Source organism: Nocardioides sp. NPDC051685 (assembly GCF_044453405.1).
Lineage (GTDB): Bacteria > Actinomycetota > Actinomycetes > Propionibacteriales > Nocardioidaceae > Nocardioides.
Map to the genome: position 1 here is coordinate 68076 of NZ_JBITCR010000001.1, position 57671 is coordinate 125746.

Here is a 57671-nt window from a genome sequence, read left to right on the forward strand (position 1 = left end):
CAGGGACACGTGGACGTCCGTGCCACCTCCACCACGCATCCGTCCGAGAAGCGCCGTGATAGCGGCATTCGCTGCCATCGTGGCAGTGAGATGATCGACAGTCAGGCTGGGCAGCGGGACCGGACTATCGTCCGCCATCACCCACATGATTCCTGAAGCTGCCTGACCCAGCGTGTCGAACGCCCCGTCGTCGGCCTTTTCGCCCATTGAGCCGAATCCCGTGACATTGATGTGGATCAGGTCCGGGTTCACGACGGCGAGAGTCTCGAAGTCGACGCCGAGCTTGCGCTTGGTCGGTGGTCGCAGATTTGTGATGAAGATGTCCGACACGGCAACCAGTCGCCGGACGACATCTCGGCCGACTTTGGAAGCAACGTCGATGCTTAGGCTCTTCTTGCTGTGGTTGGACAGGTCGAACAAGACGTTCCAGTCGTCGTCGTCGACGTCCTGCGTCCGCAACACCGTCGATCCAAGCCCGGTGCGTTCCGGATCGCGACTGGGCGACTCGATCTTGATGACATCCGCACCAAGGTCACCAAGGATCGCGCCCGCGCCGGGACCAGCATGCCAGACACCGACCTCGACGACCCGAACTCCATCTAACGGCCCGTTCACCCTGTCAACACCACCTGTTTCATAGGTACGCCATTCGCGACGGCCCTCGAGCCCCGGATGTGCGATTCAACCCGGCCGCACGTCACGCGGCGCTACCTCTGCACCCCACTAGGCCGACGCCTACCAAGTTCGACGACGCGAGCCCGGGGTATGGCCGCTCGGGAACGCATCGCTCACGAAGCTACTTGAGCCCGTCGCAGGCCCCTATTGGGCCACAAACATTACCAGTCCTATCATATAGTGAGCACCAGTGTCTATACTATCGAGACGACGCGGGTTTGACGCGACCGGCCCACAGACGGCGGCCCCACCCGGTAGCAGTTCAAGCAGTCGACACTCGACCCGCCCCGATCAGCCCCCGCGCCGCAGGTAAGCCTTGCCGGCTCGAACAAGCGGTCCGCCATCACACAGAGCCATCCACTAGCGAAGCTGCTGCAGGTATTGCACACCTAAGATTCCGCTTCTGAACTCGCACCCTGTGCAAGGACTCATTATTTGAGTAGCATCTGTGCATATGCTGACGCCTGGCGCCTGAACTGGCGCCGTGAAGCTCGCCGCGCAGGCCGAGCAACGCGGCCCGCGAATGGATGGCCGGTCAACCCGGAGGGAGTGATCCATGACTACGACCGCCCCAGGGGGTCCCGCGGCGGACTCGAGCGGCAATCGAAGTAACAAGGCGAGTCCTTGACCGCACCACGGGCACCCGACGTGACCTCGTCCTCGAGATTGCACAGCGGTGGGAAGGCCCACGGGCGCGGGGAACAACAGATCAGAACAACATCCAACACGAGTGAGACGACCAAGATGAGTGAGGCGAAAGTGCAAAGTCAGCCCAGCGGTTCCGGCAGTATGACCGAAGACGAACACGTCTTGAGGCCATACACGAGTGTTTGGTCGGACTTGACTCAGGTGGAGTTCAGCCAGGGATTCATCGACGCGGGGCCGTACCGGACGCGGTACATGCACGCTGGGAGCACACCCGGCGACACCAGCAAGCCGCTGCTGTTGCTGCTCCACGGGACGACCGGCCACGCTGAGGCCTATGTACGCAACCTCGCTGCACACGCTGAGCACTTCAACGTCTACGCCGTCGACTTCATCGGCCACGGGTACTCCACCAAGCCCGAGCACCCGCTGGAAATCGCTCACTACGTAGATCAGGTCCTTGAGCTCATCGCCGCCCTTGGCTACGACTCTGCCTCGTTGAGCGGGGAGTCCCTGGGCGGCTGGGTCGCGGCCCGGCTGGCTCAGCTACGTCCAGACAAGGTCGACAGGCTGGTGCTCAACACCATGGGGGGCACTATGGCCAACCCGGTCGTGATGGAGCAGGTCTACACCCTATCGATGGAGGCAGCTAAAGACCCTAGTTGGGAGCGGGTCAAAGCACGACTGGAATGGCTGATGGCGGACCCCACCATGGTCACCCACGACCTGATCCGCACCCGCCAGATGATCTTCGAGCAGCCCGACTGGCAGATGGCATGCGAGATGAACATGGCCTTGCAGAACCTCGAGATCCGCAAGCGTAACATGCTCTCCGATGACGACCTGCGTGCGATCGACGCTCCGGCCCTGATCATCTGGACGACCAAGGACCCCTCCGGTCCCGTCGAAGAGGGCCGCCGGATCGCCGAGATGATGCCGCACGGCACGCTCGCGGTCATCGCCGATGCCGGGCACTGGCCCCAGTACGAGCAACCCGAGATCTTCAACAAACTCAGCCTCGACTTCCTCCTGGAGAACCGATGAGAACCCCACCTTCGCGGGAACACGCGGTGGATACCGCAAACAAAGGTCCTGACGCGACGGATGGTCGGACGGACGCCGACGTCATCATCGTCGGTGCCGGACCCGCTGGGCTAACGCTGGCAAATCTGTTGGGATTGCGCGGACAGCGGGTGATCGTGCTGGAGGCGCGTAGCGAGTTGATCGACTATCCGCGCGGGGTCGGCCTGGATGATGAGTCGGCGCGCACGATGCAGACCGCCGGGCTGTGGGAGGCGATCAAGCCGCACACCGTTCCTCATCACGTGCTTCGGTTGGTCAACGGACGCGGACAGGTGCTCGCGGTCAACGACCCCAAGACCGAAGAGTTCGGATTCCCCCGCAAACACGGCTTCATCCAACCTCTAGTCGATCGCGAACTCGCAGCTGGGCTGAAAAGGTTTGAAGGCGTCGAGATCCGCTTCGGCCACCGAGCCTCATTGACGCCGGTCGAGCACAGCGACCGCATCGAGGTCACCGTCGACAAGCTCGACTACGGCGACGCAAACGACGACGGCGCAGCCGCGACCCCTCAAGTGATCGAGACGATCGCGCTGCAGGCGAAGTATCTAGTCGCCTGCACGGGCGGCCGCACCGACGAACTGCGGACGTGGATGGGTGCGGAGTTCGTGGGCAAATCCCCTTCCACCCGCTGGCTGGTCATCGACGTCGACAACGACCCACTCGGCACCCCCTCGGTCTATGTTGGGGCCGACCCTCGCCGGCCCTATGTCTCGATCGGCCTACCGCACGGGATTCGACGCTGGGAGTTCATGCTGTTCGAGGACGAGCCCACCGAGCTGGTCGACACCGAAGCATTCATGCATCGGCTGCTCGAGCGCCATGTCCCCGACCCGCGCGCGATCTCGGTAATCGGAAAGCGGGTCTTCACCCACCACGGCCGAATCTCAAGCAAGTTCCGCCACGGCCGCGTCTTCCTCGCCGGGGATGCGGCTCACCTGATGCCTGTCTGGCTTGGCCAGGGCTGGAACTCTGGGATCCGCGACGCCACGAACCTGTCCTGGAAGCTGAGCGCAGTCCTACGCGGTCAGGCCGACCAATCTCTGCTTGACAGCTATCACACCGAGCGATATCAACACGCGTCGGACATGATCGAGGTCAACATGACCGCCGGATCGGTGATCAAACTGGGGCCGGCCGGCGCCAGGATCCGCGACCTGCTGGCTTCAGGGCTGAATCTGCTCCCCTCGGTCAAGAGCTACTTCACAGAACTGCGGTTCAAGCCGATCCCCCGGTTCGGAACCGGAGTCGTTGTCGACCAGGCCACACTGGAGCCCGGACATGCCGACGCGTCCCCGAACGGGTCTTCGGGTGATCACCAGAGTCCGAAAAGGTCGATGCTGGCACCTTTCGTGGACAACCCCGGCAAGCTGTCGCCGGTGGGTCTGCAGTTCATCCAACCCCGGGTGAACACGGCCGTCGACCAAGGCGTCTTGCTCGATGATGTCCTTGGCGATTGGTGGGCCGTGGCAGCTTTCGGCAACAGTCCCGCGCGGCTCCTCGGCGCCGAGGAGCTGGCGTTGGCCGAGCGGCTCGGGTTTCGATTCGTCGCCATCATGCCCGATCCCCAACGCGAGTGGGCCGAGAAGGCTTACGCCGACGACGGTGTGGACGTAACTGTCGTCGGCGACGCTCACGGCAAGCTCAAGGACTGGTTCGACCAACGCGCTTGCGGGGTCGTGTTCTTGCGCCCTGACCGGTTCGTGGCCGCAGCCTGCCTGGCCCAGCAGACACCGCACGCACTGCGTGCCGTGCTCGCTGCCGCTTCCTACAAGAAGCCTCAGACGATTCCGGCGACCGACCCAGAAGGAGCCTTCCGATGAGTCTCGCGTTGGTCACGACCTCGCACAGCCCGCTCCTGGAGTACGCCAAACCCCCAATCGAGGTCGCGGCCGCGGTCACTGAGGCTATCGCCCAGGCGCGTAGCTTTGTGGAGAACTACCAGCCGACCTTGGTCGTCTCCTTCGGACCTGACCACTACAACGGGTTCTTCTATGACCTAATGCCCCCCTTCTGCATTGGCTATGAGGCGATCGGGGTGGGTGACTACGGAACGCCCGCCGGGCAGCTGACTGTAGCCACGGATGTCGCCGAACAGCTCGCACGCTGGGTCGCCACCCATGACCTCGACGTGGCGATCTCACGGCGCATGGAGCTCGACCACGGCGGCATCCAGGCACTCGATCTCCTTCTGGGAGGGATCGACAAGGTTCCCACCATCCCGATCTTCGTCAACAGCGTCGCCGAGCCGTTCGTTCCGATGCGTCGGGTACGCCGCCTGGGAGAAGTGATCGGCGAATTCCTCACTACCGAGCCCTCGCTCGCAAAGGAACGAGTGCTGCTCGTCGGGTCTGGAGGCCTCTCCCATGATCCGCCGGTGCCTCGGTGGGCCACTGCAACCGAGCAGCAACGTGCTCTGCTGCTCGACGGACGCCACCCCACGCCCGAAGCACGACAACGGCGCGAGCAGGGCACCATGGCCGTTGCCCGCGAATTCGCCGCTGGCACCGCAACCATCAAGGACCTCAACCCCACCTGGGACCGGGCCGTGATGGAAATCTTCACATCAGGCGACCTGGCGCTCGCCGACGCCATGACACCTGACCAGATGGCGGCAGACGCCGGCAACTCCTCCCACGAGATCCGCACCTGGCTCGCCGCCTTCAGCGCCCTATCTGCGGCCGGCCCTTACGCCGTCAACTCCACCTTCTACCGTCCCATCAAGGAATACATCGCTGGCTTCGGAATCATCACCGCGCGCCAAGCCTAGGGCTTCTCTTAGACAGTGATGATCCCGTTGATCCAAACCAGGACCTCAGCACCAAAGTTGCACAGTCGCTCCCCCAGCCGAGGCCGAGGTCGGGCGGGCCGTTCGCGCCCCTGTCGCTAAGCGGATCCCTGCGGCAGTCCCATGGTGCCTCTGATCAGGTAGGACGCCGATCAGAGGCACCATCGGCGCGCACAGAGTTCGCAACCTGGCCAGGTCCAGCCAACGCAGATCCCCCGCCGAGGACCAAGTTCCACGCCATCCCGAGTGCGGTCGTCCGAGTTGGGCCAGAGGTGCGAGTCGGTATCCAAAGTCTCCTCGGTAAAGGCGGTTCAGGATCGGCTCGGTCAATCCACGGCGGGACTCACCGTGGTGGATCTGCAGCGAGGCGTAGCAGTGCCGGAGAGAGTGCATCCCGGTACCCACCAAGGGTCCCGCAGCTCGGGCAGCAGGTACCTAGACGGTCCTGAAAGTGGACCTCGAGATCGGAGCGCCGTCCGCGAGGCTGAACACCAGGTCTGATTCGCCCTGAGTTTCGTTCCTATCGGTTTCCCCGTCCGGCGGTCGCCGGGTGGGCTGAATCGTGGTCAGCGTAATAGGCCTGCTCGACCTCGGACGGCGCACGGTTACGCAACGACTCGGTCTTGTACAAGCCGTTGACCGTCTCGGGAGGAGTACCTCTTGATCAAGGGCGTGTTTGTGAGGGCCGTCGTCGATGTTCGTTGTCAGTCATCAGAAGGTAAGTGCCCCGGGTCCTGTCCTCCCCAGTTCGAACCCCGAGGATCGGTCCGATCAGCGGCACCCCGGAATCTCCACGTTCTCCATGACCCAGGCGATGTGCTCGATGTGCTCATCGACAGTGGCGAACCCGTTAGCCAAGATGGACACGGTGACATGGGTGGCGCCGACGTCCATGAGCTGACCGATGCGGTTCACGGTGCGCTCTTTGCTCGCGCCGCCCTCGTCTGGATGTAGGTTGAACAGGGCGTCGAATCCGTCGGCGGTTCGGTTGTTCTGCTCGAGCAGTTCCTGCACACGTTCCCACGCCTGGACAGCTGCGTCGCCGAACGCGTAGCTGAAGATGAACCCGTCTGCCAGATCGGCTGCACGCTTGAAGGCGCGCTCGGACCAGCCGCCGAAATAGATCGGAATCCGGCGCCGGGGGCGCGGAACCAGGCTTGCGCGGTCGATGCGATCGAAGTCGCCCTCGAACGTCACTAGGTCCTCGGTCCACAAGCGCCGCAAGTATGGGATCTGCTCGCTCATGCGGGCTCCGCGCTTCGAGAAGTCCTGTCCGAGTGCCTCGTACTCGACGTGGTTGTAGCCGACGCCAACACCGAGATTGAGCCGTCCCCCCGAGAGCAAGTCGATGTCGGCGGCTTGGCGCGCCACGAGGGCCGTTTGTCGCTGCGGGAGGATGAGCACACCAGTGACGAAGTTGATCCGACTGGTGACGCCGGCGAGGTACCCGAAGGAGACCAATGGGTCATGGAAAGGGTCGTTCTCGTCGTACGCCATTGGCGGGAGCGGCGGTTCACGGTCGACGTGGCTTGCACCCAGCACATGGTCATAGAGCAGAACATGGTCGTAGCCGAGTTCGTCGGCGGCGACGGCAAAGTCGCGCAATGCCAGGTGATCCCCGGCCAGTTCAACCTGAGGGAAGGAAACTCCGAGCCGCACGGCTTTACACCTCGGATCCGTCGTTGAGGGCGATCTCCCGATCGCCGTCGTCCAGCCACGAGGAGATCAGCTCGTACCCCGCGGCGAGGAGTTCGGATCCCATCGACTCGGATATGTGCATTCCTGCATCGATGGCATCCGTCATCGCATCGAGCGGCTCCTGGGGCACGCCCTGGATCTCATAGATCGCCAGATACCGGTACTGTCCGAAAGACGGATAGCCGAGCTGGGCGTCTGAGATCTCGCAGCGTGGCGCTCGGGCGTGGCCCGGAATCGCCACGCTGTCGGCGCGATGCTGATTGGTGTACCAGTCGTTGGACTCGTCCACAAGTCCTTCGGCGTGGTTGGCGTGGACGATGAACACGGAGGTAGCCATCACGACTCCTTTGGTCGGCGATTGCTGTTGGAGGATGTCTGCTGTGCTCAGCGATGCGTCGGTTCTGAAGCTCCGCAGCCCTCAAGGGGTTCGGGCAGCCATGACACCGAAGCCTCCGATGTAGTCCCGGATGGGGCGGTAGAAGGAATAGTCGACGGCGGACGGCCCGGCCTGCCCGAGTGCGCTGAATGCGGCTACCCAGGTCCGCACCTCGTGGGCGGAGTTGCCGGTCTCCGCCGCCATCTGGTCGGCTGACATGGCATCGACCGGCGACAGGTCGCCGGAGGCGACGATCTCCATCAGTGCCTTGCCCCACGTGGGGTTGAGGTCTTGGGTGGAGGCGGTGCCGGTAGCAAATTCTCGGGCGACTGCCATCGTGACCTGTTCGCGTCGCCGCCTGGCCTCAGCGGTGGGGTGGCGGTCAGGGCTGGATCGCACGACCGCGATCGGAACCCCATGCTCGGGCAGGAACCTGATCGCGTCCGGGCCTCGGTCGATGAACACGTCTCTAAGGCGTAGGTCGGCGGTGCCCTCGGAAAGCCAGTCCAGGTAAGCCTCCACCTCTTGACGCGAGTCAGCGATTCCAGCCGCCCGAGCCGCGTCGGTGAGTCCGGCCCAGATCTGGCCGCCCGAGTACGCTGCGGCACCACCGAGCTTGTCGGCCGCCTCGATCACGAGGACGTTGCCGCCTGCGGCGGCGGTGATGGCTGCCGAGAGACCTCCGGCACCGGAACCGATGATCAACACGTCGCACGTGCTCGGGATCGACATGACCTTCCGTTCCTGTCAGCGTGCGGTTAGGCCGCCGTCGGCGACGATGGCCTGACCGGTGATGAATGAGGCGTCGTCGGAGGCCAGGAAGGCGATCACTGCGCCGATCTCCTCGGGTCGTCCCCACCTGGCCATGGGCACCCTCAGGGTCTCCTCGATCAGGACCCGGCTCTCCTCTTCGCTCGGCGCGAAGGAGGCTGTCATCGGGGTCTCGATATAGCCCGGGCACACCACGTTGACCCGGATACCGTCCGTGGCGTATCGCAGGGCGGCGTCCTTCGTCGCGCCGACCACACCGTGCTTGGCGGGACCGTAGCCGCTGGGTCCGATCGACCCTGTGACCCCGGCGATGGATGCGACATTGACCACCGCCCCGCCGCCGAACTGCTGCAGCAGCGGGATGCCCGCCTTCATGCCACGCCAGGTGCCGAGGAGGAACATGTCGAGGTTGCGTTCGAAGTCGTCCTCGCGGTCCGTGCTGGTCTTTCCTGCGGAGTTGACCACGATGTCAAGCCGTCCGAAGCGGCCGACCACGGCGGCGAGGCTCTCGCGCACGGAATCGTCGTCGAGCACGTCCGTTTGGCAGAAGTGCGCCGTGCCGCCGCCGTGGGCGATCTCGTCGACGAGCTCCTTGCCGGCCGCCTCGGACAGGTCGGCCACGGCGACCCTGGCGCCGCTGGCCGCTAGGGCAAGTGCGCTGGCGCGCCCGATGCCGCTCGCTCCGCCAGCGACCCAGCAGACCTTGTCGTTCAGTCCGGAGAAGACCGTCTTCCCAGTTCCCATACCTGGCCCCTCAGATCGTCTCGTAGGCGAGCCGGCCGGCATCACCCTTGACCAGCTGGCCCCACTTCATGCCGGGGAAATGGGCGGCGGCGAACGGCAGCTTGGTGTCGTAGAGGAGCTTGCGGAACCGCTCGATCGCCTCGATCGCCTTCGGAAGATCCCGGTTGAAGAAGAACTCCCAGCCGTCGAGCAGCTCTCCGTGCGAATGCACGAGATCGCCGATCAACAGGCCCTGATCGCCCCGAGAACTGAGCGCCAGAACCGTGTGGCCCGGGGTGTGACCACTGGCCTCCATCGCGTTGATGCCGGGCAGGATCTCCTGGTCGCCCTCGAAGAGCTCGATCCGGTCGAGGACGGGCTTGAACCGGTTCTCGACCTTGTCCTCCTCTGACCGCATGAGGCTGGGCTCCCAACCCTCAAGGACCGAATCGGGGCTGGTGTAGTGGTCCCACTCGCGGCGGTCGATGTGGATCGTGGCGTTCGGGAAGTAAGGCTTCCCGTCGATCGTCGTCCAGCCGATGTGGTCGGTGTGCAGGTGGGAGAAGATGATGTCGGTGACGTCCAGCGGGCTGACGCCGGCTGCCCACATCGACGAGCGGAGAGCTCCACAGGCGAAGGCCTCCTGTCCGCCGATCTGGGGCCCCATCCCGGTGTCCTGGAGCACGACGCGGTCGCCATAGCGGATGAGGTAGCTGCCGACGGTGTTGATCATCTGTCCGGTGCACGGGTCCAAGAACCTGTTGAACGGCTCCCAGTCCGACTCGGTCGGCGGGTTGTCACCCACGAAGATCCCTCCGTGCGGGTCGAGCGCCGCCTCCCCGTCGATCAGGCTGTCGATTCGCATGTCACCGATCTGCATGACTGTCTCCTTGTCCTGGGATGATCAAGCGCCGACGGCGGCCGGCTGGGCGTTCGCGGCCGGGTGACGGAACGCGTCGGTGATCAGGCCTTCGAGGTCTGCTTTGACCAGCAGAGCAAGGCGCTCGGAGCCGGGGCGGATCTGGTTGATCCCACCACCGTTGAGCCACAGGCCACGCTGGCCGGTCTGGCCCCACAGGTTTGCCCACTCGCCCTGATCGTCGAGGCAGGCGATGTCGCCGACGCGCTCGGCGACGTCCTCGCCGAACCACTCCGCGACCTCGACCTTGCGGTTCTGGTAGCCGGTGGCCAGAACGACGATGTCGGCCTCGAGCACGGTGCCGTCATCGAGCTTGGCGCCGTTCTCGACGAACTCGACGACGCCGTCGAACTGCATCACCTTGATGCCGCCCTCGACGATGACCTCGGAGGCACCCTTGTTGAGGTAGTAGCCACCGCCGGTGCGCAGGAAGAGGTCGAGCCAGCCCATCCCGTTGACGCCGTCACCCAGGCGCATGCCAGCAGCTTCGAGGCCCTTGAGGAGGTCGGCGTCGAGCTCCTTGGCGTAGGCGTGGTACTGCCGGGAAGCGGCCGCACGCAGTGGGTCGATCAGGCCGATGCCGTAGCGGATGTCGACCAGCTCGGTGGGGATCTCGGGGTCGATGTAGCCGGCGTAGGCGAGGTTGGCGGTGTCGACATGGTTCACCACGACCGCGCTGCGCTGCACCATAGTCACCTCGACTCCGTTCTCGTACATGTCGAGGGCGATGTCGTGGGCGCTGGTGGCGGCGCCGATGATGATGGCCTTCTTGATGTCGTAGTCGGTAGCACTGGTGAACTTCGAGGAGTGCATAACCGGGCCGTCGAAGGTGCTCAGGCCCGGCAGGTCGGGGATGGACGGCTTTCCGCCGATGCCTCCCGTAGCCAGGATGACGTGCTTGGGTCGCAGGACCCGCTCGGTGCTGTCCGCGCGGACCATCGTGGCGGTCCACTGACCGGTTGCCTCGTCGTATTCGGCACCCCGGAACTCGGTTGAGGTCCAGATGTCGAGGTCGAGATAGCGCGCGTAGACGTCGAGCCAGTCGCCCATCACGTCCTTGGGCAGGTACTCCGGGTAGTGGCTCGGGAACTCCAGGAACGGGAACCCGTTCATCTCGACGGGGTTGTGCAGGGTCAGGGAGTCGTAGCGGTTACGCCAGTTGTCACCGACCGACTCGTTGCGGTCGACGATCAGCGTCCGCACGCCAAGCTTGCCCAGGTGGGCGGCCGCGACGAGGCCGGCCTGGCCAGCGCCCACGACGATGACCTCGGGGTCGCTGTCGACGAACTCGCACCGCTCTGCCCGAAACTCGCCGTACGTCTGGCCCAGGCGAGTCGGGGTGAAGCCGCTGCCGCGCGGGTGAACCTCCGGCCGGGGTGCGTCCTTGAGCGACTCCAGACGGGTGTAGAGGGCACGGACCCGGAACCCGTGCGGAGCCGAGTCGTCAAGTGCACCGTTGAGCAGCGCGACGCCGGTGCCGTCAGCCGTCTCGAAGTCGTAGAAGGCTTCGACGACCGCCGCGTCCCCCTCGCCCAAGATGCTGGGGGCGGGCCAGTTGGCGGAGAGTGCAAAGTTGGAGGGCTTGATCTCGTCGACGACGGACAGCAGCGCGGCGATCACGGACTCGCGGCCGTGGAACTGCCGGAAGTCCCAGGTGAGCGCGCCGTTGTCGCGGAGGTACGAGGGGTCGGCGAAGAGCTCGCGAAGCGCGCTCTCGTCCCGAGCATCCAGGGCACGCCCGAAGTCCTGGAACCAGAGATCTACGTTCGCTCCAAGTGACGTGGAAGTCATCGACAGGAGGTCCTTTCGTGAGCGGGATGGCACCACGGCTGGCGGCCATCGCCACACAGATGATGTGGCGCTCATCACGCTAACCATCGCAACTAGCCCAGTCAATCAACATTTGCACATATGGAGTGCCTATAGTGAGAAATTCTCTTCGCCGATCCGGTCCCCGCTTGACCCCGACCCAGAGCGGGCGGACAGAGCAGCCCGCCAGCCAAACGAACCGAGACGGCATGCCACCTTGACCCGCGGACGCGAGAACTTGGCCAGAGGTGTTGCCCTATATGCGACATGTGTGCGCACAATACGAAAAGGCCCAATCTGTGACGGCACTCACATGCTGAACCTGAGGAGACCCGACCGTGGCTCGATCCACTTGGACCGCGCACACCATAACTGTGCACGGGCTTGAAACTCATTACCTGGAGGCCGGAGAGGCCCGCCGCTCGTCCTGCTGCATGGCGGCGAGTTCGGGGGCAGCGCAGAGTTGGCTTGGGAACATTGATCGACAAGTACGCCCGTTCCCGACGCGTGATCGCACCCGACATCCTCGGATTCGGCTACTCCGCGAAAGTGGTCGACTTCCTCGATGGCCGCACATGGCGCTTGAAACATCTCGCCGCCCTCTGCGCGTAGTTGAGCGTCGAGCGCGCCCCGAGGAACTAGCCCGCCTGGCGTTGAACTTCATCGATGAGAAAGAGGACGACAAGTGAGCCAGACCTCGACCGAGCACACCACTGGTACCACCTTCGACCACGGAGTAGACGTACTAGTCGTCGGCGCGGGTTCCGGTGGCTTCACTGCCGCACTCGCCGCGTCCGAACGCGGACTGCGCACACTCGTCATCGAAAAGGCGTCGTGGTACGGGGGGTCGAGCTCACTCTCCGGCGGAGGAGTCTGGGTCCCCGGTGCGCCCGCCCAGACCCGCCTCGGCCACCACCTGAAACCTGATGACACCTTCCGCTACCTCAAGGCCATCACCGAGGGCCTCGTCTCCGACGCCCGGCTGCACGCCTATGTCGACGGCGCGCCCCAGATGCTGGAGTTTCTTGAGAACCTCGACCCGGACCTCCAGTTCGTCTGGAAGCCGGGCTACCCCGACTACTATCCCAACCTTTACGGCGGATCCGAGCAGGGCAGTACTATCAACGTCCCTCCGGTCGACCTGCGGACCCTCGGAGAAGACGCCGACCGACTTCACCCTCCTCTGAGCGTGATGCCCCGCGGCATGTGGATCGGCCCCACCGAGCTCCCCGACTTCTACCGTCTTCGGCAGACCTGGGCCGGCAAGCGACTCTTCATCAAGCTGATCTGGCGGATGCTTCGGGCTCGCCTCACCAACGAACGCATCACCACCATCGGACAAGCTCTGATGGCCCGACTCATGCTCGCTGTACGCAAGCGGGACATCGAGCTGTGGCTCTCTTCCCCGCTCAAGTCTCTGATCGCCGAGAACGGCCGCATCGTCGGAGCCCTCGTCGAACGTGAAGGAAACCTTCTCCGCGTCCGCGCCACAGGCGGCGTGATCATCGCGGCCGGCGGCTTCGACCACAACAAGGCGATGCGATCGACTCATCAGCCCACCGCACGCGCTGACGTCAGTCTGGGCGCCAAGACCAACACCGGGGACGGTGTCAACGCTGCTGTCGAAGCCGGTGCGGCAGTCGACCTCATGGACAGCGCCTGGTGGTTCCCCGCCGTCGAATGGGGCCCGGGAAGGATCCAGTTCAGCCTCAACGAGCGCATGCTCCCCTCCCAGATCATCGTCAACGGAGCCGGCGAACGCTGGATCAACGAGGCCGCGCCTTACGAGGACTTCGGCTTCGAGATGATCGCCAAGCACGAAACCGGCGTCCAGCACATCCCGTCCTGGTACATCACTGACGACTGGTCCTGGCGCCGCTACGTGATCTTCGGCCACCTGCCGCTGCCCAAGATCCCCTTCGCGCCTGCTCCGACCGGACACGCACTCCCCAAGGCGTGGGTCGGTTCGGGCTCCGTGCAGACGGCGTCGACGCTTACCGAGCTCGCCGAGAAGATCGGCGTGCCTGCTGGTGCGCTCGAGAAGACCGTCGAGCGGTACAACACCGATGCCGAGGCCGGAACCGACACCCAGTTCCATCGCAGCGAGAGCGCCTACGACCGCTACTACGGCGACATCACCCTGGCCAACCCGAGCCTCGCACCCCTGCATGGCGGCCCGTACTACGCGTTCAGGATCATTCTCTCCGACCTTGGCACCAACGGCGGAGTCGTCACCGATGAGCACGGTCGTGCACTCCGTCCCGACGGATCGCCTCTGCCTGGCCTGTACGTCACGGGCAACGCGAGCGCCTCCGTCATGGGACGCAGCTACGCCGGCGCCGGTTCCACCATCGGCCCCTCGATGACCTTCGGCTTCCTTGCCGCACGACACATCGCCGCACATGTTCGCGAAGGAGAGTGAGATGCGCAGGGACTACTCTCGGGGCGCGGACTCATTGCCCCAAGAACCTGCCATCGCCCGCCCGGCAGGAACGCAGACGTTTGCTCGGGGCCTCACCGCCCTGATGGCAATTGCGGACTCCCCCACCGGGCTGAGCGTTCAAGAGCTCGCGAACCGGCTGGACGTACACCGATCGATGGCCTATCGCCTCATCCAGACCCTCGTCGACTTCGGTCTCGTTGCACAGGCAAGCGACAAGACGTACCGACCAGGGCCACGAATGGCGGCCTTCTCCGACCTGTACCTCCCCACCTTGCGGCACATCGCGCAGCCCTTCATCAGCGCGCTGGCCGACGAGGTCGGCTGCGCCGTGTCCCTCTTCGTCGCCGAAGGAAGCAACGCGTTCGCCATCGCCTCAGCCGAGCCGACCACCGTGGGACACCACCTGAGATTCCGACCCGGCATGCGAACGCCGGGCAATCGCGGCGCCGCCGCCTACGCCATCCTGGCAACCCGACCCCCTAGCGACAACGATCTAGAGCCGGCGAAACGTGCCCGTTCGGAAGGCATCGCGTCCAGCCACGACGAAGTCCTGAAGGGAGCACACGCGGTCGCTGCCGGCTTCTCGACATCAGACGTCCGTGCGTGCGTGAACGTGATGACCTACGTCGAAGAACAGGCTGTCGCAGCACGTGAACCCGCCAAGAGGTGCGCCGCTGCCATCGCTCAAGCCCTGGCGGAAGAAGAGGTGCACTGATGAGGGCGGGAAACCGTCAAGAAGCAGGGACCTACACAGCGTAGGTTGCCCCCTTAGTTTGGCACCATTGGAGTCGTCACCATGAAGGTCAACACTGTTGTCGGCCGGCTGCCCAGTGAACTGACCAGCTTTGTCGGACGGCGTCGTGAACTGACCGAGGTGAGGCAGCGACTCGAAGACTCGCGGCTGGTGACGCTGACCGGGATCGGTGGGGTCGGCAAGACGCGGCTAGCACTCCGCACCGGCACTACTGTTCGGCGAGCTTTCAGGGATTCGGTTTGTCTTGTCGAGTTCGGAGACCTCACCGATTCGTCCGTGCTCTCCGAAGTAGTCGCGGTCGCCTTGGGCATCCTGAGCCGCACGAATCGTCCGGCAGATCAGTTACTAGAGGAGCATCTCATGTCTCGTCAGATGCTCTTGATACTCGACAACTGTGAGCACCTGCTCGATGCCGTTGCGGACCTAGTCAAGGCGCTCCTCGAGGTTGCCCCGGGGCTCAAGGTGCTGGCGACCAGTCGCGAGCCGCTCAACATCGACGGCGAGTCTGTCGTCCGCGTTCCCCCAATGACCGTGCCGAATCTGGGGGAAACACACGACAGCTGCATTCAGACCGGCAGTGATGCCATCACTCTGTTCGCCGAGCGAGCGCGGTCACATGTCCCAGGATTCGTGCTGACCGCAGAGAACACCGCCACCGTGGCTCGGATCTGCCAGCGGCTCGACGGTCTGCCGCTGCCTATCGAGCTGGCGGCGGCCCGAATGCGTACTCTCTCGGTCACTCAGATCCTCGACCACTTGAGCGACCGCTACCGGCTGCTCACCGCGGGCCGCCGCGCAGCACCGTCGCGTCAGCAGACTCTTCGCTCTTCGGTGGATTGGAGCTGGGACTTGTGCAGCCTCGAAGAGCAGCAACTCTGGGCACGGCTGTCGGTGTTCGCGGGGAGCGCTCAGCTCGATGCAATCGAAGGAATCTGCACCGACATGTCAGATGCCACTGACATCCTTGATCTCGTCGGATCTCTGGTCGACAAGTCCATCGTCATCCGCGAGGAGCCCGGTCCCGAAGTCCGTTATCGGATGCTGGACACCTTGCGCGAGTACGGTCGATCCGAGCTCGTGCGCAGCGGTAGGTACGACGACACACGCCGCAGGCACCGTGACTGGTATGCCCAACTCGTCACTCATGCGGTCGACGACTGGGTCAGCGCCAATCGCAGGTCGTGGGCAAGCAGGCTCAGCCGCGATCAAGCCAACCTTCGCGAGGCGATGGAGTATTGCTTCGACGAGTCCGGCGAGACCGAAGCTGGGCTGCTGATCGCTGCGTCCCTCTACCCGTACTGGCTGACTTGCGGGCGCTTCAGTGAGGGGCGTCGTTGGCTGGATCGCGCATCGGACGCACACAGCGTCGCTCCTTCGGTCCAGACACGTGCGATGTTGCTGAACAGCGTCTTGGCCGGATTGCACGGCGCCACCGAGTCGGCCGCCTCGCTGCTGGCCCATGCCGGCACGATCGCCGATCCGTCGGACCGCACGACCGCACTCACTCACTACGCCAGCGGTTACGTCGCCCTCTATCAGGGAAAGTCCGACAGCGCGGTGACACACTTCGCCATCTCAGCCGAGATGTTCCGTATTGATGCCGACATCTTCTTGGAATGGGGGAGCTTGGAAGGACTAGGAGTATCCCGAGTCCTCGCGGGAGACATGGAACGAGCCGTTGAGAGCCTCAACAAGGCCCTCTCCATCACCGCAACTGGGGAGCACCCGGACCTCCACGCCTATCCACTGTGGGCACTGGCGATCGCTCTCTGGCAGCAAGGCGATCCGGATCAAGCAACAGCAGCACTTCATCGAGGCCTGGAGATCAGTCGGCGGGGTGACCCCCTGGCACTCGCGTACAACCTGCAGATCTCGGCGTGGATCGCCGCGGAAAATGATGATGAAGAACGCGCTGTGACTCTGGGCGGCGCGGCTGAAGCGCTGTGGCGTCAGCTCGGGAGCACTGTTCTGATTTTCCCGGGGATGCAGGGGTTTCAGGACTCGTACGATCGCCGAGTGCGCAGTCAGCTGACTCCCAAACAATTCAGCGCTGCACACAATCAGGGCGCGTCAATGACACGTGACGAAGCCGCGGCTTTCGCACTGAACGAGAAGCATCTGCAGCCCACTTCGCGCGACCTCGAGATGCCTAACCTGACCAAGCGCGAACGCGAAGTTGCCGTGCTTGTCACTCGAGGACTCACCAACAAGGCAATCGCCGAGAAGCTCGTCATATCGCAACGCACAGCACAAGGCCACGTTGAGAACATCCTGACCAAGCTCGGGTTCAGTTCCCGCACACAGATCGCAACATGGGTAGCCAGCCAGCATTCAGCCGCCGATGAGGCCGCTGCCTCATCGGCGCCCTGAGCACGGTGCCGTCGCTACACTTCGCTCGCCCCGGCAACAACACCTTCCGCCGCCTTCAACGGTTGGCCGAGGTCGGAAAAATCAACATGTTCGGCGATTCCTCCACGCTTGATAAGGGCCCGGCCCTGCGCGAAATCCGAGGGCCGGTTCACGCAGTCGATGGCGACCAGTTGACGGCCAGCGAGGTACAACACGGAAAAGGCCTCGGTGCTGGGATCGCCACGAGTGATAACTGTGTCGTAGCCGTTGCGGATACCCGCCGACTTGAACTTGATGGAGTACTGGTCCGACCAGAACCACGGGACCTCGTCGCTGGCAGCCGGTTCACCCAAGAGATCGGACGCGACGACCTTCGCTTGATCGTTGGCGTTCTGCACGGATTCAAGGCGCACGCGCTGTCCTCGGGCGTACGGGTGGATCTGATGAGTGCAGTCCCCGGCAGCCCACACCCCTTCGAGGCTGGTACGCCCCATTTCGTCCACCTCGACTCCGGAGCCAATTGCGGCGCCGGCAGCGGCGAGCACTTCACAGTTCGCCTGCATTCCGACGCCCAGAACGACGACGTCGCAAGCAACCTCGGAGCCGTCGCTCAGCGTTGCAGACACCACGCGATCATCGACACCGTTGAATGCCGTCGCGATGGTCTGCAATCGCAGGTCGACGCCGGCACGTACATGGACTCGCTCGAAGAATTCGGACACCGTCCTGCCGGTCACGCGCTCCAGGACACGCTGTCCAGCTTCGGCCACCGTCACATCGAGGCCTAGACCGACCAGTGCCGAAGCCATCTCCAGCCCGATGTATCCGGCGCCGACAACAACTGCGCGGCCCGCGGAGCCGAGCTCCGCCTTCAAACGTTCAGCGTCCTCCAGACTCCTCATCTGGTACACGCCGCTCAGGTCGACTCCTGGCGTCGGAAGAGAACGAGCCCGACCCCCCGCGGTCCAGACCAGCCGGCCGTAGCGGACGTCCCCGCGAACGGTCTTCAACGTGTGGAGTCGAGGGTCGACGTGGGTGACGGCGGCGTCAAGGATCAGATCGGCGGCCGACTCGTTCCAGTACTCCGCCGACCGGAGAGGCAGGTCGTCGACCGACTCCGTACCCAGGAGGTACCCCTTGGAAAGTGGTGGTCTCTTGTAGGGCAAGGTCGCCTCGGTGCTGAGGAGGGCAACTGAGCCCTCATAGCCTCCTTTTACCAGATGGGTAGCGACACTGACACCCGCATGACCGGCTCCGACAATGGCGATATCGTAATAGTCTTTCATCGCCATCTCACAGTGCAGGCACTTCGACGCTCAGGCCGTCCAGGTCGCCTACGACTCTGATCTGACATCCCAAGCGACTGGATGGGCGTACTTCTCCGACGATAAGGCACTCGATTCCTTCCAACTCATCCGCAGACGGCTCGCCAACGGATGCCTGCCACTCGTCGTCGACGTACACGTGGCATGTTCCGCATGCCATTTCGCCTCCACACTCACCCTCGATACCTGGGACATCGTGATTCACCGCAACATCCATCAACGACTGTCCAGGATTGGCTTCGACGACACGCGCCGGGCCATTCGCGACAACGAACTGAACCTTCAAAACGCCTCCATCCACCAGAACGGCCAACACCTACGAGGCGTCCCGAGGAAGGACGCTGACGGGGTCCCACTTCACCGGGAGGTGATCGAATCCGTGGATCACCATCACCTCGCTCCGCGTAGGTGTGCCCGCAGGGTCCAGCGCCAACGTGGGGATTCGCCGGAACAGAGTCGCGAACGCGAGCCGCAGCTCCTGCCGGGCCAGGTTGTTGCCGATGCACGTGTGCGGACCCTTACCGAAGGTCAGGTGCTTCTGCAGCTCGGCCTTGGGCCGGTCGATCTTGAATTGGGTCGGGTCGTCGAACTCTTCGTCATCCATGTTCGCCGAGGCGAAAGTGGGACGAACCTTGGTGCCCTCGGACATGTGAACCCCGCCGATGGTCAGGTCTTCCGATGTCGTCCGGGCCAAACCTTCGATCGGCGCCATGTACCGCAAGACTTCCTCAACGGCAGTGTTGATCAGTTCTGGTTGATCGAGCAGTTTGCTGCGCTCGCCAGGATTCTTGCAGAACAAGTAGACGCCATTCGCGATGGCAGTTGCGCTCGACTCGAAGCCGCCAGCGATCATCTGCACGAAAGCCTGAACCACCTCGTCGTGGCCGAATAGCTTGTCGTTCTCGTCGGTGGTGGTCAGCAGCATCGACAAAGCGCTTGGCGCCACGTCACCGCTCTCAACCCCCGCCACGAGGGCAGGGCCGACAGCGGCCACGGTCTCCGAAATGGCAGCCATCGCGTTGGCGCCGCGCTTCGCAGCCTCCTCCGTGCCACCCCAGATCGACAGGATCGCCAATGCCCACTCCTTGACATCCGGCTCCATCTCCGTCGGTAGCCCAAGGAGATGTGTGAGCATGCCGCTGGTGAGCGGAGTGGCGAAGTCAGCCATGATGTCTGCTCGACCCTTGCTCGCCAGTTCGTCGATGAGGTCGTCGATGCGCTCCTGGAGCATCGGAATCAACGGCGCGATGACCTTGGGAGATACAGATGGCTGCGCGAGTCGACGTGACCGCTTGTGCGCGGCGCCGTCGGACCAAGCCAACGATCCGCCGTTCTCCGGAACGGCGATGCGCTCGGGCCCCGATCCCTCGGCGCTCAAGAACTTCTCCGGGTTGACAAGACATTCCTCGACGTCGCGGTAGCGAGTCAAGGTGTAGAACTCGTCGCCCTGGCCCGTGACGAACGGATTGTCGGTCAGCGCCTTGAGCTGCTCATCCGAGAACTTGTGCCGGTGAACAGGGCACTTCTCTCGGAGATTCGCGAAGTGCTCCTCGACATTGGGCTTCACGTCGGGAGACGTGGGATCGTAGCTTCGCGGGTCGTATTCCTCTGAAACAGATGCCGAGACTGACTCGTTCATGATCTCCTGATTTCCCGTGACAACGGCTAATGGAAAGCGGCTGACGCGCTGCCAGCCGCATCGTTCTCGTTGACCGCGACGCTAGTTTCATCGCAGTCGATGGGCGAACTTCGTTCAGGTATATCGAACCGTTTCTGACGATCTTCTGGTCCTTCCGGAAGGCGTGCCAACCAAAGCGGAATCACAACTGACACAGGCCGGTCCGAACGTGATGAGCAGTTGCTGGCGCAACTGCTCATCAGGTCCAAATCAAGATGGGACAGTCGGTTCGTCGGGGGGATCCCGAGGCTGAACGGCAATGCCGCCCTGTCACGCTCTGCTCAGCTGACTGGCTCGTGGTTGTAGCCCGCCAACAGTTGATGGCCGGCGTCAACAGGGACCGTTACCCCCGTCACCCCCGCGGCCAAGTCAGAGTTGAGCCAGACACCAGCATCAGCGACGTTCATGGCGGGAATCGCCCGGACGCCCTTCAGGGCATGGTAGTGCGCAGCCGCAGTTTGCACGCTCTCCTCCGTACCGCCAGGGCCTCCGTTGAACAGGTCCATACCGACCTGGTTCACGATCATCGGAGTCTCGATCACCCCTGGTGCGAGCGCGTTGCATCGAATGCCATAACGTCCGAGCTCGAGAGCAAGGTTCTTCGCCAGACCCACAGTGCCGTGCTTAGAGGTCGAGTAGTGCCCGTAGTAGATTCCCGGCTCGAATCCGTTGGTCGACGCCGTGATCACCACGGAACCCGATCCCCGCTCGATCATGTGAGGGACAACGGCTTTTGCCGTCTTCCATACGCCGGTGACGTTGATGTCCTGCATGTCCACCCACTGCTCTTCGGACAGGTTCCACAGCTCCTGCCCGACTCCCCAGATGCCGTGGTTGATCACCAGGGAGTCGATCCGTCCGAACTCGTCGAGAACGGTCTTGACCGCCTCGTCCAGCTCGTCCTGCCGGCGCACGTCCGCCTGGATCGAAATCGCGCGGCGACCGTGCTTCTCCACCTGGCGCACGGTCTCGGTCAGGTCCTCTGGCGTTGCCATCGGATAAGGGACGGTCGCCACCTGGCTCGCGATGTCGAGCACCGCCACGTCCGCACCCTCTCGCGCGGAGGCGATCGCGTGGGCACGACCCTGACCTCGCGCCCCACCCGTGATCAGAACAACCTTGCCGCCCAATAGACTCATTGCGATATACCTCTCGTAGTGGTGAGCTGGCCCTACCAGAACACAAGCCCAATATGTGTCTGGGTGCCATCAGCGTTCGGAATTATCGAACGCGTGCCGGTTCTGGCAACGAGCCCTGCCACTACGACCTCGATGCTTTCATTTCTCCACGGTCCGCGCGTCGCAGTTAGGCGACCCGACGGGCGCCCGGCGAACACGATCCATTCAGGAACGGCGGCGCAGGTCAGCCTGCGCCGGCCACCACGCTCGCCGGATCGATATCCACGGCGAGCCGGGTGAGTTTCAGCGTCGCGATCTGCCATCCGCCCTCGGCTCGGCGGTAGGTCTCGTGGTAGTGCCCATGCCCCCGAACCTCACGGAACGGCGTACCGCTTGCCGGGCGCAAGATATCGGACATCGCCCAGATACCTCGTGCCGTCGAGTCGTCGAGCACTTCGATTTCGGCGGTATGGCCATGATGTACGGACGCCACGCCGGTCAAGGCCGTCTCAAGGCTCTTCAACACGGTCTGACGGCCTCGATTGAGCTGCTCGTCCTCAGGCAGGATGGGCGTCTCAGCGCCGGCAGCGACCCCTCGGGCCCATCATCGCGCCCCTGAAGTCGCAGACGACATCCTCAGTGAGCACGCTACCCAGCAGCCCCCAGTCGTGCTCGTCTACGCCGCGGAAATACCGGGCTTTCATGAGCCTGATGTCCTCGACGGCGGTGAGTCGTGTCGTTAGGTCCATTCCCATTCCTCTCATCTCTTGCCCGCGGCCGTCGTATGCTCTGGGCAATCATGTGGGCACCGATATCCGCGGTCCGGTCGTTCCCGACAGCACACACTCGCGTGGTTCCGACCGCGCATTCTGTGAAAGGCGAGCCGCCGCCCGCTGCACGGATCGGCTCAATAACTCACGGTTACGATGGAACGGCAGCGAAGGTAGCGTCACCGCGATCGCAGCGTGCACCTCACCGTCAGCGTCCCAGACAGGGGCGGCGACGGAACAGGACCCAACCTGTGTCTGCTCTATGTCATAACCGATCCCGCGTAGGCGAACCGCACCGAGCTCGGTCTGAAGATCGGCAGGCGCCGACGGCGGAAGAGGATTCGTACCTGGACAACACAGTCGTTCGATCAACTTGTCCCGGTCTCCAGAGCGCATGTTGGCCACCAGTACTTTGCTCAAGGCCGACCGTCCCACCACTGCGGGGGTGCTCGCCACCCGACGCATGGTCTCGGTCGCGGACGCGCTGACGGCTCGGTCGAGCACGGTGACCTCATCATGGTGTAGTGCGCCCAACTCGGCCATGGCGCCGAGATGCTCGGATAGTTGGCGCAGCACCGGCCGTGTGCCAGCAAGCAGGCCGGTCGTGTCGCTCAGCGTGCGATTGAGCTCGACAATGCGCCACCCCAGCCGGTATCGGCCTCCGGTTGCCCGACGCATCAGACCGATCTCGCACAAACTGGCAAGCAGACCGTGGGCACTGGATTTCGGAATGCTCAGCCTCGCGGCCACCTCAGCAACACCCCACTCTGGGTGTGCGACAGTAAACAGGTCCAAGACCTTCCCTGCCTTCGTCACGGTTCCGAGCATCAGCGCTCCTATCCACAGGTGACCGTCTCGAACCGCTCGTTGAGCGGGCACACGGTCGCAACTTTGCCGACCTGGTAACAGTGAGACTCCGGTCACATCTCCCGTACCGGCCGACCTACGGGTAGAGGTACCTGTTTTGGTTCGTTGACCGCAGGACGGTGGCGTTCGGGGAACTTCGGCGGCCGAAAATTCTCACTATATGAACGACTCCGCAGCAAATGGTGGTTGCCCTGTGCCGAGGGGCCGAACTAGCGTGACACCCGCCACATACGAGTGCGGCCGGCGGACGCTCATCGCGCGGACGCCAAGACCCCAACAACACTGCTCGACGCGCCTGGCCATGCTGTCGGCCCCTCCTGGCCTACCAGGGTCGAGTTCAGAGGAGGAACTGTGTTCAGTCGCAAACTCGCGGTAGGCGTGCTCGCCGCCGCGATGGCACTAGCCGGATGTGGTGGATCGGACTCTGGGAGCAACACCACAGGCTCGTCAAACGCATTCACGATCTACGCCAGTCTCGGTCTCAGCGGCCCTCTTGCAGCCCCCGCGGCGGCGAATGTGGCAGCCCTCAAAGCTGCCGCTGAGGTCGTCAACAAGGACGGCGGTATCGACGGCCGCATGGTTCGCATCGTCACCAAGGACGACGGTCTCGACCCAGCGAAGGCGACGACCCTGCTGCAGGAGCAGTTGGACAAGGGATCGATCGACCTCGTGGTCGCGGGCTCGACCAGCAATGTCGGCCTGGCTCTGATCTCGGCCCTGACCCGGGAAGGGATTGTGTCGTCGGGCCAGCAGGCGACCCTCAACGACGGAGAGAAGTACCCCTACCACTTCGGCATGGTGGTCCCGAACAAGACGCAGGTCCAGGCGTTGGTCGATGAGATCGTCAAGAGCGGCGCCAAGAAGGTTGCGATGCTCCACTCCAACGACGCCAACGGTCAAGCTGTCGCCGAGGCGTATGCGTCTGCCCTCGACACGGCCGGCGCGACGATGGCCGACGCCGCCTACGCACCGAACGACGTCGACATGACGGCCCAGCTGCAAGCGCTCGAGAGCGAGGACCCCGACGTGCTCGTGCTTCAGGGCCTCGGTCCTGTCGCAGGCTACGCGCTAAAGAGCCGCACCAAGCTCGGCTGGAACATCCCAACCTACGGACACGCCGACTTCGGCTCCATCGACCTGTCCCAGGTCAGCGGACCGTCGGACTGGGACAACGTCAAGATCCTCGCCTACTACCCGCTCCCCGAGGACGCCCCACGCTCCGCCGGCTACCAGCAGATGCTCGACACCCTGTCGGCCGCAGGGACCAAGATCGACCAGCCGATCTCCCAGTACGCGGTCATGTGGGACCTGGTCTTCCTGGCCAAGGCCGCGTGGGAGAGCTCCGAGAGTGACGATGCAGAGGACCTCAAAGCTGCATGGCTCGAACTCGAGGAGAAGGGTGGCTCGGACTCGCCCTACGTCTTCATGCCCTCCTACCGATTCCAGACATCACACCACCAGTTCGACATCGATCCCGCCGACGCCATGACAGTGGTCTCCCCTAGGCCCATCGTCAACGGCCTGATCACCTCGTCGAAGTAGCAACCGACACCGGCTGATGAGCAAGCCGGTTCGAGTGGACCCACCCCCGGGCCCACCCGCTTCGCTCCATTCGCGAACGGAATGACCCCAGATGCGCCAAACCCCGCCTGCCCCGCAGGACTCCCAGAAGCCGACGCCATCGATCAGCAGGAGATGCCCACGATGGTGACCACGATCTTCGCCGGACTGGCAGTCGGCGCCATCTACGCCATGGTCGCCATCGGCTACAACATCGTCTTCATCGCCTCGCGAGTCTTCAACTTCGCTCAAGCTCAGTTCGTGATGATCGGAGCCTTCACGGCCTACGTAGTCAGCTCAGCCAGCGACGTTCCGTTGTGGATCGCGCTCGCCGTGTGCGCGACCGTTGGAGCAGTGATCGGCAGTTTGGAGGAGGTTCTGGCCATCCGATGGCTCCGGGGACACGGTGGTCACAACGAACTGGTCACCACACTCGGCGTCGCGACGCTCCTCTCCGGAATCGCGTTGGCTGTTTGGGGATCCGAGCCGCGACAGCTCGAGTACGTCGCCTCCGACCACGCCGTCGGCGTGCTCGGAGGACGGGTCTTGCTGACCGAACTGCTCACGATCGCCGCAGCGCTCCTCCTTGGCGCTGGCGTCGGCGTTCTGACCAAGCGGACCATGATCGGCCTGGCTATCCTCGCCACTTCCGAGGATCGCCCGGCGGCGTCGCTTCGCGGCATCAACGCCGGAGCCATCGCGGTTGGCGCATTCGCTGTCGCCGGGGCGTTGATGGCCGTGGTCGGGCCGCTCGTTGCCGCCAAGACCTACGTCGTCTACAACCTGGGTGACCTTCTCGCTGTCAAGGCCTTCGTCGCCCTCGCGGTCGGTGGTTTCGGCAGCTACCGCGGCGCCTTGGTCGGAGGTTTCGGTGTCGGTCTGGTGGAGGTCTTCGGGGCCCGATACCTGGGCACCGAGTGGGAGAACATCATCGTGTTCTTTCTGCTGCTTCTCATCCTGTTGCTCATCCCCAACGGCATCTTCGCCCGCCGCGTCGGAAGGACCGTTTGATGAAGCGCATGTCTGTTGACACCTACCGCCAGCTTCCCTTCTGGCTTCTACCCCTCGCCGGTGGCTTCCTGGTGATGGTCATGCCACTCCTTGGCGTCTCGCGCGGCACCTTGCGGCTCACCATCTCGATCGCCCTGCTGACCATGCTGGTTGCCGGCCTCAACATCGCCTTTGGATTCGCGGGCGAGCTAGCGCTGGGACAGTCGGCCATCTACGCCACGGGCGCCTACTTTGCGGGCTACTTCGCCATCCAAGGACTCGCTCTACCCCTCACGATGCTGATCGCTGTCGTTGCCGCAGCCGCCATCGGCGTCGTCACCGGCGGACCTGGCCTGCGACTCGGGTCGTGGTCGTTGGGCATGGTGACGTTCTTCATGGTGCTGCTGATCCCCGACATCGTCGAACTCCTCAGCCCGGTCACCGGCGGCTCGATCGGGATGTTCGGAATTCCGCTGCCCACCCTGCTCGGGACGGAGCTCAACACCGAAAGCTACTTCGTCCTCGTGATCGGCGTGACGATGGTCTTCCTCGCCCTGCTACGCAACTTCATCAAGTTCCGACAGGGAACCGCCCTCAAGGTCATGCGCGAAAGCCCCGACCTGGCTCGCTCGCTTGGCTACTCGGTGTCCCGGCTCAAGCTCACGGCGTACGTCATCAGCGCACTCCCCGCAGGGGCAGCTGGATGCCTGTTCGCCTACGACCAGGGCGTTGTCACCGCAGAATCATTCGGGTTCTCGATGGCCGTTGCCATTCTCGCCGCTTCCATCATCGGCGGGTCCAGCAGCATCTACGGCGCCGTCTTCGGCGCGACGATCATGGTGGTCGGCCCACTTCGGACCGGTGGCCTGCAGGAATACGCACTAATCGTGTTCGGGCTCCTGCTCGTGGTCGGTGGCCTGTTCTTCACCGGAGGCGTGGCGGGACTGCTCCAGAAGCTCGTACGGCGCTTCCTCGCCGGCTCCGACCTGAGCAGCGACGTTCGCGCAGCCATGGAGAAACCTGCCGATTTCGGCGCGCTCCATGGGAGCGCCCTGCAGGTCAACGGGTTACTCAAGCGCTTCGGGGGCAACACAGCCCTGAACCAGGTCGACTTCCATGCCGAACCCGGGACAGTCACCGCCCTGATAGGCCCGAACGGATCAGGAAAGACAACGCTGCTGAACGCCATCAGTGGGTTCGTCCGCCCCGACGAAGGCACCGTGATGCTCGGCGATCGCGACATCACCGGGCTGCCCCCACACCAGATCGCCGGAGCTGGAGTCGCACGCACCTTCCAGACCCCCATCATGCCCAAGGAACTGACCGCCGCAGAGGTCGTGGCGAGCGCCCGCTACCGGACCGAGCGCACCAGCGCGCTGGCCAGCATGCTCGGCCTGCCCAGCTCGCGTCGAGCCGCCCGCCAAGACCGCGAGACAGCCATCAAGCTTCTGTCCCTGATGGGCATCGCCAAGCACGCGGACGATCCCGCCGACACCCTTCCCCTCGGCACCCGACGAATCCTCGAGGTCGCCCGAGCGCTCGCCTCGGAGCCCGAGCTGCTGCTGCTCGACGAGCCCGCTTCAGGGCTCGACGAATCGGAGGTCACCGCCCTCGCCGCCGTCATCCGCCAACTGCGGAATGCTGGCGCAACCATCGTCATCGTCGAGCACAACTTCGAGATGATCACGAGCGTCGCCGACCGCATCGACGTCCTCCACCTAGGTGGCCTGATCGCCTCCGGAACACCCACGGAAGTTCGCAACAACCCTGAGGTCATCGAGACCTACCTCGGGAAGACAGCAGTGCAACGAACCGGCAAGTCAACCACCCGGACAGGAGGAGTCGCATGAGCGAAGTCGCATTGCTCGTCGAGGGACTCGCGGCCGGATATGGTCCCCTCAAGATCGTACGAGGGGTCTCCCTGGCATGTCGCCCACACGAACTCACAGTTCTCCTGGGACGCAACGGAGCCGGGAAGACGACCACCCTCTCTGCCATCGCGGGCCTGATCCCCACCATGGAGGGAACCGTGTCCTTGTTCGGCACGCCCCAGACCGGGACCACGGTGGACCGTGTTCAAGCCGGCGTGGGACTGGTTCAAGAAGGCAAACGAGTCTTCCGCGCCAGGAGCGTGGAGGACAACCTCCGCCTCGGCGGTTACAGCATCAGACGTACGCGGGGGGCCATCAGTGATGGCATCGATCGGGCCTACGAGCGATTCCCCATTCTGAAGGAGAAGAGACGGGACGTCGCCGGCTCCCTCAGCGGCGGCCAGCAGCAGATGCTCGCCATCGCACAGGCACTCATGCCCCAACCGACCGTGCTCATGCTCGATGAGCCTTCGGCCGGCCTTGCCCCCGCGATCGTCGAACAAGTCTTCGGCGAGATCGCGTCACTGGCCAAGGACGGACTGTGCGTCCTCCTGGTGGAGCAACTCATCGACCACTCCCTCGCCGTCGCCGATCGAGTCGCCGTCCTAGACGGCGGTCAGATCACCATCGACACAGACATCGCAAGTCTCGACAACCTCGACCGCCTGCGTGAGAGCTACCTCGGCACATCGTTCACGGAGGCCGGATCGGCGGACGGTAGGGAACGAACGCCGCGCACCTGAAGGCCACTGTTCTCGAAGAGCGATTGCAGCGCAAGCACTGATGCTTGCCCATGCTGCGGACGGGGGAGTCAAGGCCGTTGCGGAGGATGTCGAGGGAGCCGAATTGAACGCCCTGGTCCGAGTGGATCACGGTCCCCGCCGCATTGGTCTTGCCCGAGTCGGCTGTCGATCGCTCCCGCAGCAACTCGACCATTCGGCGGGCCGCCTTCAACTCGGACAAAGGCTTGTTCCCACGGGCGCGCTTCTAATCCCCGGAATCGTTGAGGAACTCGATGAACCTGGCTGTGTACGCTTCCCAGTCGAAGTCCGTCGACAGGAACCGCAGGTCCTCCTCGATGGCAGCGGCGGAGCCGTCGTTCGGCTCGAGCCCGAACTCCTCCGCGAGGATCTGCTTCCACTCGTCAAAGGCGCCACGATACGCTTCGACCGCCGTGTCCGGGTGGGAGACGGACGCCGGGGCTGTGCTTGGCAGTTCCTCGCCGCGAGCAGTTTGGAGGTCTTCGAGAGCCTCAGAGAGATCGTTCTCGACCTCGACGAGTTCGACGCCCTCCTCAGCGGCAGTCTCCAGCCACTCGACGCTTTGTGCCTCGAGTTCCCGAGCGTTCACGACAGGGACCAGCGCGGCAGCCTCACGCAGGATTTGCTGAGCGTCAGCGGGGAGCCCGTCCAACGTCTCCTTATTCATGGCGATCGTGGATCCGGTGTTCGCGGTGAACTGGAGCGGCATGTAGTACTTCGCGACCTCAGCAAGGCCGAAGGCAAGGTGCGTCGCGGGCGCGCCGATCGCGCAGTCGATAACGCCGCGCTGCAGGCCCTCGTACACCTCTTTGTTGTCAAGCAAGACGGTCGTCATGCCGAGCGCCTCGGCCTCCTGATCCCATGCGCCGCCCACTGTCCTCACAAGCTTGCCCTTCGCCTGCTCAAGGGTGGTGACTGGTTCATTGCATGCGAGGGTGTACCCCTCGGTGCTGAGGACGCTCAGTGCCACCGCGTTGTGGCCCGCCAGCTCCTGGCTTGTTGCGTCGGTCGTGGAGAACACGACCTGGCCTGCAGGCGTCCCGGCAAGAATGTCTTGTGGGGTCTCCCCGGTTGCGAGGACCCCGAAGTTCTGGACCCAGGTGTACGCGGGCAGGTCGTCCGGGAAGAAGCTCGGGTTCAGGTTGGTGATGTCCGTCAGGCCCGACTCGAGCGCCGACAGCGCCTCCTCGTTTCCGTGGAGGGTGCTGCTATCAAAGAGCTCGAAGTCGATCTTTCCCCCGCTCTCTTCGCGCACGCGGTCCATGAAAGCCGCCATCGCGATCCCAAGCGACGAGTTGGCTGGCAGCGGTGTGCTGACGGTGAGGGTAACGGCGTCGACATCTTCGAGTTGCGACCCGGGATCTGACGTTGTCGGCTGTGCGCAGGCAGTCAGCATGAGGGCTGCGGCTGCAACGCAGGCAGACCTGACCACCGCGGTTCTGCTCGTCATCTTGTTGCGTTCCTTTCGTCAGGATCCGCGTCCGGAGTATGCACTCCCGTTTCGCGACTGCCGCGCACGACTGCACGCCCCGCCGCACGGACCTTCCCCGGTCTGATCCTCCTCAGACTGATCAAGGCAAGTCCAATGCCGATGTCGTATTGGCCAATACGAGTCACGAATAACGCAGGCCGGTGCGCGTCAGTCTGCGGAATCCTTCGCGGAGCGCTCAATCGCGGCAGCGGAAGCCGCTGAGCCGTAGGTACGACGCAGTTCTTCGAGCACCTGTGTCGCACGTGGCGATAAGGGAATTCCCCGTATCGACACCACGTTGATGGCGACCGCGATGAGATCGGCGTCGAGCGGCACGGGCAGCTCAACCAGGCCGGCTGCTGAGTTGTCGAGCACTGAGATGAGGATCCCGTCGGTGTTCAAGGCGAGGTTGACCAGCGCAGGGTGGTCATCGATGCAGATCGTCGAGTCAAGCATCGCGCGCGTGTCGTCGTCCGCGACCATCGCCATCTCGTTCGCCCAGGTCGTGGTCGACAATCTCGGGAACCCGGTCAGGTCCTTGAACCTGATTCGCGGCTGCGAGAGCAGCGGGTGATCGCGAGCGACCCACAGCCCTATCCGCGGCCAGCGCGCGAAGAATCTCTGCCGCAGCCGAGACGTGGAGCGCTCGCCGAGCGGGACATGACCGAGGTAGAACTCGATGGTGCCATCGAGGAGCGAATCAAGAAGGGCCGGCGCAGGAGCGACTAGGACCCTGACCCGTCGGTCCGGGGGGCCTTCTGCGAACTGCGCGGAGATCTGGTGGAGAAGCATCGTGGAGAGCACCGGGCCACACCCAAAGGCTAACACTTCGGCAGATGTAGCGTCGTCGCGCAGCCGGCGCTCGATCGCGTCCGACTCGTTCAGAAGCTGACCGGCGCGGGCATACAACTCGAGGCCGGCGTCGGTCAACTGGATGCCACTGCGACCGCGGGAGCGATCAATCAGACGGACATCGTACTGGCGTTCCAGCGCCTGCACGGCCCGCGTCAGCGATGGCTGCGTCACGTTGAGCACCCCAGCAGCCTTTGCATAACTGCCGATGCTCGCCAGAGTGTGGAACTGATAAAGCTTGTGCAAGTCGAGCATTTCGGTCGTCGACCTTCCCGTCCGCCGCTGCACGATTCGGGAAGCCTACCGGTCCACCCACCACACAAACATTCCCTCCGTGCATATTTTTGCCGAAGATTGGCATTGGACGGCCCTTCCGCCCCGCTCCTAGGCTCACTGGTGACGTGGCGGCCCGAGGACGCGGTGCGTCCGATACACAGGAATTCCCCGAGGTACGCCGCGACGTCAGGAAGTGAGCAGACATGCAGAACCGGGACGCAACCGCTCCGCGCATCGGCGTGGACATCGGCGGAACATTCACCGATCTTGCCGCTATAGATGATGCGGGCAGGCTGCACGTCTCCAAGCACCTCACCACGCACGGCGCGGAGCAACGCGCGGTGGTCGCGGCGCTGGAGGACGTCGATGTGGACCTTTCCCGCCCGGACGGCATCGTCAGCCACGGTTCCACGCTCGTCATCAACGCCCTGCTCGAGCGACACGGGTCCCGCGCAGCGCTCGTCACGACGCGTGGTTTCGGAGATGTGCTGCACCTGCGCCGAGGCGGACGACCCGCCGGGTTCGACATCCGCTACCGGCCCGACTCGCCATTGATCCCGAGAGAACTCATCTTCGAGGTGGACGAGCGCAGTGCAAGCTCCGGCGAGGTCCTCCGCGCCCCGGATCCCGACGAGCTCGACAGGCTGGCCGACACTCTGGCGGACCTCGCGGTGGAGTCGGTCGCCATCGCCTTCCTCAACTCGTACGTGGCGCCGGACAACGAGCGCACCGTCGCAGAGCACCTGCGTCGGTCGCTCCCGAAGGTTCACGTCACGTCCTCCCACGAGCTCGGCCGACAGTGGCGCGAGTACGAGCGCACGAGCTCCGCAGCGGCCAACGCGTTCGTTGCTCCGGAGGTGGCGAACTACCTCGACGGTCTCAAGGACGGGATGCGGGCCGCTGGGTACGCCGGCGAACTACTGCTCTTGGACAGCTCGGGCGGCGCACTGAGCATGAGTCTCGCCAAGCGACTGCCCGTCCGGATGGTGGAATCCGGGCCGGTCGCCGGAGTGATCGCGGCACAGACCCTCGCGCGTGAACTGGAGCTCCCCAACGTCGTCACCTTCGACATGGGTGGAACGACCGCGAAGGCGGCCTTGGTCGAAAACTATCGGTTCGCGTCCACGGATCTCTACTGGATCAACGGGCGCGAGCGGGGCACGCCGATCCAGGTGCCGACAGTGGACATTATCGAGATCGGTTCAGGGGGCGGATCGATCGCAGCCGAGGATGCCGGCCGCCTCGTCGTGGGACCGCGCTCGGCCGGCTCGGACCCTGGACCCGCGAGCTACGGTCGCGGCGGAACGGCTCCGACTATCACCGACGCGAACGTATATTGCGGCCGCGTCGTTCCGCAGCGTTTCCTCGGCTCACTGGAGCTCGACGCCGAGGCCGCCCGGCTGGCGCTGGAATCGTTGGCGCAGCGGCTGGACATGTCCACGACGCGGCTGGCACTCGGTATCCTCAAACTCGGAGTGTTGTCGATGGCCGCCGCGGTGCGTCAGCAGACACTTGAGCGCGGCCACGACCCACGTGACTTCACTCTGATCGCACTCGGCGGGGCCGGGCCTATGCATGCCTGCGACGTCGCCATCGAGAACGGCATCCGGCAGGTTCTGATTCCTCAGCACCCGGGTCACTTCTCGGCCATCGGGATGCTGCAGACCAACCTACGCATGGACCGCAGTATCGCCATCGGCCGAAAGCTCCAGGATCTCGATTGGCCGGAGCTCCAAGCGCGGCTGGAGAGCGAGGGCGCGGACCTGCTGGGTGAGCTCAAAGAGGATGCCGCGTCGCTGCACGGAGCTACGCCTGAAGTTTCCTACGCGCTGGTCATTCGGTACAGCGGGCAGGATCATGGCGTCCTCGTCTCCGACCACGGGCAGTCGGGACTCTCCATGCCGACCAACCCGGCAGAGGTGTTTAGTTCCCTGTTCGAGAAGGAGTACGAGTACCGGTTCGGACACAGCATCGCCGGCGCCCCGGCGGAGCTGGTGGAGGTGCAGCTGGTCGCGGAGTACCCGCTTCCGACGACGACCCTACCTGTAGAACAGGTCGTGCCGGCACCCGCCGAGACGATCCAGTCCTACTTCGGTCTCGACGAGACTCCCGTCCGCTCGGCGGTCCGTGCCCGCTCATCTCTTGCTCACGGAGAGCGGTTGGTCGGGCCGGCCATCGTCTACGAGGAGGGGGCGACGACCGTGGTGCCTCCTCGAGCCGTCGTCGAGGTGCTCCCCAACGGCGTGCTACGGATCGACCTCACCGACATCCTGGAGGCTGGACATGAGTGACATTCGCATCGACGCGCTCGACCTGGAGCTGTTTCGTCACGCCGTCGGTTCGGTGGTCGACGAGTTGGACGTCAACGTCAGCCGCACGGCCCACAGCCCGATCGTGTACGACTACAAGGACTACTGCGTCGGGATCCTGACGGCGGACTTCCGGCTGATCGGGCAATCGAAGCTGAACCTGCCGTTCTTCCTTGCTGACATGGGCACATCGGTCGCGGACGCCGTCGAGGTGATCGGGGTAGAAAACCTCCGCCCGGGCGACGTGTTCCTGCACAACTACTCGCCGGTGAGCGGGCAGCAGTCCAATCACGTCATCACGGCGACTCCCGTATACGACGAGCAAGAGCGAATCGCCGGGTACGTCGCCATCCGTACCCACTGGGTGGACATCGGCGGGATCGTCCCCGGATCGATCTCGTGGGACGCGACGAGCCGGCTCCAGGAGGGGTTGCAGCTGCGCGGTCTCCGTGTCGTGCGTGAAGGACGGGTCGAGCCGGAGGTGGTCGCCACTATCGAGGCGAACACCTACATGCCGCAGGATGTGGTCGGCGACCTCATGGCACTTACCGCCGCCTGCCTGTTGGGCGCACGACGGTGGAAGGAAGAGGTCATCCACCGCTGGCCAGGCGACGAAGTAGCCGCATTCGTTGAAGCCCAATTTGCCGACAGCCGGCGTTTCGTCCGCGAGGCCGTCTCCCGGCTTCCCGACGGAGAGTATGCGGCCTCGGTGCGCACCGACGACGGGGGCCGCCCAGGCACCCCGCCTCTCGAGCTGAAGGTGAAGCTCGAGATTCGTGGCGACACGATCGTGGTCGATCTTTCGGACCTGCCCCCTCAGTCCGACAGTCCGATCAACACCGGCGCCATGGGCGGCGCGATCAGTGCGATGCGAGTGGCGTTCAAGTCACTTGTCGCGCCTGAACGGGTCGCGGACGAGGCGCTGTTCGAGCCGCTCGAGGTGCGCATCCCGCCTGGAACCTTCCTCAGCGCCACCGGTATGGCACCGATGGGTCATTGGAACATGACGATGCCCACGATGATCGATCTGTTCTTCAAGGCCATAGGTTCGGTCCATCCGGAGCTCGTCGCCGCCGGGCATCACGCCACGATGGCCGGGTTGATGGTCTTCCATCACACCGAGACCGGTGAGGTTCGGATGTCCGGGAGCACTCAGATCGGCGGGTTCGGCGCGCATGCGGAGGGCGACGGTTTTGGACCGCTCAACACCCTCATGCACGGCGACAACCAAACCGAACCGATGGAACTCACTGAAGCGCGCATGCCGATGCGTTTCCATACCTTCCGAAGCCGCGAGGGCTCCGGCGGCGACGGCTTGCACCGGGGCGGCCCTGGCGTGGAGCGGATCTGGGAGGCCCTCGCGCCGGTGACGATCACCACGCTTCTCGAGCGCACAGTGGACCCGCCCTGGGGTCTCGCCGGCGGCCAGCCTGGAAAGACCGGCGGCTTCTGGGTCAAGTACCCGGGCGGCGACACTTGGACCGCGGTGAACAAGGTGACCTCGCTGCCGCTCCCTGCGGGCACGCTGTTCCGGACGTGGAGTGCGGGCGGCGGGGGCTGGGGCACACCGCCGACCGCACCACCTGACGAAACCACTGGCGAAAGCCCCGAGCACGGAGTGTAACGACCGTGAGTGCCTACGAGGAGGATCATCGCGGGCCGTCTAGGAGAGCGACCCTCAAGGTGCGTCCCGGCGGCGTAATCCGCACGCTGAACCAGTCGGATGGTGTCCCTATGGCCAATGCGGCAAGCTGCACACTCAGCACAACGTTCCGGGGCGAGCGGGTGACCCGCTATGAGCGGTTCCTGGCCGAGGACGCCAGGAAAGAGCGAGACACGGTCAGGGATAGATCCGGGGTGTCGGTCGACGGTTTGAAAGCCCGGGACACTTGAATGCGATCGGATCTGCGGTGAGGGTCATCGGTATGGACGAGAAGGGAGCGCCCGTCCTCGACCGGAGCATCGCCGCGGGCTGGACGTGCCGACCGCTTGCAGGGCGTGCGTCGATCGTGTCGAGTCCTGCCGCCGTAGTGGTTTATTCCGATGTGGCGCGGATGCGGGTTGGGGACGACGATGTGGTCGAGGTAACGCTCGGAACTGACGGGGTGGTATACGCCCCCGTGAGTGGCCGAGCCGAGCGGAGTTGGTTGTGAGCAAGCCGACGCGGACCCCGGACATCACCGGCCATCCCTCTCACCAGCACAGATGCACATCCAACACTGCGCTGACTGAATCGTGCGGACTTCCACGATTGTTGGGAGCGCGTCTGTTGGGAGCGCGTCGCTGCCACCTTTCGATTTGTTCCCCGGTCAACACGCTTCCGATCACTGCCCCCACGGTACTCCGTGAGTTCGACCTCCAGCCCAGTCAACCCCGTCACGGTCCCCTCCAGAAAGAAGTGTAAATATGTCGGATACAGATCAATTCTCCGTTGCACGCTGCGCCGATCGCGTCGAGATCCAACATCGTTTACATCAGTTCTGCCGCGCCGTTGACAGGATGGAGATCCAGGAGTTGCGCGAGGTCTTCCACCCCGACGCCCACGACGACCACGGCGTGTTCAAGGGCGATCCGGAAGGCTTCATCGAGTGGGTGCGCAACCGGCACAGCACGATCGAGTTCTCCAGCCACCACCTGAGCAACGCCTACATCGAATTCGCCTCCGATCACGAGGCGTTCGTCGAGTCGTACGTGCTCATCTGGCAGAGCGTCACCCCCGCGGCCAGTACCCTGGCCGGCTCGTCCAGTGACGACGCCCCGTTCCAGGTCATGTCCAGCAATCGCTACGTTGACCGCTTCACCCGTCGCGACGGACGCTGGCGGATCCAGACGCGCACAGTCATTCCTGGTACCGCGATGAAGGGGGGCGGCGACCCCGCACTCGCTCTCGCCGACGGCTTCGTCGCCTACAGCAGGGACAAGGACGACGTCGCCGAGCAGCTCCGCGCCAAACTCGGGCTCAAGGCGTGAACGGCCCCGATCCGGCAGACAGCAGCTCCCCGGCACCAACGCGATCACAAGGACGGCGTTGTAATGCCGCGGGGCGCAGCGAACCGAACTTGCGTCCGCGACGTCCTGCGCGTTGACCTCGACGGGGCCGCGATACGCGCCCCATTTGAGAACACCTTTAGTTCCATCAAACGGTTGCCAGGTGTGGATATCGGATGTATCGCGCTGCAGACTCGGGGTCTTGGTGGTTGAACCGGTCAACGTACTCAGCGATGGCGATCTCGACGTCGCGCACCGACTTCGTCCGCTCTGGTCGCACATGACTTGCGGACGAACCTGGCCCTGAACGGCGAGTTGAGCGCTCCAGCCTCGGCGAACCGCTCGGCGTGACGAATCACTCGATGTTCGCCCCAGTGATGTCCGCGCGGCACAAGAGGAGACACCGCCCCGCTTGACGGGATGCTGGCGCAGCATCGCCTGCGAACTGCCGAAGGCGAGGGCGGAGAACCGTCGCCCACTGTGCGGCTGGCATTTCGTTCGGGAGCAGGAACGAGGTGAAACGTGAAATCGGACAGTCCCGATTTCATCGACTCGTCCGGCGTGGTCGGCGAGATCGTCTATCGCGACGCCGGAGCTGCTGCTCTGAGCCAACGCGAGAGCGTGGGCTCAGGTGGAGGGTCCGCCGTCGAAGAGCGCATTCGCGTTGTCGACGTAGTCACGTTGTTGCTCTGTAGGGAGGTACTGCTCCTCCCAAGACCGTATCTGGTCATACGCAGGTCGGGCGAAGAGACCGCCGCCCCATCCTTGGTACTGCTCGGTGCCTTCGGAGTCCTTGATGTGCTCGAGGTAGTCGTCCATTGGCTCGTAGCTGTTGCGCGTCTTGACCGCCCTCAGCAGCCGCCAGACCTCGTGTACGGCCGGTAGGACAAAGGGGAGGATGTCGATGGACTGCCCCATCGCGCTCAGTTCGTCAAGCGAGGGGCGGCGCCCGATCGCATTGTTCGGAATGGCGTACGCCGGTCCCGGTGTTGCCTCGAGCGCGGTCCGGATCTGATCCCAGGTGTGGAGTCCCTCGTAGAAGATGACGTCGACGTCGGTTTCCTCCCGATAGAGCTGGCCACGCCGGATTGCCTCGTCGAGACCACCCCCGCCCGCGCCGTATCCGTCTGTGCGTGCCACGATGACGAAATCCGGGTCGAGCTCGTCGCGGGCGTCCACGGCCGCGTTCAGCCTGCCGATCGCCTCCGCATCGGAGACGACCTCGATTCCCGATCGGCCGCCAGCCTTCTTCGGCTCCCTCTGATCCTCAATGTGGATGCCGGCCACGCCAGCCTCGAAGAACTCTCGGACAGTCCGGCGGACATTCGCGGGGCCACCGCCATAGCCGGTATCCGCGTCGCAATAGACAGGGATGTCTACAGCCCGCGCGACTTCTCTGGCTTGCGTGACGACCTCGGTGAGCGTGAGTAGACCGACGTCAGGGACGCCGCGCCAGTGGGACGACATCCCACCTGAGACCTCGAACGCTTCGAAACCGGCGCGCTGTGCCATCTGTGCGTGCATCGGCATGACACCGAACGGCATGATCACCGTCTCCGGGCTCTGAAAAATACGCTTGAGCCGTGTGGTCTTACGTTCGCTCACGTTCGCCTTGCTCCTTGTCTGATGGTCACGTCGCGCGTCGCCTGGTCGAGCATTCATCGCTGATCCGTTATGAGCAGCGGATCAACGTCAAGTCCGTGGATATGGCATTTGCGGTCACCGGATTGGCCCAGGCCCCAGAGTGCCGGGGCCGAGTCGACCCAAACCAGCATGCTTGTCCCGGCCGGCTGAACGAGCGTGCGACCGATGTGTTCGCGCCGGCCGCCACGCTGTGGTTCGCCTCTCACTCGAGGTCGCGCAGGTACTCGTACCAGCGCACGCGATAGCGATCCCAGTCGAACTCGTTTGCAACGAAGTCGTAGGCCGCGAGTGCCGAATCCTGCGAACCGTCGGTCTTCGGGACGTTGAACTCGTCAGTGAGGATCTTTACCCAGTCCGCATACACAGCCTGGAACTGGTCGACTACAGCCCCAGAGTCGGTCACGGAATCAGGGGCGCGCTCCGCCAGTGTCGCGGCCTGCGACCCGCGATAGTCCGCCAGAGTGGAGCTCAGGTCCTCGGCCGGAGTCACAAACGTCACGTCATACTTTTCCGGTGCTGTGGTGTACCACGCATGGAAGCTCTTGATCGTCTCACGGTTGACTCGGCCCAAGAGCGGAGCAGCCTCTTGGAAGATCCGCTTCACCTCGTCAGGCAGACCGTCGTACTTGTCCTTGTTCATGATGTAGCCAGCACCCGTGTTCGGGCTGAACGGCAGCGGCGTGTAGTACTTCGCCACCTCCGCGAGACCTTCTTTCTCGAAGGTCGACACCGGGCCGACCTGGCAGTCGACCGTGCCACGCTGCAGACCCTCGTAGACCTCGTTGGCATCGATCAGGTTCGGGACCATGCCGATGGCTTCCATCTCGTCGTCATAGACGCCTCCCGTGCTGCGGCCCAGCACGCCCTTCGCATCCGCCAGCGTCTCCATCGGCGACGTACATAGCAGCGAATAACTTTCCGACGAAAAGCCACCGAGGTAGACCGCATTGTGCGCAGCGAGCTCCGCAGCCATGGCGCCTTCGCGGTATACCGACATCGCGGCGACCGAACCGGCGAGCATGTCAAGTGGCGATGTTGTCGTGAACCCGCCTAGGCCCGTGGCCCACGCCCCGGCCGGAGCCTCGCTCGCTAAGAGACCCGGGATGTACAGCGTGATGTCCGAAAGTCCCGACTCCATCGCCGAGAGCGCCTGCTCCATCGGGTGCAGAGTGCTCGTGTCGTAGACCTCGAAGGAGACCTTGCCGTTCGTCTTCTTGGTCACGTAGTCCATGAACTCGTTGTTGGCGATGTTCGCCACACTATTCGGCGGCAGCGGCTCAGAAACGGTGAACGTCACCGGCTCCATGGCGTCCAGTCCGCCAGCACTTGACGATTCCTTCACGTTCCCACCGCTCGAACATGCCGCCAACGCCAGTGCGGTGGCCAAGGAGAAGAGGGCGCCGAATCCCACGCGCCGCCGCGTGCTGGAAGAGTGCATAAGAATTCCTAATTAACGAGTGATGATGTTTCATTTATTGAACCCTCATGCTATGACGTGCGTCACACTGAGCACAACCCCAAAGCGTCAAAAGCGCCGACCCGCGTGGACGAACCCGTAGCGGCGGCCTAGAACCTGGGGGTCTTCACTCCGAACACACGTGCTAACACCATTGCCCGATCTCGACCGCCGAAGAACTGGCATGACGACGAGCTCCTCGCCTTCGAACAGTTCCGCACCCTCATCCAGAACATGGGGCAGTGCCCGACGTCATCGAGCACGACGAGCGGCAGGATCCGGTCCTGACGCCCCATACGACCAGGACCGGCGCCACGACCTTGTCGATGTCACGCTCGCCGAGCTGGCGATTGCCCCGCCGTACTGCTTCCATGGAGCCTGGACCTACGGTGCGAGGACCATCCGCGCGAGCAGTTCAAGCGGGATGTCGCGCCAGTCGTGCACCGCGGGACTCGGCAACAGCCGCCCGATAGGGGCGGCAGGAGGAGCCACGACACGCCGGGGATCGCAAGTAGGACGCGGAAGAGCCCGAACACGGCCTGGATCGCCTTCAACCGCACAGTGGCGAGCTCAGCGCCGCCACCGGACACCAAACGAGGCAGCGTATGCGGTGCGCCGGCACCGCTGTGAACGAGAGCGTCACCAAGCCACCGAGCGAGTGGCCGACTAGGCTCACCGCCCCGATCCCCAGCTCGTCGAGCAGAGCCCCCAGCAGCCGACTGTAGGCACCGAAGTCGTCACTCGCGGACAGCGCCTCGGACTCGCCGAACCGCGGCAGATCTACAGCGATCACGCGTTACCCCTCACCAAGGGCGGGAATGTTGGCGAGCCAGCTCTCTCAGGGGGCGCCCATGCCATGCAGAAGGAGGGGCGGACCGTCCCCGTTGTCGACGTACCGGACACGCCCTCCCTCGACCCGGGCCTCGCGCTCACGCGCAGCCCAGTCCACGTTTGCCCAGAATCGAACGGCCACCACAGCGCCCTTGCCTCCAACGCGAGGGCCTAATGACTGGCACTTTATGAGTCAAAGAGTCTCATTTCGTTCAATTGAAGCCACGCTGCTCCTTGCTATGGCGCGGGCTGCCGCCTTGAAGCAGCCGTCACTCGAGATCGTTGCGTCCCATGGACCAGGCCGCGATGGCATGGCGCGAGCTCACACCCAGCTTGCGCAGGATGTTCTCGACGTGAGCCTCGGCCGTCCGAATCGATATCACCAGCCGGTCCGCGATCTCCTGGTTGGTGAGCCCCTCGGTGACCAAGGAAGCCACCTCCGTCTCGCGGCGCGTGAGCGGCGAAGGCTGCGCCGGCCCGGCGGTTGCCGCCGGCCGCGGAGTCTCCTTCGCCTCCCCGAGAGCGAAGGAAATCGCCGTCTCGAGGGACATCTTCTCGCCGTGCGCCTCCGCCTTCTCGAACTGCCCGACCGTCAGCATGCGCCGCACAGCCTCCTCTCCTTCGGCATGGCGCACGGAGAAGAACGGGAGCACATCGACACTGATCCCAATGCTGCGCCACGTCGCGGTCGCCATGCCCAGGAGAGTCGCGGCGCGCTCGGGACGGCCCTCGACCGCCGCGACCCAGGCCAGGAACTCCATGGAACTGGCAATCCCGAGACGGTCGTCGAGCTGACGCTTCATCCGGAGGCACTTCTGGAGCATCTCCCGGCTCCTCTCTGGAGCCTTCGGGTCGAGGGAGAGTGCCCCGATCATCGAGAGCGCGTACGAGTGGTAGTAAAGCTCTCCACGCTGCTCGGTGAGGGCCACCACCTCCGACTGCACCTGACAAGCATGTTCCACCTCACCATCGAAGCCGAGCAGCATTCCGTCGATGACCATGCCGAATGCGAGGTCCGCCATGTTCCCGACCCGTCGGTGCAGTTCGACACTTTGCTCGATGAGCGATTGACCGCGCGCAGCATCGCCTTCCCACGCGACCAGGAGGCCCCGCGCCATGAGCACGTGAGCCACGGTTGCGTCATCGTCCGACCCCCGCGCCAACCGCTCCATGTCGTCAACCAAGCGGGCAGCGGTGACCATGTCGACCTGGATAAGGGCGAACCACGCAGCCACCCGGATTGCAGCGATACGCCATACCGGTGCCTGGCCGCGGTCGTCGTCGGACACCAACGGCAACACGCGCTCGAACCAGAGCCGGGCCTCTCGGACCAGGCCCGCGGCGAGCCAGAACCCCTCGAGGCTGCTGATGATCCGGCAGGCGTGTTCTGCGTCCGCGCGGTCGACACAGAACTGGAGCGCAGTGCGGATGTTCGGCTGGTCGTTACGCAGTCGCTCCAACCAGGCCACCTGATCCGGCCCGATCCACTCCCGGCCACACCGCTCGGCAACCGCGAGGAAGTGCTGGAGGTGCAGCTCACGGACCCTCTCCGCATCACCCGAAGCCTCGAGGCGCTGCTCACCGTACAGTCGGATGGACTCGAGCATTCGGAACCTGACCTGCTCGCCATCGTCGTCCCGGAGCAGCACAGACTTCTCCACCAGGCCGGTCAAGCCGTTGAGGACGTCCTCGATGCCAGCAGCGGGCGCCACCTGCTCGACGTCCTCCAGGCCCATACCGCCACGGAACACCGAGAGCACCGCCCACAGTCGACGCTCGGCGTCCCTGCACAGGTCGAATGTCCACTGGACCGACGCTTCGAGTGATCGCTGCCTGTCGGGCACCCGACCGGCGTAGCCATGGCTCAGCAACTGATAGCGGTCGTTGAGCCGGTCGACCATCGCCTGCGGACTCAGGACCCGGATCCGGGCTGCAGCCAGCTCAAGCGCAAGGGGAATACCATCGAGAGCCCGGCAGAGCTCGATGACATCGACTGAGTTGTCCTGCGTCAGCTCGAACGCGGGGCGGAGCGCGCGCGCCCGCTCGACAAAGAGACGCACCGCCCCGTAATGGTGGACCATCCCGGGATCGACGCCGCCCTCCGCGGGGAGCGAAAGTGGGGGCACTTGGAAGATGGCCTCGCTGGTCAGGCCGAGCGCCCGTTGGCTGGTGGTGAGCACGCGGATGCCAGGGCACGCCATGAGGACCTCATCGACAAGGTCGGCACACGCCTGGATCAAGTGCTCGCAGTTGTCCAGGACCAGCAGGGCGCGGCGCTGCGCGAGGAAGTCTGTGAGTACGGAGATGCTCCACTCAGCGGCGCCGACCTTGAGCCCCACGGCACGCGAAACCGTCTGACCCAGCAAATCGGGATCCTCGACATCAGCGAGCTCGACGAACCAGACGCCGTCCTTGAAGGCGCGCGCGAGGTCGACGCTCGCGCGCCGGCCGATCCTGGTCTTTCCCACACCGCCGACACCGGTGAGCGTCACGAGCCGACTGTTCTCAAGCAGTCTCTTGATCGACTCGAGTTCCCTTCTACGCCCTACGAGCGGAGTGGGCTCGAGCGCACGGCCACCCATGGCCCCATCTCACACGCACGGCGGTCCCCGGCGCAAGCGCGCTCACCGGACGATCGGAGTGCCAGCTCAGGTTTCTACGTCCAGCAGGTTCTACGTACCCACCTACGCAGTCCCCCGAATGTCCAGGCACGACAACGAGGCATCGCGATCGACGCGATCGCTAACGCCAACGCCTTCGGCCGGGCAGCGTCCGAGCTCCCCGGCCTCCCGTTCGTCCTCGCGGGCCACGCCGAAGCCCGGCATCGCCACCCGCGTCTACGCCGACCTCTGCCCCGACGAGGTCGCCGGCGTTGTGCTCGCCGAGAAGAGCGACCACCTGCACGCCGCTTGAACAGGAGCTCGACCTACGTCCCAGCGCGAAGGGCGCCAGCCTTGACGGTGGGCGGCCTTTGACGTGTTCCGCGCCAGGCGGCGGGCGTCGCGTCCAGACACGATCTCCGTACCTATGTACGCAATGCACACGATGCGATGTACGCCACAACGCGCGGAAGGTAGGGGTTGTTACTGCAGGAACCCAGCACAGACCGAGAGGAGGCGCCGCCATGTGGGACGTCGTTCAGATCAGTTCGCTCCATCTGTCACACGATCTTCCGTGCCCGTGGTGCGGCCACCCGGCACACATCTACCTCGCGTGCGATGACGAATGCGGCTGCAAGCCAACGCTCATGCCCGGCGAAGTTCGTCCGGATCACTACACGCCGCAAGAAGACGCCGCATGACCGCAGCGAGGGCCGTCCGGCGCCACCACGTCTCTTGACGCCGCGTACGCCTGTCGCCAGCAGACCGGTCAGCCATTCGAAGACTGATGTGTCCAGAGCATTCGCCGCTCGGCGGATCGCCCGGACAGGCGTGGACGCGGCGAGTGTCGACGAGCGTGCTCACATGTCGATTCCCACGCGTTCAGAGGACTGACGTTGAGTGTGTCGACGCCATCACAACCGAACTCGTTCAGCGTCCAGTTGACGTGCAACCTCGCGGCCTCGACGAAGTCGGGAGAAACCTGTGCGGCGACGCGCCCTCCGCGAGCTGTTCACCCGGGAGCCCGTTTCATGCCATCGACCACGGGAGATCCAGCGGCCCCCGCCCGCCCGTCTAGAGGCCCTCGGGCAGCTCGAAGTTGACGACGCCTTCACCCATGGCATCGAGAGCGACGGATTCACCGAACTCCACTCACCGCCGCCCACGCCGGACGACTCGTGCGATCCCCACTCTTCCGCCCCGACGCATTCGACCGCATACTCATCGTCCAGGCCCAGGCCGAAGACGCCACTCTCGTCATCATCGACGACAAGGTGCGTCGACGTTCGTCAGGGCACACCTTCACGGGTGAGGCAGTAGGAGGCGACGACATCAGCTCAGGTGGAGGACCGGCACAGGCTCAGGGCTCTCCGCAACGACTCGGCGGCGTCGCCGCTCGGACGTGTTCAAAGAGCATCCTGGCGGGACGCATGAGGGCTGTGTGGCATCGATGTCATCTCGCCTCTGACATGCCGGAAGCTGCAGATCAGCTGGCGAGGCTTCGCACCTGACTTCCGAAGAACACCAGCGGTTCCTGCGTACCGTCGAGGTCGAGTGCGAGCACCTCGAGCAGCATGAGCGTGTGATCGCCGGCCTGACCGCGTGTGCGGGGCGACCTCGACGGTCGCGAGGGCCCTGCGCACGAAGGCAGCCCGGCAGTCGGGCGGCGCAGGTCGCACAGCACCTGCTCGTTCCCTTCGCCAAGCACACTGATCCCCCAGCGCTCCGCCCGTCGCAGTAGCGGCCAGGTCGTGGAGGTGTGCGCGAACGACAGCGACACGAGGGGCGGGTCGAGCGACACCGACACGAGCGAGTTCGCCGGCGCCTGGCATCACGCTGAGCCAGGCACACAAGTGTCCGACGAATTCCAAGAAACGAAGGCCTACCGCGAGCATCGACTCGACGGGAGGGGCGAACGATGCGCAAAATGACGTCCCTCAACGGATCCCCCAGTCTCGCATCACATGCCGCTGACAGCCATCGAACCAGCAGCTAAGTGTGCCCCCGACGTCGCCGGACGACCCCACGATTCTCATCCCCCAGGGCAACGATCCGACAGGATCGCAGCGCGTCACACCTCTTTCATTCCCGCTCCCCGCGGCCACTGGACGACCTCCGCGTGTCCCTGGGGGACGTGACGATGACGATCCACAAGCTGGCGGCGGGCTCGGGGTATGAGTATCTGACCCGGCAGGTGGCGGCGGGCGACACCACCGAGCTCGGCAGCACCGCCTTGGCTGACTACTACGAGGCCAAGGGCGAGGCACCGGGCCCAGCTCCACGACGCCTCCGTACGCTACGCCGACGCGGTCACCACCGGAGCACAACGGGTGCTCGGTAGTGGTTGGGAGGACGTCCTCGAGGCGGCTGGCGACGGCCCACTCCCCTGGCTCCCTTCAGTTCCCGCTGGCGTCGCGCGCAACGAGCTAGGGTCCATACCTCGCCGCGCGCGCCCGGCACGTCGAGGTGACCGCAGACGGCTTCCTCAACCACGCGCACAGCGCCGACGCACCTCCTGCAATGGAGAACGGGAAGCGACCCGCCTGGATCGCCCGGTACGCCGTTGTCCTCGGCGACCTCCACGACACCATCGCCCTGTGGCGTGCCGCCCACGGGGTGCCCGAGGACGATCCGCGCCCGACCGGGCCAGCCGTCAACGACCCGATCGGCGCCAGGTTTCAACGCCACCTCCTACGGCAGCTCATTGGCCGCGACAGCGACTCGGTCCGGCGCTGGCACGAGCTGATCATCCATCGGGCAAGGATCCAGACCCAGGACGAGCAGACCAGAGGCGGAGCCATCGAACTCGCTCGCGAACTCGACACACTCCATCGCCGCGGCCACGACGCCCGCAGACTGCTCGACCGTGCCCTGGCCAGCGGCCCGTTGCCAGAAAGCCACCCCGTCGCCGCGCTGACCTACCGCATCCGCAGGCTCACACGGCTCGATCTGGTTCAGTCGAAACGCGAGTCCGCCGGGCATGCTGGCCCATCGGTGCCCGGCCTTTGATCTATCCATCACCCCCGGAATTAACTCCGTTCTTGAACTCTGAGGACTCCTCACGAATCCCTCACCCCCTTGAAGGCCTTGGCGACGAACGTGTCGGCAGCATCCGCGCGGCGCGTTGCAGCAGTCCTGGTCCGCGGTCTCTCCGACGAGTCGGGCCGGAACTCGCATGCCCGCGGTTCTGCTCGCTGGTCCCTGATTCATCGCCCTAGGCTCAGGGCACGTGACAGCACGACTCAACGACACACAGGTGGCCATGCTCAACTGGCTTTCGAGGGAGCCCGGTGCCGGCGAAGCGACGAACCCGCAGCGACTGACCGCACGTGCTCTGGAGAGGCGAAGGCTCGTCAAGATCAAGGGCCGGGGACCACGATGGCATGCAACGCTCACCGCCGCCGGCCTCCATTACCTCGAGCACGGGGCTTATCCGCCCGGACACTCCTGGTCGGAACCCGAGCCGGTGTCCAAGTCAACCGCAACGAAACCGGAACGCGAATGGCCTGGAAAGAGAGAAGCCGCGCCCGAGGTCGACCTCACCGTCGACTCGCCAGTCGGTAAGCTGCGCCGAGGCGGGAAACCGGCGGGAGACACGCTGTTCCATGGCGACGTGAGCGATCCGTACGACGAGAAGATCCTCATCACGGTCAAGGAGGCCGCGTGGATGCTCAGTCTCCCTGAGCATGCGATCCGTCAGGCAGTCTCGCTCGGTGATCTTGACCGCGTCTTCATCGGCGAGGGCGGGAGGAACTATCGGATCGTGTACGGATCGCTGCTCGCCTGGGTGAACTCGATGCCGCGAGAATCCGGGAAGGGCTGGTGGTGACGATGCGCCACGAGCACTGGGAGCCGCCCGACCCGCCCAAATTGCTCGTATCGGCTCGCCGGGTGGCAGCGGAGCTGGACGTCCCCATCTGGAAGGCCAACGAGATCTGCTGGTGCCTCGACAGGCGCTTCTACGCCCCAGGCCAGACCCACTACCGGGTGACCCGAGCATCATTAGACGCCTTCCGGACACTCCTGGCTGACGGCATGACCATCCACGGCGCACGGGCTGTCATGTGGCACTTCAAGCAACGGGGCAGCTTGCCGCCGCCGGATCTCGGCCAAGAAGAGCGAGACTGGATCTACTGGCACTCCCGACAACGCCGGCGGAACCGCCGCTGGTGAGGATCGAACCGCCGCCTGGCGCACACCCTTCATGCGGACTCCACGAGGATCGTGTCATCAAGACCTGCTGAGTCAGGCTGCACCGACCTCCCGACCCTGCTGCTCCGAACACCAACGCGCCCCGCTGGTGTCGTCAGTCCTGACCGCGGCATAGGCCCTAAGCCGGTCCAACGAGCGCGCGGCGCGTCGCCGCAGCGTACGGGCCGCCTCTGGATGGTCGCGGGCTACCAGCTCGACGGCCGCCGGTGTGGTCAGCCCCAATCGTCCGCGGCGCAGCGGTGCGCCGACGGTCTCCACCACCGGCTCGCCTATCCTGGCAACGTGACCTTCCTGTGAAGCGGGCACTGTCGACACCGCTCAGACGTCGAGACTTATTGCTTGGTCTCGGAGTTGACGGGCCCACGCCCATGCAGGGGAGTCGTTGCGGGCGAGGAACCGACTTCGATTGTCGGTCTTGGGCATGGGGGTCAGGAGCCCGCAGTCTATGAGCTTGCGGATGGCTCCTTGAACGTTGGAGACCGAGGCCAGCCCGAGGGCATTGGCAATCTCCGTTTGGGTGACGAAACCGTCGGACTCCGCGATGTAGAGCATCACTTCGAGTCGATACGTCTGGTTGAACGCGGCGCGGGAGAGCCGCCGAAGCTCCTCCGTGTCAGCCTTCATGAGTACTATGCTACGGGAAACGCGTTACGTAAATCGCGTAGCGTTGTCGGCCTGGGAGTGTGAACAGATGCGACGCAAGACCGGCATCGAGTGGACCGAGGTCACCTGGAACCCAACAACGGGGTGCGACCGCATAAGTGAGGGCTGTGACAACTGCTATGCCTTGGCGATGGCGAAGCGTCTGAAGGCGATGGGCTCTGAGCGGTATCAGACTGATGGCGACCCTCGCACCTCCGGTCCCGGGTTCGCGCTCACAGTGCATCGTGATGCGCTCGCGCAGCCTTACCGGTGGGGCGGACGTCGCGTGGTGTTCGTGAACTCGATGTCTGACCTGTTCCACGCGAAGGTGCCCAAGGCATTCATTCAAGATGTGTTCGCCGTCATCGCGGACACACCGCAGCACACCTATCAGGTGCTCACGAAGCGGTCAGCAAGACTGCCGAAGATCGCGGATCAACTGGAGTGGCCCAGCAACCTATGGATGGGCATCAGCGTTGAGAACGCGGACCATCTCTATCGCGTTGATCACCTTCGTCAGGTGCCCGCCGCGGTCCGCTTCCTGTCTTGTGAGCCGCTGCTCGGTCCGCTCGACGGGCTCGATCTCTCCGGCATCGGATGGGTCATCACCGGTGGCGAGTCAGGCCCGAAGGCTCGCCCGCTCGATCCTGACTGGGTCCGCGACATCCGAGACCAGTGTGTGGATCATGGTGTGCCGTTCTTCCACAAGCAGTGGGGTGGCCGCACTCCGAAGGCTCACGGACGCGACCTCGACGGGGCCGTTTGGTCGGAGATGCCCGACCTGCCCTCCGTGGTTACCGCTTGACGATGTACTGCTTCCACATGGAACGCGACTTCGACTTGTCGCGAGCCCGGACAAGGCCCGCATCGGCGAGGTTGTCCCAAGCCCGTCGGATGGCGGGCTCACCAGCCAGCGAGAGGTAGGCTCCGACCAGCCGCTCGATGTTCGGCGCCAGTTGAACGCCGTGACCGGATTGCATTGGAGCGATAAGAGCGCTGATATTCCCTTCGATGTGGGCGATCGCAGCGGCCTGTAGTTGGTCCTCCCGCAACTTGGCATCCTTCTCGGAGAACTCCCGCAGGTCATCATCGAACAAGGTGCCTTGGCCATTCCCAGGCGACAGAGCCTCCTCGAGATCCTTACGCCGGAACGCTTCACGCCATTTCTCCGTGCCCTTCGAAGCAGAATCGGCGAACTTGTAGGCAGCTGCAGGGTGCGTGAAGAAGAGCGTGAAGTGAAAGAGCATCGCTCCGGTCGGCGATCGACGGATGGGCACCGCCAAGGACGACGCACCAGTCTCCTCCTTGATCATCACTCGATACGCGTCAACGACCTCGATCGCTGCCGCACTCGCGTCGCCCGTGCGGTCACGAGCCTCAAGGAACGCTCGTCGCCACCATTCGCCGCCGAAGAAGGCGTCGGAAAGTTCAACACCGTGCGGCTTGAGGCCGCGGCGGATCTCAGGGTCGTGATGGCTGTCCCACTGCAAGTAGCCGCCGTGTCGGGAGATCGCCTCGACGTTGATGTTGACCAACACCTCCGACGGTGCAGTGCGCCCCGGCTTGAGCAACGTGCCGGTCATGACGTCCTTGGAGACTGCCGAGACACCGAACGGATCGATGAAGGTGAGCACGGGATTGTTCACAGCCCTCGACCAGACCGTCGGTAGATGCTCAGCAACGTCTCCCTGATAGACGTCCGCGCGCAGTCCCTCATCAACGAACGGCTTGATGTTTTCAGACAGTGCCAATGCGTACGCTTGATTGGCTTCAATGAACGCGCACCGCACGTCCCGAGGCGTCGCAAACGATCGCTGCTTCGCGGCGAGCGTAAGCGCCACAATCGGCGAACCATTCACCTGAGCACCGTCGGCGTCTGCGTCGTACTTGCCAGGACCGGCGTAGCCGTCCACAAGCCAGAGCGGCCCGGTGTGTCCGCTGCCAATCATGGAACAGAACGCGTAGGCGTACGAGGTGAAGACGGCATGCTTGAGAACGGCGGCCGGCTTCTTCCCTTTGAAGAAGTCATCGTTGTTGACCATCAGGTCCTCCGGGCAACGAGAGCGCCGGAGACTCCGGCAGCAATGATTTTGCCGTCATTGCCACGTCCCGTCAGGCGAACCACGATGGAATCGACCGTGCCGACGTCCAGCATCTCTGGCGCGGCAGTGTCCAGGTGGTCCAGACGGGCAACGGCGCGAGATCTTCGATTTGGGATTTGGTTAGCTCGACGCTCCAACCGCGGCTCCCGATAACCTCAGGCGAGAGTGCCCCTCACAAGCCTCCCGAGTGGTCGCACCCAACGCACGCTGATCGCTTACGGTGTGCATGTGGACCTTCCTGTGATGCCGCCGATCCTGCCAATGCTGGCCAAGCCGGCATCGCTCGAGAAGGTGCTTTCGATGGCACCCAACGTCCAACTGGAACCAAAGTGGGACGGGTTCCGGTGCATCGTGTTCAAGGACGGGGACGAGGTGGAGCTGGCCTCGCGCAACACCAAGCCGCTGACGCGCTACTTCCCCGAGGTGGTCGAGGCGCTCCGTACAGCATTGCCGGAGAAGATCGTGCTCGACGGGGAGATCTTCGTGGCGATCGGGGACCGGCTGGAGTTCGAGGTGCTGCAGCAACGGATCCACCCGGCCAAGTCGCGGATCGACCTGCTGGCGGAGGAGACGCCCGCTGCGTACACGGCCTTCGATCTGCTCGCGGTCGGCGAGGAGAACTTCTTGGAGAGGCCGCTGACCGAGCGGCGGGCGGCGCTCGAGGAGGTCTTCACGACGGTGACCTCGGACAACGTCCATCTGTGCACGACGACGACCGACCCCGAGATCGCCCAGGACTGGTTCACCCGGTTCGAGGGCGCCGGGCTGGACGGGGTGATGGCCAAGCCGCTGGACGCGCCGTACTCCCCCGACAAGCGGACGATGCTGAAGATCAAGCACTCGCGTACGGCCGACGTGGTCGTGGCGGGCTACCGCGAGCACAAGACGTCGACGCCGGAGAAGCCGCTGCTCGGGAGCCTGCTGCTGGGTCTGTACGCGCCCGGGGACGACGGTCAGCCGGAGCTGCAGCACATCGGGGTCTCGGCCTCCTTCACCGCCGCACGACGCGCCGAGCTGTGGCAGGAGATGCAGGAGCTGGTCGTCCCGATCGAGGACCACCCCTGGGGCCGCTGGCAGGAGTTCCTGACCGCCAACCCCGACCGCGTCCCCGGCACCCAGAGCCGCTGGTCACAGGGGAAGGACCTGTCTTTCACCCCGCTGCGCCCCGAGCGGGTGCTCGAGGTGGGCTACGACCACATGGAGGGGCGCCGGTTCCGGCACACCGCGCAGTTCAAGCGCTGGCGCCCCGACCGCGACCCGGAGTCGTGCGGCTACGAGCAGCTCGAGGAACCCGTGGCGTACGAGCTGTCCGAAGTGCTCGGCGGTGCGTCTAAATCCCGCTAGGGTCTTGAGACATGAGCTACGACGTCGTTCTCCTTGTCGAGCAGGCGATCACCCTCGACGACGCGACCCGGGTCCACTCCCTCCACGAGGGAGTCGAGGACCCGGTCTACCACGTGCTGCTTCCCCTGGAGGACGCCGCCGCACGGATCGAGTCGGCGATGGGCACGCTCAGTGCGGCCGAATACCTCGGCTCGGCGATGATGATGAACGAGGTCGACCTCGACGCGGTGCGCCAGGAAGCCAAGGAAGAGGCTGAGAAGGCCCTCGAGCAGACCCTGAAGGTCCTCAAGACCTCCGGTGCCTCCGCTCACGGCGAGCTCGTCCAGGACCCGGTCAAGGCGCTGCGCGCCAAGGTCGCCGAGGTCGACGGCCGGGAAGCGATCATCATGACCCGCCCGCACGTGGTCGCCGAGTTCTTCCATGTCGACTGGACCCATCAGGCCCGCCGCCACCTTCACGTCCCGGTGCTGCATCTGATCGAGCACGAGACCTTCGACGAACAGGCCGGCGAAGGCGAAGGAATCAACGGAATGTGAGATGTTTCGGCTCCATTACCGCTAAAACTGCAAATGTGACAGGGGGCACATCAAAGGTTACCGCTCTGTTACCGGGTTCCCGTGGCAGTTGTGGACCGCATTCCCATAGGATCTTGGGGTTCGCTGTTCCGGGGGGATCCAGCGACAAGGAAGTGCCTGCTCGTGCGATCGGGGGATCCGCGCTGAGCGGGCACTTCTGCTATTTGTCGCCGATCCGGTTGCCCTCCTCGTCCCAGTGGGACGCGACCTTCTTGCTCGGCTGCACCCGCGGCGGCTCCCCCGGCATCTTCGGGTAGTCGGGCGGGAAGTTCAGCTCGCCTCCGGGCAGCTTCTCCCACAGCTCGAGCAGGGGCGTGAGGTCGTACGCCTCGTCGTCGATCTCCGCCCACCGGTCGCCGTCGGCGAGGAAGTCGGGGACGGTGAAGAGGTTGAGCTCTCGCGGGTCGTCGAGGTCGGCGAGCTCGTCCCAGGTGAGCGGGGTGGAGACCGGGGCTCCGGGCTTGGGACGCAGCGAGTAGGCGCTCGCGATCGTCCTGTCCCGGTTGTTCTGGTTGAAGTCGACGAAGATGCGCTCCCCGCGCTCCTCCTTCCACCACGCGGTGGTCACTCCCCCGTCGCGGCGCTCCAGCTCGCGGCCGAAGCCGATCGCGGCGTGGCGCAGCTCCTCGAACGTCCACTCCGGCCGGATGCGTACATAGATGTGTACGCCGCGGTTGCCGCTGGTCTTCACGAAACCGCGCAGGCCGAGCTCCTCGAGGGTCTCCCGGGCGACGCCGGCGACCCGCACGACGTCGACGAATCCGGTGCCGGGCTGAGGGTCGAGGTCGATGCGCATCTCGTCGGGGTGGTCCACATCCGCGCGACGGACGGGCCAGGGGTGGAAGGTGAGCGTGCCCATCTGGGCGCACCAGACCGGGATCGCCGCCTCGGTGGGGCAGATCTCCTTGGCGGTGCGCCCCGACGGGAAGGTCACCTGGACCTCCTCCAGATAGTCGGGAGCGCCCTTGGGCGTGCGCTTCTGGTAGAAGCCGTCGCCCTCTTTGTCGGTGGGACCGGTGGCCAGCTTCATGCCCTCGCGCCAGCCGTCGGGCCAGCGCTCCAGGGCGGTCGGACGCTCCCGCAGCGCACGCATCAGCGGATCGCCGACGGACGCGAAGAACTCCGCGACCATCAGCTTGGTGACCTCCGGGGTGCGGTCCGTCGCCTCGTAGATCACCCGGTCGGGGCTGGAGATCCGCACCTCGCGCTCGCCTGCCCGCACGTGTGCCGCCGGTGTCTTCGCCATGGCGCCAACCTAGCCCGGCCCGGGCCCCTCCCCCACCGAAATCGCCCGGACAGCCTCCGCAACTCACTGGCCAGTACGTCCCGAGAGCGGCATGATCCGCTCCAACGTACGGCGACAGCCACGATCTCGGAGGACCCCCACATGTCGACTCGAACCACGGCACTGACCGCCGCCACAGCGGCTCTGACCGCCGCCATCACCCTCGGCCTCACCGGCACGACCGCGACCGCGAGCGCAGACCCGGCCTGCGCAACCGTCGCCTCGCCCGACACCCGGGTGGAGCACACCCGGCTCACCGACCCGGTGGTGACCGACATCCTGGCCCGTTCCGGGTTCGACGACGTCGCCGGCGCGGTGCGTACGGCCGTCTGCGACGCCGGCAGCAGCAGGGCCGCCACCGCTGCGGCACGGCTCGCCGGCCAGCAGCTGTGGCAGCGCGCGGTCGACCGGGTGCAGGGTCGTGGCGACGCCGGCGGCGACCTGCCGCGCAGCGACGACCGGCCGCTCTACTGGGCCCGGCTCGCGGGCGAGCTGGAGATCGCCCGTGTGGCCCCGGGCTTCCCGACCTGGTCCGAGGACGCCCGGGCGAAGGTGCTGGCGGCCTTCGACCGGAGCTCGCGCGGTATCGAGTCGACCGCCTTCGCGGGCGGTGAGTCCGGCCGGTCACGGCAGGTGCTGGCTTCCGGCTTCGACCCGTTCACCCTCGATCGCAACATCCGTCAGTCCAACCCGTCCGGGGCGACTGCGCTGGCGATGGACGGGCGCGTCGTACAGACGGCGAAGGGTCCCGTCGAGATCCAGACCGTGGTGTTCCCGGTGCTGTGGGAGCCGTTCGCGCAGGGCATCGTCGAGCGCGCCTTCCTGCCGCACCTGGTCCCCGGCAAGCGCGACGTGGACACCGCCATCACCATCAGCCAGGGCCGCGCCGGCCGGTTCGACCTCGAGGTCTGGAACGGCGCCCATCGCGGCACGTTCCCCGACAACGACCGGGTCAGCGTCAACGAGACGATCCCGATCCCCGAGGACGTACCCCATGCCGACCCGCAGCCGCAGTGGACCCGGACCACGCTGCCGGTCGAGGCGATGAAGGCGGCCGTGCCCGGCACCTTCCCGGTGAACATCAACCGGGTCGTCACCGAGATCCCGGCCGGATCGACCACTCCGGTCACCCGGGAGGACCCGACGCCGGGCTCCACGGCGGTCGCCGGTGGCGGCGGTGACTACCTGTCCAACGAGTCGGCCTACCGCACCACCGCCCTCCGCGACGCGCTCGAGGCCGACACCAAGCAGGGCCACATCCACGTTCCCGTCCTCGACGGGGACGCCACCGGCGAACCGCTGGCCGACGTGCGGGCCGACATCGTGGCACAAGCCCTCGATCTGGTGGCGGCTGCGGCGACGAGCTGATCCCAAGATGACCCGAACGAGATGGCCCGAAGGAACTAGCCGTCTCCCGCACCGTTTTCATGCCCCCGGGCGTACTGAGGGCATGAAAACAACAAAGGTCAGGCCTATCTCGGGTGCGGCCCTTGTGATTGCCAGCATCTTCGCCCTCGGCGCCTGCGGCGGGTCGGGCGGATCCGACGAGTCCTCCGCCGACTCCGGATCGGTCGCGTCGCTCTCCGACAGGTCGGCCGGAAAGGCGGCGCCGGAGGTGGCGGCCCCTGATGCGGACGACGCGGCGGCCCCGAACCAGGCCGTCATGAAGGCGTCGATCATCTCCACCGGCTCGGTCGCGCTCAGCGCGAAGGACGTCGGAAAGACACGTACGCAGGTGCAGCACGTCTCCGACAGATACGCCGGCCAGGTCACCGAGCAGGAGACCAGCGACAGCGACGACGGCGGCCCGCGCCATGCCCGGATGGTCCTGCGGATCCCGTCGAAGTCCTTCGACGAGGCGATGGCCGACCTGGAGGACACCGCCACCCTCGTCGACTCCAACACCACCTCCACCGACGTCACCACCGAGGTCGTCGACACCGAGGTGCGGGTGAAGAACGCCCGGACGAGCATCGAGCGGATCCGTACGCTCCTCTCCCGTGCCGAGAGGATCGGCGATGTCATCTCGATCGAGTCAGAGCTCGCCCGGCGCGAGGCCGACCTCAACTCGCTGCTCGCGCAGCAGGCGGCCCTCGAGGACCAGACCTCGTTGTCGACCATCACCGTCAACATCGACCGGGCCGCTCCCGGCGGCTCCGGCGACGACGACCCCGGCTTCCTCGCCGGACTGAGCGCCGGCTGGGACGCCCTGGGCGCCTCGGCCCGCGTCCTCGCGATCGCAATCGGCGCCGTCATCCCGTGGGCGCCGGTCGTCCTGCTCCTCCTCGCGCCCCTCTGGTTCCTCGCCCGACGCCGGAACAAGGTGGTCGCGCCGGTGCCGGCCGCCGGCCCGACGGAGGAATAACCGGTCGAGATCGGGGTGCTCGGCGGCGTACGTTCTGATCATGAGCGCGCTCGAGCACCCCGGTCTCGTCTTCCGCAGCCTCGACCCGTTCGACGGGGACGAGGCCCTGCTGAAGGGGTGGTACGAGGCGACGCGCCGTGGCTTCCACCAGTCCCGGGGCAACGACGACGGGATCCAGGTCTGGCGCGACCACACCCGCGCCGACTCGGTGACGCTGCTGGGGGCGTGGACGGAGAGGTCGGAGTTCTCCTCGGCCACGATCCCGGTCGCGACGTTCTCGTCCTGGACCTCGCCGGTCAACGTCGGTGGCGGCACCAGCCTGCCGGCGCTGCTGATCAGCGACGTGACCGTCTCGCCCACCCACCGGCGCCAGGGGCTGCTCCGCAAGCTGATGACGGTCTCGCTCGCCGACGCGGTCGCCGCGGGGGTGCCGCTGGCCGCGCTGACGGTCTCGGAGGGCTCGATCTACGGCCGCTTCGGGTTCGGCACGGCCACCCATCTGCGGCAGGTCGAGGTGGATGTGACCTCGAAGTTCCGCTATCGCCCCGAGGTTCCCGCCGACGACGGTTCGGTGACGCTGATCGAGCCGGCCGACGCCTGGAAGACGGTCGTCGAGATCTACAGCACCTTCCAGGAGCGCACCCGCGGCTCGGTCACCCGGCCACACTTCTACGAGCCGTGGCTCGCCAGCGGCTACGACTTCGACAGCGACTCTAAGGGCGAGTCCAAGCAGCGCGCCGTGCTGCACCTGGACGCCTCCGGCACGCCTGACGGCTACGCCGTCTACAAGACCGCCGAGGAGCGCAACGACTCCGGGCTGCGGATGGCGCGCGTCGTGGACCTGGTTGCGCTCACCCCCGCGGCCTACCTGCGGCTGTGGCGGTTCCTCGCCGACATCGACCTCGTCGAGCGCGTCGCGTGGCGCCGGGCGCCGGTCCAGGACCCGCTCTACTGGGCGCTCGCCGAGCCGTTCGTGTTCAAGAGCGAGGAGCACGACGACATGCTGTGGGTGCGCGTCCTCGACGTGCCGGCCGCCCTGCAGGCACGACCCTGGTACGCCGCCGACGAGATCGTCCTCGGCGTGGACGACCCGCTCGGGCACGCCGCCGGTGCCTGGCGGATCGCCGTGCGCGACGGCCGGGCCGAGGTCACACCGACCGACGCCGCCCCGACCGTGGAGCTCGCCGCGGACACCCTCGGCGCTCTCTACCTCGGCGGCGTCGACGTACGCACCCTGGCGGCCGCCGGCCGGATCAGAGGCTCATCCGAGGCGATCGAGACCTGGGCGGCCATGGCCGACGGCGGCCCGCTGCCCTACTGCATCACCGGCTTCTGACCCTCAGGGGCGTCCGGGCTCGGCGCCGATCAGAGTGATCCGGTCGCCGAGAAAGTGGTAGCGGTGCATCGCGTCCAGCCTCGGTGCGTAGGCGTGCAGGCTGATCGCCGGGCGCGAGCCGACGTTGCGTACGTCATGGACGTGGCCGGCGGCGTGCGCCCGGGCGTCGCCGGGGCCGATGTCGGCGATCTGCAGGCCGCCGAGCCAGTTGTGCTCGACCAGGCTGCCCTGGAGCACGGTGAAGGCGGTGGTCGCGGTGCCGTGGTCGTGGAATCCGGTGCTGGCGCCCGGGGCCCAGACGATCATCCAGACCTCGACGTCGTCGTCGCGGCGGAGCAGGTGGAACTCGCGCCCGTTCGCGGGCACCTGGACCCGACCGAGCAGATCCTCGTCGTCGGCGTAGGTGCGGATGGCGTCCAGCAGGGGCTGCATGGCAAGTGCGGTCAAGGTGGCCTCCTCCAGAAGCGTCGTGCGTTTAAGTATAGTAGATCACCCCACTTTGGCAATGGAGTTCTGCTCCCACCCCAGACGTACCATTTCAACCATGGGTTACAACGTGGAGAAGTCCGACGAGGAGTGGCGGGCAGAGCTGTCGCCCGAGGAGTACGCGGTGCTGCGCCAGGCGGGCACCGAACGGGCATTCACGGGTGAATACACCGACACCGAGACCAAGGGCGTCTACTCGTGCAAGGCCTGCAAGGCCAAGCTCTTCGAGTCCGACACCAAGTTCCACTCCGGCTGCGGCTGGCCGTCGTTCTACCAGCCGATCTCGGACACGATCGAGTACATCGAGGACAAGTCGCACGGGATGGACCGGGTGGAGGTCCGCTGCGCCAACTGCGGCTCCCACCTCGGCCACGTCTTCCCCGACGGCTACGGCACCCCGACCGGCGACCGGTTCTGCATCAACTCGATCTCGATCTCGCTGGAGCCCGCCGACGAGGCCTGATCCGGCTAGCGTTGCGCCGTGACTGTGCGGATCGCGATGTGGTCGGGGCCGAGAAACCTATCCACGGCGTTGATGCGCTCGTTCGAGAACCGGCCCGACTGCACGGTCCTCGACGAGCCGCTGTACGCCGCCTACCTCGCGGCCACAGGCCTTGATCACCCGGGCCGTGATGACGTCCTCGCCTCCCAGCCGAACGACTGGCGGGTCGTGGCCGAGGAGATCACGTCCGGGCCGGTCGAGGCGGCGGTGCAGTACCAGAAGCACATGACCCATCACCTGCTCCCGGACATGGACCACGGCGCCTTCGCGGGGCTCTCGCACGCGTTCCTGGTCCGGGACCCGGAGCGGGTGCTGACCTCGTACGCGAAGGTCCGCGAGGAGCCGACGCTGGAGGACCTCGGGCTGCCGCAGCAGGTGGCTCTCTTCGAGGAGTTCGGCGGGCCGGTGGTCGATGCCGCCTCGAT

General features: G+C 65.0%; 50 protein-coding genes and 1 pseudogene (2 of these 51 cut by a window edge). 26 read left to right on the top strand and 25 right to left on the bottom strand.

From position 1 onward, the window contains the following. A protein-coding gene (locus ACIA03_RS00310) for a CaiB/BaiF CoA transferase family protein (protein WP_396978121.1) crosses the window boundary here: on the bottom strand, positions 1-615 show its start. Its footprint begins 624 nt before the window's first position; the window shows 615 of its 1239 coding nt (coding positions 1-615); it begins with the start codon at positions 613-615; its stop codon lies off the left edge, out of view. Positions 616-1524: 909 nt separating this feature from the next. Between ACIA03_RS00310 and ACIA03_RS00315 the strand changes: the two genes are divergently transcribed. The 3 genes from ACIA03_RS00315 to ACIA03_RS00325 are packed head-to-tail and all read left to right on the top strand — an operon-like array spanning position 1525 to position 5170. Beyond that, positions 1525-2364, top strand: coding sequence for an alpha/beta fold hydrolase (locus ACIA03_RS00315; protein WP_396978124.1), 840 nt, complete (start codon positions 1525-1527; stop codon positions 2362-2364). Between the two features lie 26 nt (positions 2365-2390). Next, positions 2391-4223 (top strand): bifunctional 3-(3-hydroxy-phenyl)propionate/3-hydroxycinnamic acid hydroxylase, encoded by a 1833-nt coding sequence (locus ACIA03_RS00320; RefSeq protein ID WP_396978127.1) that lies wholly within the window; start codon positions 2391-2393, stop codon positions 4221-4223. Next, a complete protein-coding gene (locus tag ACIA03_RS00325; RefSeq protein WP_396978129.1) occupies positions 4220-5170 on the top strand; it encodes a 3-carboxyethylcatechol 2,3-dioxygenase in 951 nt (316 codons plus the stop codon). The genes ACIA03_RS00320 and ACIA03_RS00325 overlap by 4 nt, the downstream gene beginning before the upstream one ends. 789 nt (positions 5171-5959) lie before the next feature. Here the strand turns inward: ACIA03_RS00325 and ACIA03_RS00330 are convergent. The 6 genes from ACIA03_RS00330 to ACIA03_RS00355 all read right to left on the bottom strand — a co-directional run bounded on the left by ACIA03_RS00330 (position 5960) and on the right by ACIA03_RS00355 (position 11466). Then, positions 5960-6847, bottom strand: a complete 888-nt coding sequence (locus tag ACIA03_RS00330; protein ID WP_396978132.1) for an LLM class F420-dependent oxidoreductase — start codon at positions 6845-6847, stop codon at positions 5960-5962. Between the two features lie 4 nt (positions 6848-6851). Next, the gene (locus ACIA03_RS00335) at positions 6852-7211 is read right to left on the bottom strand and encodes a hypothetical protein (protein WP_396978134.1); all 360 of its coding nucleotides are present in this window, start codon (positions 7209-7211) and stop codon (positions 6852-6854) included. A gap of 93 nt (positions 7212-7304) precedes the next feature. Beyond that, entirely contained in the window at positions 7305-7994 is a 690-nt protein-coding gene (locus tag ACIA03_RS00340) for an FAD-dependent oxidoreductase (RefSeq protein ID WP_396978137.1), read from the bottom strand. 15 nt (positions 7995-8009) lie between these two features. Then, positions 8010-8777 carry an SDR family NAD(P)-dependent oxidoreductase gene (locus tag ACIA03_RS00345; protein WP_396978140.1) on the bottom strand — a complete coding sequence of 256 codons (768 nt, stop codon included), beginning with the start codon at positions 8775-8777 and terminating at the stop codon, positions 8010-8012. A gap of 10 nt (positions 8778-8787) precedes the next feature. Beyond that, a complete protein-coding gene (locus ACIA03_RS00350; RefSeq protein WP_396978142.1) occupies positions 8788-9636 on the bottom strand; it encodes an MBL fold metallo-hydrolase in 849 nt (282 codons plus the stop codon). 24 nt (positions 9637-9660) lie between these two features. Then, on the bottom strand, positions 9661-11466 hold the full coding sequence (locus tag ACIA03_RS00355; RefSeq protein WP_396978145.1) for a flavin-containing monooxygenase: 1806 nt from the start codon (positions 11464-11466) through the stop codon (positions 9661-9663). Positions 11467-12169: 703 nt separating this feature from the next. Here ACIA03_RS00355 and ACIA03_RS00360 point away from each other — a divergent pair. The 3 genes from ACIA03_RS00360 (at position 12170) to ACIA03_RS00370 (ending at position 17051) form a co-directional block, all read left to right on the top strand. Further along, a complete protein-coding gene (locus ACIA03_RS00360) occupies positions 12170-13906 on the top strand; it encodes an FAD-binding protein (protein WP_396978148.1) in 1737 nt (578 codons plus the stop codon). 1 nt (position 13907) lies between these two features. Beyond that, on the top strand, positions 13908-14642 hold the full coding sequence (locus tag ACIA03_RS00365) for an IclR family transcriptional regulator (RefSeq protein ID WP_396978150.1): 735 nt from the start codon (positions 13908-13910) through the stop codon (positions 14640-14642). An 81-nt stretch (positions 14643-14723) separates the two neighbouring features. Then, positions 14724-17051, top strand: a complete 2328-nt coding sequence (locus tag ACIA03_RS00370; protein WP_396978153.1) for an ATP-binding protein — start codon at positions 14724-14726, stop codon at positions 17049-17051. Positions 17052-17065: 14 nt separating this feature from the next. Here ACIA03_RS00370 and ACIA03_RS00375 read toward each other — a convergent pair whose 3' ends face one another. From ACIA03_RS00375 to ACIA03_RS00405, 7 genes are all read right to left on the bottom strand, one after another. Beyond that, complete coding sequence (locus ACIA03_RS00375; protein ID WP_396978156.1) at positions 17066-18322, bottom strand: NAD(P)/FAD-dependent oxidoreductase; 1257 nt, start codon at positions 18320-18322, stop codon at positions 17066-17068. Between the two features lies 1 nt (position 18323). Continuing rightward, on the bottom strand, positions 18324-18671 hold the full coding sequence (locus ACIA03_RS00380; protein WP_396978158.1) for a 2Fe-2S iron-sulfur cluster-binding protein: 348 nt from the start codon (positions 18669-18671) through the stop codon (positions 18324-18326). Further along, the gene (locus tag ACIA03_RS00385) at positions 18672-19994 is read right to left on the bottom strand and encodes a cytochrome P450 (protein ID WP_396978160.1); all 1323 of its coding nucleotides are present in this window, start codon (positions 19992-19994) and stop codon (positions 18672-18674) included. Positions 19995-20314: 320 nt separating this feature from the next. Further along, positions 20315-21172 carry a mycofactocin-coupled SDR family oxidoreductase gene (locus tag ACIA03_RS00390; protein WP_396978163.1) on the bottom strand — a complete coding sequence of 286 codons (858 nt, stop codon included), beginning with the start codon at positions 21170-21172 and terminating at the stop codon, positions 20315-20317. Positions 21173-21395: 223 nt separating this feature from the next. Further along, positions 21396-21677: a nuclear transport factor 2 family protein gene (locus ACIA03_RS00395; RefSeq protein WP_396978166.1), complete on the bottom strand. Its 282-nt coding sequence runs from the start codon at positions 21675-21677 to the stop codon at positions 21396-21398. A gap of 49 nt (positions 21678-21726) precedes the next feature. Next, positions 21727-21900 (bottom strand): nuclear transport factor 2 family protein, encoded by a 174-nt coding sequence (locus ACIA03_RS00400; protein WP_396978168.1) that lies wholly within the window; start codon positions 21898-21900, stop codon positions 21727-21729. 48 nt (positions 21901-21948) lie between these two features. Further along, positions 21949-22749 (bottom strand): IclR family transcriptional regulator, encoded by an 801-nt coding sequence (locus tag ACIA03_RS00405; RefSeq protein WP_396978170.1) that lies wholly within the window; start codon positions 22747-22749, stop codon positions 21949-21951. Between the two features lie 432 nt (positions 22750-23181). Between ACIA03_RS00405 and ACIA03_RS00410 the strand changes: the two genes are divergently transcribed. The 4 genes from ACIA03_RS00410 (at position 23182) to ACIA03_RS00425 (ending at position 27952) form a co-directional block, all read left to right on the top strand. Then, positions 23182-24330, top strand: a complete 1149-nt coding sequence (locus ACIA03_RS00410; protein WP_396979862.1) for an ABC transporter substrate-binding protein — start codon at positions 23182-23184, stop codon at positions 24328-24330. A gap of 162 nt (positions 24331-24492) precedes the next feature. Then, positions 24493-25359: a branched-chain amino acid ABC transporter permease gene (locus ACIA03_RS00415; protein ID WP_396978172.1), complete on the top strand. Its 867-nt coding sequence runs from the start codon at positions 24493-24495 to the stop codon at positions 25357-25359. Beyond that, positions 25266-27188: an ATP-binding cassette domain-containing protein gene (locus tag ACIA03_RS00420; protein WP_396978175.1), complete on the top strand. Its 1923-nt coding sequence runs from the start codon at positions 25266-25268 to the stop codon at positions 27186-27188. The genes ACIA03_RS00415 and ACIA03_RS00420 overlap by 94 nt, the downstream gene beginning before the upstream one ends. Beyond that, positions 27185-27952: an ABC transporter ATP-binding protein gene (locus tag ACIA03_RS00425; protein ID WP_396978177.1), complete on the top strand. Its 768-nt coding sequence runs from the start codon at positions 27185-27187 to the stop codon at positions 27950-27952. The genes ACIA03_RS00420 and ACIA03_RS00425 overlap by 4 nt, the downstream gene beginning before the upstream one ends. 244 nt (positions 27953-28196) lie before the next feature. Here ACIA03_RS00425 and dctP (ACIA03_RS00430) read toward each other — a convergent pair whose 3' ends face one another. Continuing rightward, positions 28197-29420: a TRAP transporter substrate-binding protein DctP gene (gene dctP / locus ACIA03_RS00430; protein ID WP_396978179.1), complete on the bottom strand. Its 1224-nt coding sequence runs from the start codon at positions 29418-29420 to the stop codon at positions 28197-28199. Positions 29421-29609: 189 nt separating this feature from the next. Then, on the bottom strand, positions 29610-30548 hold the full coding sequence (locus ACIA03_RS00435; protein WP_396978181.1) for a LysR family transcriptional regulator: 939 nt from the start codon (positions 30546-30548) through the stop codon (positions 29610-29612). 224 nt (positions 30549-30772) lie between these two features. Here ACIA03_RS00435 and ACIA03_RS00440 point away from each other — a divergent pair, with 224 nt between their 5' ends. From ACIA03_RS00440 to ACIA03_RS00455, 4 genes are all read left to right on the top strand, one after another. Next, positions 30773-32860 (top strand): hydantoinase/oxoprolinase family protein, encoded by a 2088-nt coding sequence (locus ACIA03_RS00440; RefSeq protein WP_396978184.1) that lies wholly within the window; start codon positions 30773-30775, stop codon positions 32858-32860. Further along, positions 32853-34502, top strand: a complete 1650-nt coding sequence (locus ACIA03_RS00445; protein WP_396978186.1) for a hydantoinase B/oxoprolinase family protein — start codon at positions 32853-32855, stop codon at positions 34500-34502. Before ACIA03_RS00440 ends, ACIA03_RS00445 begins: the two co-directional genes overlap by 8 nt. Positions 34503-34507: 5 nt before the next feature. Next, entirely contained in the window at positions 34508-34771 is a 264-nt protein-coding gene (locus ACIA03_RS00450) for a hypothetical protein (protein WP_396978189.1), read from the top strand. 513 nt (positions 34772-35284) lie between these two features. Next, the gene (locus tag ACIA03_RS00455; protein WP_396978192.1) at positions 35285-35848 is read left to right on the top strand and encodes a nuclear transport factor 2 family protein; all 564 of its coding nucleotides are present in this window, start codon (positions 35285-35287) and stop codon (positions 35846-35848) included. Positions 35849-36493: 645 nt separating this feature from the next. Here the strand turns inward: ACIA03_RS00455 and ACIA03_RS00460 are convergent. The 4 genes from ACIA03_RS00460 to ACIA03_RS00475 form a co-directional block, all read right to left on the bottom strand. After that, complete coding sequence (locus ACIA03_RS00460) at positions 36494-37471, bottom strand: oxaloacetate decarboxylase (RefSeq protein ID WP_396978194.1); 978 nt, start codon at positions 37469-37471, stop codon at positions 36494-36496. Positions 37472-37712: 241 nt separating this feature from the next. Continuing rightward, positions 37713-38948 carry a TRAP transporter substrate-binding protein DctP gene (gene dctP / locus ACIA03_RS00465; RefSeq protein ID WP_396978197.1) on the bottom strand — a complete coding sequence of 412 codons (1236 nt, stop codon included), beginning with the start codon at positions 38946-38948 and terminating at the stop codon, positions 37713-37715. Positions 38949-39516: 568 nt separating this feature from the next. After that, the gene (locus tag ACIA03_RS00470; protein WP_396978199.1) at positions 39517-39759 is read right to left on the bottom strand and encodes an alpha/beta fold hydrolase; all 243 of its coding nucleotides are present in this window, start codon (positions 39757-39759) and stop codon (positions 39517-39519) included. A 307-nt stretch (positions 39760-40066) separates the two neighbouring features. Continuing rightward, entirely contained in the window at positions 40067-42289 is a 2223-nt protein-coding gene (locus tag ACIA03_RS00475) for an ATP-binding protein (RefSeq protein WP_396978202.1), read from the bottom strand. Positions 42290-42497: 208 nt separating this feature from the next. On the opposite strand from ACIA03_RS00475, the gene ACIA03_RS00480 reads away from it, so the two are divergent. After that, positions 42498-42710, top strand: coding sequence for a hypothetical protein (locus tag ACIA03_RS00480; RefSeq protein ID WP_396978205.1), 213 nt, complete (start codon positions 42498-42500; stop codon positions 42708-42710). A gap of 1173 nt (positions 42711-43883) precedes the next feature. Here ACIA03_RS00480 and ACIA03_RS00485 read toward each other — a convergent pair. Next, positions 43884-44210: pseudogene (locus ACIA03_RS00485) on the bottom strand (flavin reductase family protein); the annotation flags it as partial. Positions 44211-44537: 327 nt separating this feature from the next. On the opposite strand from ACIA03_RS00485, the gene ACIA03_RS00490 reads away from it, so the two are divergent. From ACIA03_RS00490 to ACIA03_RS00500, 3 genes are all read left to right on the top strand, one after another. Beyond that, positions 44538-44738, top strand: coding sequence for a hypothetical protein (locus ACIA03_RS00490; RefSeq protein WP_396978208.1), 201 nt, complete (start codon positions 44538-44540; stop codon positions 44736-44738). Positions 44739-44863: 125 nt separating this feature from the next. Continuing rightward, entirely contained in the window at positions 44864-45406 is a 543-nt protein-coding gene (locus ACIA03_RS00495; RefSeq protein WP_396978211.1) for a hypothetical protein, read from the top strand. Positions 45407-45626: 220 nt separating this feature from the next. Beyond that, positions 45627-46226, top strand: a complete 600-nt coding sequence (locus ACIA03_RS00500) for an excisionase (RefSeq protein WP_396978214.1) — start codon at positions 45627-45629, stop codon at positions 46224-46226. Between the two features lie 701 nt (positions 46227-46927). Here the strand turns inward: ACIA03_RS00500 and ACIA03_RS00505 are convergent. Beyond that, complete coding sequence (locus tag ACIA03_RS00505; RefSeq protein ID WP_396978217.1) at positions 46928-47233, bottom strand: MarR family transcriptional regulator; 306 nt, start codon at positions 47231-47233, stop codon at positions 46928-46930. A gap of 67 nt (positions 47234-47300) precedes the next feature. Here ACIA03_RS00505 and ACIA03_RS00510 point away from each other — a divergent pair, with 67 nt between their 5' ends. Continuing rightward, entirely contained in the window at positions 47301-48056 is a 756-nt protein-coding gene (locus tag ACIA03_RS00510; RefSeq protein ID WP_396978219.1) for a DUF5131 family protein, read from the top strand. Here the strand turns inward: ACIA03_RS00510 and tcmP are convergent. After that, the gene (gene tcmP / locus ACIA03_RS00515; RefSeq protein ID WP_396978221.1) at positions 48046-49293 is read right to left on the bottom strand and encodes a three-Cys-motif partner protein TcmP; all 1248 of its coding nucleotides are present in this window, start codon (positions 49291-49293) and stop codon (positions 48046-48048) included. The two genes, ACIA03_RS00510 and tcmP, sit on opposite strands and share 11 nt — an antisense overlap. 288 nt (positions 49294-49581) lie before the next feature. Here tcmP and ACIA03_RS00520 point away from each other — a divergent pair, with 288 nt between their 5' ends. Next, entirely contained in the window at positions 49582-50697 is a 1116-nt protein-coding gene (locus tag ACIA03_RS00520; RefSeq protein WP_396978224.1) for an ATP-dependent DNA ligase, read from the top strand. Between the two features lie 11 nt (positions 50698-50708). Beyond that, positions 50709-51233, top strand: coding sequence for a hypothetical protein (locus ACIA03_RS00525; protein WP_396978227.1), 525 nt, complete (start codon positions 50709-50711; stop codon positions 51231-51233). A 199-nt stretch (positions 51234-51432) separates the two neighbouring features. Here the strand turns inward: ACIA03_RS00525 and ACIA03_RS00530 are convergent, their stop codons facing one another. After that, positions 51433-52518, bottom strand: a complete 1086-nt coding sequence (locus tag ACIA03_RS00530) for a DNA polymerase domain-containing protein (protein ID WP_396978229.1) — start codon at positions 52516-52518, stop codon at positions 51433-51435. Positions 52519-52659: 141 nt separating this feature from the next. Between ACIA03_RS00530 and ACIA03_RS00535 the strand changes: the two genes are divergently transcribed. The 3 genes from ACIA03_RS00535 (at position 52660) to ACIA03_RS00545 (ending at position 56258) form a co-directional block, all read left to right on the top strand. Continuing rightward, the gene (locus ACIA03_RS00535) at positions 52660-53925 is read left to right on the top strand and encodes a hypothetical protein (protein ID WP_396978231.1); all 1266 of its coding nucleotides are present in this window, start codon (positions 52660-52662) and stop codon (positions 53923-53925) included. A gap of 124 nt (positions 53926-54049) precedes the next feature. Next, entirely contained in the window at positions 54050-54922 is an 873-nt protein-coding gene (locus ACIA03_RS00540) for a DUF4349 domain-containing protein (RefSeq protein ID WP_396978233.1), read from the top strand. Between the two features lie 40 nt (positions 54923-54962). Then, positions 54963-56258, top strand: coding sequence for a GNAT family N-acetyltransferase (locus tag ACIA03_RS00545; RefSeq protein WP_396978235.1), 1296 nt, complete (start codon positions 54963-54965; stop codon positions 56256-56258). A gap of 3 nt (positions 56259-56261) precedes the next feature. Here the strand turns inward: ACIA03_RS00545 and ACIA03_RS00550 are convergent, their stop codons facing one another. Beyond that, on the bottom strand, positions 56262-56705 hold the full coding sequence (locus tag ACIA03_RS00550) for a cysteine dioxygenase (RefSeq protein WP_396978237.1): 444 nt from the start codon (positions 56703-56705) through the stop codon (positions 56262-56264). A 97-nt stretch (positions 56706-56802) separates the two neighbouring features. Here ACIA03_RS00550 and msrB point away from each other — a divergent pair, with 97 nt between their 5' ends. Together msrB and ACIA03_RS00560 are read left to right on the top strand one after the other, a co-directional pair. Then, a complete protein-coding gene (gene msrB / locus ACIA03_RS00555) occupies positions 56803-57207 on the top strand; it encodes a peptide-methionine (R)-S-oxide reductase MsrB (RefSeq protein ID WP_350715251.1) in 405 nt (134 codons plus the stop codon). A 36-nt stretch (positions 57208-57243) separates the two neighbouring features. After that, positions 57244-57671 carry the 5' portion of an HAD family hydrolase gene (locus ACIA03_RS00560; RefSeq protein WP_396979864.1) on the top strand. 268 nt of this gene lie beyond the right edge of the window, so the window shows 428 of its 696 coding nt (coding positions 1-428); it begins with the start codon at positions 57244-57246; its stop codon lies off the right edge, out of view.

Excerpts from the sequence above, each read along its gene's own strand:
- ACIA03_RS00370 (WP_396978153.1), top strand. The coding sequence starts at position 14,724 with ATGAAGGTCAACACTGTTGTCGGCCGGCTGCCCAGTGAACTGACCAGC.
- ACIA03_RS00355 (WP_396978145.1), bottom strand. The coding sequence starts at position 11,466 with ATGACTTCCACGTCACTTGGAGCGAACGTAGATCTCTGGTTCCAGGAC.
- ACIA03_RS00445 (WP_396978186.1), top strand. The coding sequence starts at position 32,853 with ATGAGTGACATTCGCATCGACGCGCTCGACCTGGAGCTGTTTCGTCAC.
- ACIA03_RS00375 (WP_396978156.1), bottom strand. The coding sequence starts at position 18,322 with ATGGCGATGAAAGACTATTACGATATCGCCATTGTCGGAGCCGGTCAT.
- ACIA03_RS00410 (WP_396979862.1), top strand. The coding sequence starts at position 23,182 with ATGGCACTAGCCGGATGTGGTGGATCGGACTCTGGGAGCAACACCACA.
- ACIA03_RS00545 (WP_396978235.1), top strand. The coding sequence starts at position 54,963 with ATGAGCGCGCTCGAGCACCCCGGTCTCGTCTTCCGCAGCCTCGACCCG.
- ACIA03_RS00480 (WP_396978205.1), top strand. The coding sequence starts at position 42,498 with ATGTCCAGGCACGACAACGAGGCATCGCGATCGACGCGATCGCTAACG.
- ACIA03_RS00415 (WP_396978172.1), top strand. The coding sequence starts at position 24,493 with ATGGTGACCACGATCTTCGCCGGACTGGCAGTCGGCGCCATCTACGCC.
- ACIA03_RS00530 (WP_396978229.1), bottom strand. The coding sequence starts at position 52,518 with ATGGCGAAGACACCGGCGGCACACGTGCGGGCAGGCGAGCGCGAGGTG.
- tcmP (WP_396978221.1), bottom strand. The coding sequence starts at position 49,293 with ATGGTCAACAACGATGACTTCTTCAAAGGGAAGAAGCCGGCCGCCGTT.
- ACIA03_RS00505 (WP_396978217.1), bottom strand. The coding sequence starts at position 47,233 with ATGAAGGCTGACACGGAGGAGCTTCGGCGGCTCTCCCGCGCCGCGTTC.
- msrB (WP_350715251.1), top strand. The coding sequence starts at position 56,803 with ATGGGTTACAACGTGGAGAAGTCCGACGAGGAGTGGCGGGCAGAGCTG.
- ACIA03_RS00385 (WP_396978160.1), bottom strand. The coding sequence starts at position 19,994 with ATGAACGAGTCAGTCTCGGCATCTGTTTCAGAGGAATACGACCCGCGA.
- ACIA03_RS00525 (WP_396978227.1), top strand. The coding sequence starts at position 50,709 with ATGAGCTACGACGTCGTTCTCCTTGTCGAGCAGGCGATCACCCTCGAC.
- ACIA03_RS00455 (WP_396978192.1), top strand. The coding sequence starts at position 35,285 with ATGTCGGATACAGATCAATTCTCCGTTGCACGCTGCGCCGATCGCGTC.
- ACIA03_RS00390 (WP_396978163.1), bottom strand. The coding sequence starts at position 21,172 with ATGAGTCTATTGGGCGGCAAGGTTGTTCTGATCACGGGTGGGGCGCGA.
- ACIA03_RS00510 (WP_396978219.1), top strand. The coding sequence starts at position 47,301 with ATGCGACGCAAGACCGGCATCGAGTGGACCGAGGTCACCTGGAACCCA.
- ACIA03_RS00325 (WP_396978129.1), top strand. The coding sequence starts at position 4,220 with ATGAGTCTCGCGTTGGTCACGACCTCGCACAGCCCGCTCCTGGAGTAC.
- ACIA03_RS00350 (WP_396978142.1), bottom strand. The coding sequence starts at position 9,636 with ATGCAGATCGGTGACATGCGAATCGACAGCCTGATCGACGGGGAGGCG.
- ACIA03_RS00440 (WP_396978184.1), top strand. The coding sequence starts at position 30,773 with ATGCAGAACCGGGACGCAACCGCTCCGCGCATCGGCGTGGACATCGGC.
- dctP (WP_396978179.1), bottom strand. The coding sequence starts at position 29,420 with ATGACGAGCAGAACCGCGGTGGTCAGGTCTGCCTGCGTTGCAGCCGCA.
- ACIA03_RS00400 (WP_396978168.1), bottom strand. The coding sequence starts at position 21,900 with ATGGACCTAACGACACGACTCACCGCCGTCGAGGACATCAGGCTCATG.
- ACIA03_RS00345 (WP_396978140.1), bottom strand. The coding sequence starts at position 8,777 with ATGGGAACTGGGAAGACGGTCTTCTCCGGACTGAACGACAAGGTCTGC.
- ACIA03_RS00340 (WP_396978137.1), bottom strand. The coding sequence starts at position 7,994 with ATGTCGATCCCGAGCACGTGCGACGTGTTGATCATCGGTTCCGGTGCC.
- ACIA03_RS00425 (WP_396978177.1), top strand. The coding sequence starts at position 27,185 with ATGAGCGAAGTCGCATTGCTCGTCGAGGGACTCGCGGCCGGATATGGT.
- ACIA03_RS00365 (WP_396978150.1), top strand. The coding sequence starts at position 13,908 with ATGCGCAGGGACTACTCTCGGGGCGCGGACTCATTGCCCCAAGAACCT.
- ACIA03_RS00535 (WP_396978231.1), top strand. The coding sequence starts at position 52,660 with ATGTCGACTCGAACCACGGCACTGACCGCCGCCACAGCGGCTCTGACC.
- dctP (WP_396978197.1), bottom strand. The coding sequence starts at position 38,948 with ATGCACTCTTCCAGCACGCGGCGGCGCGTGGGATTCGGCGCCCTCTTC.
- ACIA03_RS00435 (WP_396978181.1), bottom strand. The coding sequence starts at position 30,548 with ATGCTCGACTTGCACAAGCTTTATCAGTTCCACACTCTGGCGAGCATC.
- ACIA03_RS00405 (WP_396978170.1), bottom strand. The coding sequence starts at position 22,749 with ATGCTCGGAACCGTGACGAAGGCAGGGAAGGTCTTGGACCTGTTTACT.
- ACIA03_RS00490 (WP_396978208.1), top strand. The coding sequence starts at position 44,538 with ATGACGATCCACAAGCTGGCGGCGGGCTCGGGGTATGAGTATCTGACC.